Here is a 57,671-nt window from a genome sequence, read left to right as displayed (position 1 = left end):
CATTGATTTTTCTTGGATCTCAATGAACATCCCGGCAGCGATCCTCGCATCCATCCCTTCCACGGTCTGGTGCGTATGATCTGAATTCACTCCGGCATAAACAATCTTCTGCAAGTCCAAGCCGAGCAGCTTTGGAACGTGCCCTTCTATGATCAGATCTGGATAACGGGAACGGATATGGGACAAAATCTGATTAGTTTTGCAATCCGGATCGGTTATGACCTCATAGTAATTCATGATCTCGCCAAGACATTTAATGTCCTCGGTTTGCATCAATTCATCTATATCATCTATTTCGATAGAACCGCCTGTTGTTTCCATCGATGTGGCAGGAACGGAACTCGGGATGGCATAAAACATATCCGCTACGCAATCTTTACTAGCTTTGATCATTTCCTTCACACCGGAAATTCCGAAAACATTGGCCATTTCATGCGGTTCCGGCACAATCGTCGTCACGCCATTCTTGATTAACCCGTAGGAAAAAGTCGCAGGCGTCACCATCGTACTTTCAATGTGGAGATGGATATCGATCAGGCCTGGAATCATATACTTCCCCTGCCCATCGACGATTCGATCCGACTCGAAGGCATCCAATTCCCGGTCTCCGATATAATAGAACTTTCCATCCTTGATGGCAGCATTCCCTTTAATAAATCTTTTAAAATAGCTGTTAAACACGTTGATATCTCTTACAAGCATATCCATTCGCATACCTTACCCTCCTAAGCTAGTCAACAAGCACCATCTGGTTTTTCGGAATTTCAAGGATGATTTCCTGACCCGTCCGATAGGATTCCGCCATTTCCTTGTTCACGGTGAAATCCCCTATTGGAGTTTCAACGACATATTGATAGCTTCTTCCCAGATAGGTACTTACCTTAACCCGGCCAGATAAACTATTTTCCTGAACAGCTCCCGTGTTAACATTTTCCCTGATCAACAGATCGTCCGGCCTGATGGCGCCCACTTTTCCCGTTGCATTGGTCATCTGGGCATCCTTGTTCAGCACAAATGAGTATCCGGATTTGTTCAGTTCTATTTTACCGTCATGATCTGTCCGCTTATCGAACTCAATGAAGTTCTTGAAGCCGATGAAGTCTGCGACAAATCTGGTTTCGGGATATTTGTAAATGGTCGCAGGATCACTAAGCTGCTCGATGATCCCTTTATTCATGATCGCCACCTGGTCGGATATCGAAAAGCATTCTTCCTGGTCATGGGAAACATATACGGTTGTAATCCCCAGCTCTTGTTGGATACGGCGGATCTCGACCCTCATATTCACCCTTAAGTTGGCATCAAGATTACTCAATGGCTCGTCAAATAATAGGATGTCCGGTTCAATCACCAGCGCCCTGGCAATCGCAACCCGCTGCTTTTGGCCTCCGGAAAGCTCTTGGGGATATCGCTTTTCAAACCCTTTTAAATTAACGATCTCAAGCACATTCATTACTTTTTTTTCGATTTCACTTTTAGAAATCTTTCTGAGACGGAGACCGAATGCAATGTTATCGAATATCGACAAATGCGGAAATAATGCATAGTTTTGGAACACAAAGCCAAAATTCCGCTTGTTGACGGGCACTTTCGTATAGTCCTTTTCCTTGAATAAAAACTTCCCTTCGTTCGCTTGTAAAAACCCGGCAATTAACCTTAGAGTCGTCGTTTTCCCACAGCCGCTCGGGCCAAGAAGGGATACCAGTTTCCCTTTTTCAATCTCAAGATTGAAATCTTTTAATATATTCTGTTTGTTATATGCTACAGATATATCTTGTAAAGTGAATAAAGCCATCCATCATTACCTCCTTATCGTTTTGTGAAATAAGACAATCCCATGAGCCGTTCTACTATAAACATGAAGAAAGCCGTTATGAACATGAGTAATACGGAAATGGCCGAGATGGTAGGATCGAAGTAGTTCTCTACATACGTCAGCATTTGAATCGGAAACGTGCTTACTCCAGGGCCTGTCATATAAACTGAAATGTCCACATTATTGAAGGATTCCAAGAAGGCGATCATGACTGCCGCAAGAATTCCTGATTTTATATTCGGAAGGACGACTGTAAAGAATGTGCCCAGTTTACTGGCGCCGAGACTCTCCGCCGCTTCTTCAATGGAAAAGTCAAAGTTTGATAAGCTTGAAGAAATCACGCGGATGATGAACGGCAGCATGATAACAGTATGTCCCACAAACAGTGCCGCATAAATCGGAAGCTGATAAGCCCCCACAATATAACGTAAAAATGCAAAGCCGAGCACAATTCCCGGTATTAATATGGGAGAAACGAAAAATGCATTAATCACGCTTTTCCCTTTGAAATCAAACCGGCTTAATGCATAGGCAGCCGGCACTCCCAGTAACAGTGCCAGAAGATTGCCTGCCAGTGAAACAAGGATGGACGTTTTAAAAGCGACCAAAAACATTTCCACATTAAAAATATTTTCATACCATCTTAAAGAAAACTCTTCTGGCGGGAACTTCAAAATATTTCCGCCTTCGAATGACGTAACGGATATGATAAGCAAAGGCCCTAGTAAAAAAAGGAACACCAGGAGAGTAAACAGGGCCAATCCTCGATTTTTTTCCTGCATACACCTCTACCCCTTTGGATTTAATTTTTTTGCCAAACCATTCATGATCGATATGATAAGGACTGTCACCGCAATCATGATGGTAGCGACAATCGATGCCACTTGCCATTCGTTCAATGTAATCGCGTTTTGATAAAGAAATGTTGAAATGACCCGTTGTTTCCCGCCTAATAAAGCAGGCGTTGTATAGGCCGTGAAGCTCCCTACAAAAACAAGGATGCTGCCAATGACCAAACCTGGGACCGAAAGCGGGATGACCACTTTTGAGAATACGGCCAACCTTGATGCTCCAAGGCTCTCCGCCGCTTTTAATAAGTCCGTTTCGATGTTCTCCATCACACCGACCAGCGTCACGATGATCAATGGCAGGAATAAATGGACCAATCCGATGATGATGGCCGTAGGCGTGTACAAAATATCAAGCGGCTTTTCAATCAAGCCGATGCCCATGAGCAATTTATTCACCACACCATTTTTACCGATGATCACCATCCAGCTGAATGAGCGGACCACAGGGCTTGTCAATAGCGGGAAGATCGTCAGCAAAAGCATGATGGCTTTTTTTCGTTGTTTCAGTTTTGAAATATAATAAGCTGCTGGAAATCCTAATAGAATGCAAATGATTGTCGTGAACAGACTCACCCTAAGTGTCGTCAGCAGAATTTCAATAAAGTATCGATCTTGGAAAAAATCGAGATACCCCTGTATGGAAAAGCCGCCGCTTTCATTAAAAAATGTCGTGCCAATCGTCATTAGGATTGGAATGATCATGAAAATCGTTAAAAATAGAACGCCTGGAAACAGCAACAGGTATAGATAGCGTTTTTTCACCTCGGAACCCCCTGTTCGTATGATTTATGAATTGATTATGCGAATGAACAGGTCGAAAAACGCTTCGGCATCGACATCCAGACAAACATGCGCATTTGGCGGCTTCATCAGCCTATTTTGAAAGTCGCAAACCATCTGTCCGTCACAAAGCTCACTCTTTGTTTCAACATCCACATAATATTTTTCTCTTTTGACAAGATCTTCTTGCAAAGCAATGGCAACAGCCAATGGATCATGCATCGCACATGCCCATATACCGTTACGTTCAAAATACCTTTTCCGATAATCTGATGTACTTTCCCTTATATAGTCAGCAAGTTCAAGGTTTTGAATCAATTGGATATGCTCTTCACCCAATAGAACCTTTCTCGTGACATCAAGACCAACTTGCGTGATGGACGTGAATCCCGCCTGTAAAACGATTTTGGCTGCTTCAGGATCGACATACGTGTTATATTCGGAGGTTGGCGTGACATTGCCAACCCCTTGAACGACTCCGCCCATGAAAATGACTTCTTTAACGAGCTTGGTGATTTGCGGACATTTTTTCACCGCTAATGCCAAATTCGTAAGAGGTCCCGTCATGACAAGCGTCACTTCACCTGGAAAATTCAAAATGGAATTGATGATGAAATCAGAAGCAAATCCATCATCAGGCCGCTTTTTGACTGGCACATCCTTCAAGGCTCCGCCAATCCCGTCTTCGCCATGGACCCGGTGTTCAAAAAAGGGGCTTCTGATAATTGGGCTATCTGCCCCCTTTATGACTGAAATGTCCTGTTCACTCAATAAATCCAATATTTTGCATGTATTCAATGTGGCCGTATCAAGTGATACATTCCCGTTCACTGTCGTTACCGCCAATATGTCGAATTGACGGCTTTTCACGGCAAGGATGATCCCGATCGCATCATCTATTCCAGTATCCACATCAAGAATCATTTTTTTCTTCATCAAGCACACCTCGTTTCCTTCTTAGTGTGTAAGCTCACGATTCCAACGATCGATCCATTGTTTAGAGTCTTCATTTACAAACTTCATGTCCAATACATGCAGGCTGTTAATGACGTCATCGCCATAGGTTAAGCCTTTCGCTTCGGTTTCAGAGAGCTTGACTTCCGTATTGACGGGAGAATCCACTTTCGCTTTCGCTGATTTTTCCTGAACTTCCTTGCTTAAGATGTAATTCATGAATTCGCCGGCCAATTCTTTTTGATCGCTGGCTTTAACAATATTCACCGTATTCATCACTGCGTAGCCGCCTTCTTCAGGGGAAATGAACTTGGCATTGGGAACGGCTTCCTGTAAATCGCCAAAATACATTTCCATGATCGGGCCTGCAGCGATTTCCCCTTGTGAGAACATGTTGACGAACTCTGATGTTTGCCCGTATTCCTTAACCGCATTCGGCATGATTTTTTTCATTTGATTGAAGGCTTTATCTTCATTGAACTCTTCACTTCCGCTAACTTTTGAAGCGGCATCCAAAAACATCGGTCCAGTTGTTGAAGTGATGGATGGGATCGTGATCTTCCCTGCCAAATCCTTGCTCCAAAGATCTTTCCAAGATGTGATCGGTTTACTCACTTCATCGGGATTATAGGCAATGCCAAATTGTGCAATCGTATAGGCTGGTCCAAAGTCATCGCCATTAGGCGCTTTTGCTTTGTCGTATATCTTATCAATATTCGGAATTTTGCTATGGTCGACTTTCTCAAATAACCCTTCATCGATGCCCTGCTGTGCATAGTAGTCGGATAAATAGATAACATCCACATCACTATTCGCTTGACGTACTTTGTTCAATCGATCTGCATTATTTCCTGAATCAACAACAATCTTTACATTATGCTTCTTTTCAAATGGCTCATAAACTTCCGGACGGAAGAAATCATCGGCGAATCCCCAAGTGGAAACGACTAATTTGGCTGGTTTTCCCTTACCATCCTCTTTTGAAGAGCATGCAGCTAAAACTAATGTGAAAAGCGATAACATCATCAATATTTTTTTCATCATTCAAACCTCCAAAATTATATTGTTTAAAATTTCCTTTTTACTGATATAAATGTAAAAAAAGACAATCTTAAATAGAATTGAAATTCTACCCAAGATTGTCTTTTCTTTGTAAACAAAGATAAAACTTATCCTTTGGTTCTCCAGTGGCGTTCCCTCCAGATAAATCCGAAGTGAAATCCATTTATATGATTAGATGATTTTTTCCTTCAATACAATATTGGTGAATGCCAGCTGCGTCGCTGAGTCATAATCCCTCAGGACAGCTTCAATATCCCAATTCGTTTGCGTTTCCAGCTTTTGTTTCAATTTCTTTTTATAAAGCAGGGACATATGGAAGTCAACCTCCTGCTTCAGGCTGGGAACTTCCCCTTCCAAAGCTTCAGAGCGCGGGGCACGTCGATGTTTGGCCTGGAATGTAATCACATTCTGCTCAACCGTGACCTTCAGCAGCGTCGTACCAAAGCCGAACAATTCCTTCGATACCTCATTATACATATGAGAAAGCACTTTCTTCGTTTCGTTAGAGTTTATCGGTAAGATGACTATCACCTGCCAAACTATCGTTTGAAGTAATTATATATACTTTTTCTTCATTACACAAGATAATATTCGGATTTCACACAAAAAAAATGTTTTTTTTAATTAAATAGCACATTTACTCACCAATACACGAATTATAAAAATAAGCATACGGGAATTTCAATATATTACATAACTTAATATCCAATCCAGCACTTCTATTAATGAAAACTTTTTCAGAGAAATAAGCGCAAGATTGAAAACAATTGATATAACCTTGCACCGCATTGAAAACGCTATCATATGGATTTAATATAGCTAGTATAGAGCGATCAAAAATAAAGAGTATCAAAGGCTCGTTAAATGAGGGAGGAATTATTATGAAGAAAGCTTTTGAGAAAGCGCAGCAATTCGGGAAATCTTTTATGCTCCCGATTGCCGTTTTGCCAGCGGCCGGTTTATTGCTGGGTATTGGCGGCGCTCTTTCCAATCCAAATACAGTTGAAGCTTATCCATTTTTAGACTTTGCTTGGCTGCAGGCCATTTTCACGATCATGAGTTCTGCAGGAAGCATCGTATTCGGCAACTTGCCGGTCATTTTTGCCGTAGGTGTTGCAGTAGGATTGGCACGTTCGGATAAAGGGACCGCAGCGCTGGCAGCCATGATTGGCTACTTCGTCATGAACAGTTCAATAAATGCACTGCTTCAAATAAATGGGGAACTTGCCAAAGATAATTTGGCAGGTGCCGGACAGGGAATGGCGGTCGGGATCCAAACACTGGAGACCGGTGTGTTTGGCGGTATCATAGTAGGTATCGTTGCCGCACTTTTACACAATAAATATAATAAAATCCAGCTTCCGCAAGTTTTAGGGTTTTTCGGTGGTTCCCGTTTCATTCCGATCATCGTTTCCTTCGCGTCCATCTTGGTTGGAGCCGTGCTTTTTATCGTATGGCCTTATTTCCAGCTTTTCATAAACCAATTAGGTGCGCTGGTAACGAGCACAGGTACGATCGGGACTTTCTTTTACGGCTTCATATTACGGATGCTCGGGCCTTTAGGGTTGCACCATATTTTCTACCTTCCCTTCTGGCAAACAGCTTTAGGCGGAACGATGGAGATAAAAGGGCAGATTGTAAGCGGGACCCAGAATATCTTCTTTGCGCAATTGGCCGATCCGACTACCGTCAAGTACTATGAGGGTGTTTCCCGGTTCATGTCCGGACGGTTCATCACGATGATGTTTGGTTTACCCGGCGCTGCACTGGCCATTTATCACTGCGCTAAACCTAAAAATAAGAAAGTCGTGGCCGGCTTGCTTCTTTCAGCTGCCTTGACCTCTTTCTTAACAGGCATCACCGAACCGCTTGAATTCAGTTTCTTGTTTGTCGCCCCGATCCTTTATGTTATTCATGCCTTGTTTGACGGACTTGCCTTCATGATGGCAGATATATTCAATATAACGATCGGTCAAACCTTTTCTGGAGGATTTATTGATTTTACTTTATTCGGGATACTCCAGGGTATCAGTAAAACAAACTGGATTTATGTACTGCTCGTCGGCATTCCATGGTTTTTCCTATACTACTTCACTTTTAAATTCTTGATCAGGAAGAAGAATTTGAAAGTGGTCGGCCGTGAAGATGATGAACAGGCCGCCGTTGCACAAGTAACCGCGTCAGAGAGAACCCAAACCATCGTGAATGGACTAGGCGGACAGGAAAATATCGATATAGTCGACTGCTGTGCAACCCGTCTGCGCGTCACGGTAAAGGATGAATCATTGGTGAAAGAAGACGTCATTAAACAAACCGGTTCTAAAGGCGTCGTAAAAAAAGGAAATGGCATTCAAATAGTATACGGTCCCCAAGTGACGATCATCAAAAATGAAGTGGAAGAATACTTGGGTCATTAAGAACATAGATAACGATAAGGACGTGTTAAACATGCAACAGGTGCTGGATAAAATTCACAAAAGCTTAATTGTATCATGTCAAGCATTGGAGAATGAGCCACTGCACAGCTCGTTTATTATGGGGCGCATGGCCATTGCTGCCAAGGAAGGCGGTGCGAAGTGCATTCGCGCAAACTCTGTAGCTGACATAATGGAAATCAAGAAAAATGTGGACCTTCCAGTCATAGGGATCATTAAACAGGTGTATGGACAAAACGATGTCTACATCACTCCCACCATGGCCGAAATTGATGCATTGATGGAAACCAAAGCGGAAATCATTGCGACGGATGCTACATCCCGGATAAGACCGGACGGTAAAACGTTAAAGCAGTTTTATGGTGAAATAAGAGCAAAATATCCAGATGTTTTACTAATGGCCGATGTATCCACCATTGAGGAAGCCATATTCGCTGACAATTTAGGATTCGATATCGTAGCGCCCACTTTATACGGCTATACGGACGAAACGTTCGGCCAGAAAATATATCAGGATGACTATGCTGTGCTCAAAGAGATCGTAAAAGCAGTGAAAAAAGCGAAAGTGATCGCGGAAGGAAATGTCATAACACCGGAAATCGCCCGCTCTGTATTGGATATGAATGTCCATGCAGTAGTAGTGGGAGGTGCCATTACCAGACCGCAGCAAATCACTAAAAGATTCGTGGATGCCATCCAAGAATAGAACGCTGCACATAGTAATGAAAAGACCCAGACTGGAAACAGTTTGGGTCTTTTTTACGATTCATGGATCATTCGGTTATTGACGTCCCTAATGGATACATTAAACTATGAATACATATAAGAAATTTGAAATGGGTGATCAAATGGAATATCTCGCAGAAAACCTCATATATGGCATTGAGTGCAGCATGGACAAATTCACCAAAACAGAAGAAGAATTGGCCAATTACATTCTGCAGCGCCCTGAAGAAGTAAGTCAGTTAACCATTAGTCAAATAGCTAAAAAGCTTCATATTTCACCTGCAACCATTACACGTTTTTGCCAGAAATTAGCCTTTTCCGGGTTCAATGAGTTCAAGCATGAGTTAAAAAGGTTCGTGGATCTCCGCAATACACCGAAAAATATGAAGAACATCAGGCAGGTGGATTATTTCGCTAAACTGTATCAAGATCACTTAGGTATCATTGATAATACCTTTCATATAACCACATATGACGATATCCAAAAAGCTGTATCTTACCTTACACAGGCAAATAAGATTCATGTTTATGGAATAGGGAGTTCAGGTATAGCGGCCCAGGAGTTCAAGTCCAAGTTTTTCCGTATCGGCTTAACTGTTGAAGCCATTACAGATCCCCATCAGTCAATGATGGATGCAGCTTTAAGTAACGAGAATAGCGTTGTCATCGGCATTTCCATTTCCGGAACAACGAAAGAAGTGATTTCTGCAGTAAAAATTGCAAAGAAGCAAGGCTCACGCATCTTGATTTTTACTGGAGATAAGAAGTCCGAGCTCTCACAGCTTGGCGATATATCGCTATTGGTCACGAGTAAGAACAGCATGCATATGGGGCAAAACATTTCTCCATTGCTTCCGCTGCTATTACTTTTTGATTTAATATATACGGAGTTGGTCGCTAAAGATTATAAAAAAAGGATAAGCATCAGGGAAAAGACTTTAAAGGTATTGACCGAGAACGACTGACTTTTGTCCGATCCGTTAATATAAAAAACTGCATCGCCAATGCTTGTCTGTTACTAACAATTGGGATGCAGTCCACTTTATATATTCCTTTTAAACTAAATTCCTTATGACTGGCATGGAACGTTCTTGGAGCCTCTCGGAAAGAAGACTATACGCAACTACTTTATTCTTGTACTGTTTGACTACATCCACATGGTCGTTGTAAATGTACACAAATAATCGAACATCGCTTTTTCCTCTTTTAGTATCAATCATTATTGGAATCCCACTGTTCTCTGGATGTAAAAACAATTCCTCGTTCCCTGGGAATATATGATTCTTTTTCAAAAACTTAGCTTCGTTAAAATAATTTATTACTTGAACTTTGTCTTCACCTTCCAAACTATTTCCATCATAGGTTACGATTGCATTCTCGCCACTAATTTCCGAATGTATTTTAAATTTACTCAGAATCCAATTCACTGCATCAGTTGGTAGGCAGGTAACTAATAATTTAAGCAAACCTAAGATAATAGTCAAAATCAATACAGGCACTGTCATATTTCATCATCTCCGCTACGTTATAATTTAAAGCTGTTTTCGCATACTTTGTTGCTATTTACCAAGTAATGCGGTGTGGTTGATTTCCCCTTCAGATGCTCGCTTTCCGCGGGGCGGGCGGTGAGCCTCCTCGGCGTAAACGCCTGTGGGGTCTCACCTGTCCCGCCGCTCCCGCAGGAGTCTCGCACTTCCACTCCAATCAACCTTAAATAGTCTCGTTTTAAAAACAACAACCTTAACGAAAAGAGCCTAATTTCATGTTTAATTGAAAGAGGCGGTCAGGTTTTCTTTGAAGTGACCGTTCTATTCCCGTGTTTCTTGTTCACCCAGCTTGCAATGGTGATTTTTTCACGTATCAATCAGATTATTTCGTTCACATTTCCGCCACATATGTGAACAAATTCACAATTCCCTGCAAATAGAGTATGTCTTATATCACTCGTACAAAACATGAGTTTTATAAATTAAGCCTATATACATTTTGATATGCTATTATAGCAATCATTCACGTGATATCTTAGGCTAATTTTATTACGAAGTAGACGATGCCCACAGTTAATATTAGGGCAAGACCTATATAAATATAACTAAGGTTCAACAAATTCCCTCTCGTTGCCGCGGAATAATCACTATCACTCTTCCCCGCTAGCGAAAGGGTCCCAACCAAGGCAACTAAACTAATGGCTACTACTAATACTATACTTATCGTCATCATCCAATGCCTCCCCATATTATTACCCATTTCCTTGAGCCATTTCAAATTATTCCGATTCTCATCGTATATCGTAGTGAAACTACACAAAAAATCGTTCCTGATTGGCAGGTCGATCGCTCATCGTAAATATATTAGAAAACCCTACTTCTCTATAATAAAAAGAACAGCCAATTTTAGGACCATCCAATTAAGTGAAATTTCCACCATCCACTTGCTGAATTCTCGTTCATATACATAGAAAGGTGCAAAGACTATTGTTTTAGAGATGAGAATGCTTTCTAAACATGATTCTATTCAAAGACTCTAGGCAAAAGGGTTCGATCTAAAAGGTAAAACAAAGTGGATTGGAACGAAAGGCGCGAAACTCCTGCGGGAAAAGCGCGTCTTGGGGAGACCCCGCAGGCGCGAAGCGTCGAGGAGGCTCGCCGACCGCCCGCGGAAAGCGAGTGCCTGGAGCGGAAATCAACATCTAAGTTGTACAATCCATAAAAAGACTGTAGACAAAAGAAGCTCTATCTTACTGGTAAAACAAAGTGGATTGGAACGAAAGGCGCGAGACTCCTGCGGGAAAAGCGCGTCTTGGGGAGACCCCGCAGGCGCGAAGCGTCGAGGAGGCTCCCCGACCGCCCGCGGAAAGCGAGTGCCTGGAGCGGAAATCAACATCTAAGTTGTACAATCCATAAAAAGACTGTAGACAAAAGAAGCTCTATCTTACTGGTAAAACAAAGTGGATTGGAGAGGAAGGCGCGAGACTCCTGCGGGAAAAGCGCGTCTTGGGGAGACCCCGCAGGCGCGAAGCGTCGAGGAGGCTCCCGGACCGCCCGCGGAAAGCGAGTGCCTGGAACGGAAATCCACATCTAGTTGTACAATCAAAGACTGCAGACAAACTCAATGAAAGTCGAGTTTGTCTACAGTCTGAGAAGATCCTTATAAACTTTTTACAGCCTCTGCAAACCTTTTGATGCCTTCGTGAATGGAAGCCTCATTTTCCCTTGCAAAAGTAAAGCGTACATATTCCTTATTTGTACCTAATGTTGAACCAGGAACGTATATAACTCCTCTTTTGATAGATTCCTCCAGTAACTTTATTTCGTTCAAAGGCACCTTCAGCTTACACCACAAATGAATTCCACCATTTGGAGAAAAATACTCAACTTCTTTATGCAGGAATTCGTTAAGACTCGAAACTATTGCATCCCTTCTTTTTTCTAGCTGCTCTCTTAAATAAGTAATATGGGCAGGAAAATACTCTGAATCCAAAAAATCATTTGCTATCCATTGAGTGAAGGAGCCATGGCCGAAGTCAACCTGCTGCTTAGCATCGGACAGTCTCTCTATAACTGGTTTCGGTCCTATTATCCAGCCAATTCTTAAGCCAGAAGCAACAATTTTTGACAAAGAGCTTATATATAAAACATTTCCGTTGTTGTCCATCGATTTAAGAGTAGAGATTTTTTCCCCAGAAAAGGAAGTTAAACTATATGGATCGTCTTCTACAACCGGTATTCCATATTCGGATGAAATCTCTAGAATCCTTTTACGTCGGTTGATATGAAGTACAGTTCCTGTTGGGTTTTGAAAAACAGGGTTCAAAAATATCATCCTGATTCGATGTTTTTTATGTAGGGCTAGTAAATCCTCTGGGTTGATGCCATCCTTATCAACTGGTAAAAGAAAAGTTCTTAGTCCTGCGGATTGAAAAATGGGAAGGTTGTAGCCGTATGAAGGATCTTCCAATGCAACGGCATCGCCTGGCTTTAGCAGGCATTGGACAACGAGATGTATGGCTTGCTGTGCACCAGAGGTAATGAGTATGGAAGATGGATGAGTATCAATTTTTCTATACTGTTTTACATGATTAGTAATTGTGCCCCTTAAAACTGCATTGCCCTGGGGGTGATCATAACCTAAACTTCCAATAAAGGACCTATTCGAAATGATTTCACGTAAGGATTGGACCGGAAATAAGTCCTCTGAAACCTCCCCACTAGCTAAGTTTATTAGATTATTTCCTTCCGTTTCTTTACGTATTCTTTGGGTTACCGGCAAATTGGGTAAAAATGAACCAGCTTCGATATATCTATTCCAACTAGGCATACGTTTTCTGTTGATTCCCCATATATCCTTGCTGATCATCGTTCCGCTTCCTTTTTTTCGTTCAACTAACCCATTTGCTTCCAATTCATCATAAGCTGCTACAACTGTACTTCTGTTAACCCCCAGTTCATGTGCCAAGAAGCGCTCAGAAGGTAACGGCTTATCTAGTAAAAATGTTCCATCAGCAATACCACTCTCAATATAACCAGCTATTTGTTTATATAAAGGCTCCTTGGATTTTCTATCCGTTCTCCATTCCATAAGCTACATCCTTTAAATTGGTTTTGTTAAAAGCGTTCCAAATTATTGGCTTTTTTATCTACTTATTCATTCCCTTAAATGGTAAAACCTTTTATATCAGTATAATCCTCGGCCGGGATTATTGCACTCTTAGGTTGGAAGCTATACCATTTTTCAAGTTCCAGTTTTTTATTAAGGCTGTTTTCGCATACTTTGTTGCCATTTTCCAACTAATGAGATGCGGTTGATTTCCCTTCCAGATGCTCGCTTTCCGCGGGGCGGGCGGTGCTCCCGCAGGAGTCTCGCACTTCCACTCCAATCAACCTTAAATCGTTTCGTTTTAAAAACAACAATCTTAACGAAAAGTGCCTTTATTAATAATCGGATTTTCCTCATTGAATAGAAACGGCCTTCATTCTTTAAAAGGAATGAAGGCTATCGTTACATTTTTAACTGTGCAAACTTCCCTTCAGCCAGGGACGATTCCGATGATGGCCGATCGGGATTTGGATCAGGCTCGTTTTTCCTTGAGGACCATCACCGATCTTGTAAAGTTCATCACACATTTTCACATCAAAGCCGAGCAGCGGGTGCCCGTTCATTCCGAGGGCTGACGAAGCTAGCAGTAATTTCTGAACGAGCATCCCCGCCTCCATTTGCTGGATGCGGTATCCTCTATATCCAAGTTGCGTTTTGGAATGGTCCCGATCGCCAACTACATGTATGCAGATTGGCACTTGCTGAAAATTCATGATATCGAGGGACATTCCGTATTGCAATCGGACCCGCTGATCTCCCGATTGTATCTGTTGCAATGTATGTGTCGTGCTGTCGTATTGGTATGCACCATCTTGTATGTCTTCCACATTATACAAACAAGCATATAATGAAACGCGATGTTCATCGTTCACGTTTCTTCCATCCAAGTCATTTCGATAGGAGAACGAAGCGGTTGCCTCCTGCAGGAGAGAAGCCAGCTGCCATTGACTGACTTTCCCGAGTGCGAAGTCCATTTCAGGTGAAAACCGCTTCCGGCAAACTGATGCCAAGTCATAGGACAGCCGCTTCACGATAGGAAGGGCTACAAAATGTCCTTCGGATTTCGTCCCATTCCTCGGACTGATCCGCCGGAATGATTGGGTGGATTCGATCAGGGATGCTGCATTCAGTTTAGTCAGCATCGGAAATTCCCTGATTCTTTGCGACCGAACATAGTGTTCAGGCTGAATGCCCGGCAATTCCGGCAATAATTCCGTCGAAGTGACAGGTCCGTTACTATTACTTTCATCAGGACACCAAAATGCGGGGTCTGCCGATAAGGGGATCACCGCATATGTGCTCTCTTCCTCATCGGAAAGCCCGAGAAGGTGATTGATGGCCCGATCAAGGAACTGGAAGCACACCCCAGCTGCGATTCCAAATCGTTTCGCCACTTCGAGCAACTGTCCAAGAAGCACACCTGCATCCAGACCTTGCAGACGATATGAAAAGTTATTATATTTGTAGAAGTTTTTCCAAAACATCGTCGATACAAAAACCGTGCCAAAGCATGCGGACATATCAAAGTTTTCACCAAGAGCTTTTGTTATATATGAATCAAAATTCCCTTCCCGCAGCAATACCAGCCGGTGGTGTGCCGCATCATAATGGTATACACCAGCAGGTAATCCCTCCATCTTCAAATACACGTACAATTCGCTTGGATACAAAGCTCCCCCTGATGGCGGAAAACGCCGGAATGACTGCATGAGGTCCGCAGGTTCCGAGGAGATCGATACCTGACTGACTTGGGTCAGGCCATATGCATACCAGAGGAAATGACCGATTCCTTTAAGGTCCTGTTTTGAAGGCCCGCTGCAACCCTCCAGCGTCAGCGGCACCTCCAGTGATAGCGGAAAAACAGGCAAGTCACGGTAAAGCTTATACGTCAGCGGTGCATCCTCCCAATCCACTTCCCAATCCGGCGGACTTGCCTTTTCGATATCAAAATGCAAATTGTGCAAAAATGCTTCTAGACTCATCCTCCAACCTCCTAAATCACCGCTTATGGAAAAGGATGCGGATGCGGATTGAGCTGTTCGAATTCAAGCCGCCGTTCAGCATATCCAAGTTCCATCGGAACCCTCAGTATTCTCTCAAGCCCCGTTATGCGGGTAAGATGATGGCCGAATGTCATCGGCAGCATCCCCGGTATCAGCACTTTCACGCAATGTAATCCATTTCGTGCAATTTCCGGTGTCGTCTGATCCACCACAATCACCTCGAGTTGCAGTCGGCGAAACTCCTGAAGGATTTCCTGCAAGTCTTCCGTCAAGTCCGGATGGTTCACCTTTTCCCCGTATTCTTCAGCGAATGTTCGCATCGGGCGGTCATCATCCAGCAGAAACTGCAGTCGCTCTTCGGCTTGCGGTAAACCGTACAGCATGCCATGATCATCCATTTTCCGTACCAGTGAAGAATCATGCAGCATTTTCTTAACCTCATCCAGATTCTCTTCCAAATTATCGTCAAGTGTCAGCATCATGCCAGCCAACTCGAAGACCGCGCTTTTCACGGCCCGGATCGGGTCCAGATGGGCCCCTGCCGCACATATGATATTCAATCCTTTTTGTTTCCTGTTTTTAGCCAACGCCCATACGCTCGGGATACCATGTTCCATGGTCGAATTAAACAAATGGATATCATACCCTGCTGCCGCCCTCGCCCTGTCAATCATCAATTCCAGTTCTTTATCATTTGCAGAATAAGGGTCAAGACGTGTGAGCGGCAGCTGCGCATACCAGGTCAGAAGAAACGAATCACGTTCGACCACTTCCATGATGCCGTAGAAAATGGACTCCTCCAAGCTTCCCCCTAAAGCACAGCCATTGGAGGTTTCATAGACAAACCCCTGACCGCAGCCCAAGCTGTAATAGGAAAGCAATTCCGGGACCAAGATCGGCCGCTCTTGCAAAAATGAGTGGCCCCATACCCAATCTATCGAGCGGTCAGGATTAAACGGTTGAAACGGGAAATCCCTCTGTGCATAATTTTCCTTCGAGTGTACCCCTATCCTGATCGGATCGAGCGCAAAATCCTTAAGGTTGTTGTAACTGTCATGTATGACTGTCCGTTTACCGCGGGGCTCCATACCGCAATATCTTTCCAATCCCTCCAATATGGCCGTCATCTCACTGGCCGCATATGAGAGAGTACGGCCTGCCGCCCCCTCATCTCCTATGAATAAAGGCAAATTAACACTTACATCGGCAAATGGCGGCACAAGGTCAATCATTTTATTATTCAAGAAACCTGTGCGATGGTCCAAGTAATCCTTGGCCAGAACTTCATTCAGGTCTTCCATTGAACGAGTACGGTAACTGTCGGGACTGATTTTCGGACTTGGCTGTAACGTAATCCTGGCACGCTCCTTCGAGTCATCAGGTAACGTTGAGCAAACCAGACACAATGGATCTGGTAAAAATGAGTGCCACGAGCCATTCAGCGTTTTCAAGTTGATGATTGATACACGCCCTTCCGAACAGGCGCGTTCTCCTTTCATCGCCTTCCTTACCTCTGCACAAATCAAGTGGGCCATCTGTAAAAGGCCTGTGCGTGATGCAGCCGCATCACGATCCATCCCCCCATTTTCCTCCAGCTGTTTGCGGATTTCCCACATTTCTTTTCGATCACGCCCGGCCATGAGATGCCTTTGGTCCGCACATTGTGAGCAGCCAGGAACATCCGGGCGCACCAACGGACCTATCACTCCCTCTCCAAATGAAACGAACCCCCGCAGCCATGGAATGCCCGCTTGCCTTATCACCTCTTCCGCCTTTAAATGGACAGCTGGATTCCAGGCATCTTGCAACAGAAGGACAATTGCCGTCGTTTGCGGTATTCCTGCCTCGAAATCGTTTTGGCGATTCACCTGATATTGGCCGGACAGGTCTCCATGAACATGGTCGGCCAGCACTCCTTCCCCGACAACCAATACGTCAGTTTTCACCCTGATTCCTCCTCTCGCAAAAGCACCCCAAACACTCCTGCCATTTCTTCCTTCAAATAAGTTTCCAGTTCTAATTCGAAAACGAAGATTCGCTTCTTATTCTTCTTCAAGACTTGAATGGCGGATTTTAATATCTCGGAATTCCCCGTCACTCCGCACGAAGGAATCACAAGATTCAAGGGCTTTTCTTCCTTAAGAACAGGCGATGCCACTAAATCTGGAGCTGTGAGGCAAACGGTCTGGTTTTGGACTTTCATGACGGCCTTTTGCAACGCGTTCCGTAATGCGATCGTTACATTCAAACCGACAGCTCCGGACCAGCCGTCGCTCGTTCCTGCCCAAACTACCGGGAAACCGGACACTTCCTCACCCAACGCGATGATCGGTTCTCCTTGCAGACGGGTCAGCGCTTGTAGATAATACCTGCAGCGTTCATCTTCCACTTGGGCCAACTGCACCGACACGAGTTTCTCCTGGTTGAACCGCTTATTGTCAAGCTCTTTATCCAAATAGCTTTGCAGCCCACGGCATACACATTCAGCAAATGTTTCCCCTGCTCCGATACCGACGACCGACTCCTTTATATCTTCTGCCCCCTGAAGCGGTGTAAGAGTCGGAATGAGCTGGCTGAGTGTTCGGGATACATATGCTTCAACTCCTGAAAGACCGGATTCCCTTCTCGCTTCCTCATGCGTCAGATCTGAACGGATGATTTCGGGCAGCAGTTCGGCCGGACCCGACGACAGCGGATCAACAACCTGAACTCGGCATTGGGCCAACGGCAGCTGTTTTAAATCTCCCTCATCCCAACGATGAAAGATCCCGGATTCCGAGGATGTCAATCGGCTGAAATACATAAACACCTTACCCGGCTTACTCGGTTCCGATTTCTGTTCGAGCCGCTGATCAAAATCTTCAATCCATGCAGCAGCCCCCTTTCCCGTCACTCCCGGGTGGGGAATGAATGGATGCCATTTTCCCTCCATTGTATCCATATCCAACAGATAAAAATGATTGGCTTGTTCTGCTGTCGTAACGCCTGTAGCCTCTTTAAACCATTCGAATACCATTATATTGGCCAACATCGCTCCGGCTGTCGCGGAAAAGGAAGATGGTGCCTGATTCTTTTCCAGTTCAGCTTGATGTAAACGACGCCAAGCAGACTCCCAACACCCCTTGGAATCCGGATGGACAAGCGGACCAGCCATACCTACTTGATTGATGATCAATGCAGGAAACAGGATCTTTTTCCCTTGCCTGCAAACCGAATGAAGTTCTCTTAACTCCTCTATATCACCCTCTTGTGACACATATAAAATCGTGTCAAAAGGCTGCACGATTTCCTGCCATTCAATCTCTTCTCCCTTTTCAAGCACGACCTCCCCTATGGAAACCTCGTCGTCCGTCTTACGCGCATGCGCCACGATTTCATTCAATCTTTTTCTATTGGTCGGTACCGTGTCCGTAATGAAGATTTGGAATGCGGGCAATCCGGATTCCAACAGCGAGGACACCAATGAAAGGAACAATGGGCCAGAGCCTATGGCCAACGCCTTCTTCTTTCGATAAGTTTCAAAACGGTAAGCCCCGGAATCGCCGCAGCTTTCCAGGAACTCAATTTGTGAAGCATATCTTTCAAGTACTTGATTCCTCAATTGATGGGGACTGTCCTGACTTACATCCCGTACAAACCCATTGCCGTACAAAACCTCGGCAATTTCCATCACCCTGTTCCGGTATGGGCCAGGCAATCCATCCGTCAACTCGCCCAATGTATGGTTTCCGTTGAACATCGGTAATAGCTTTTCAATCCACTGGACGATCGAGCCGCCCTCCATACGGAACGAACTTATGTTATTCCTGAAATACACACCTCTATTCGGTTCCGGAAGAAAAAACGTATCTCTCTTCACCTTCAAACGCATAGAAGGGGTCAAATTCACCATTCCGCTCCTCCTAACCCGATGCATTTTAAGTACTGCTATTAGCACAGCACTTCACTTTAATCCTATGTACAACAATTTGTCCCTTATGTCTAATGCAATAAAGAAAAGTCCCTGTACATGCAGGGACTTCCTTTTAGAAAATCTGGATACTTAACCGCCGCAACGTCCGCAACGACCGCCGCAACCTCCGCAGCGTCCGCAACCTCCGCAACGGAACCCACAACCTCCGCAACCTCCGCAACGACCGAACCCACAGCCCCCAATAAAGCAACCAAGGCAACCAAAACAACCAAAACCGAAACCAATGAGTCGGGAATCGTCAGCAGAATATCCTGGCTGGAACTGGCTTTGATCCCAAGGAACTGGCTGAGTCACCTGGAAATCATCGACATACAGGTTTTGCAATTGATTTTGAAATTCATACATATTATATAACCTCCGTTTATTATTTATAAGGTAGTACTTAGAACAGGAAATCTGAACGAAATGGTCAGGGAATTGATACCACGTCAAATACTTCCTCCAACAAAATATGTCAGGGGAGTGGGTATTGCCACTGATTATAGCGCCTAATTTCAGCAAAGGCGTTTACGATGAATACCTGGACGATCACTGAAAAAAAAGAAAACCAGAAGGTTAACACCCTTCCGGTTTTCTTGTTTTCCTTATTTCAATAGGACGATCTTTTATGTATAGCCATTACTTTCGAAGTCATCTTAGTTCTGCAGCTGTTCATAACGATTCCAGTTCACCGATTTTTCCAGCACGATTGATATCAATACGCCCATTATGAGCCCATTCGTCAAAAATGGCTGTAAAAGCGTGGGAACGTTCGAAAATGCATTAGGCAGGATGTTCATCAAGCTCACGCCAATCAATACTGGTACGGCAAGCCTGAATATCGTATCTGAAGTGAAATGCTGTCCCTTGACGCTATTGAAAGCCGTACCGAACAGCTGAAGGTACGCAACGAACAATACTGCATTCCCGACTGTTATCGGCATGGTGGCCAGGAAAGCGATGAAAGGAGGAATAAGCCCAATTATGGTCAATAGCATGCCTCCAAGCAAGAAGGGCCTCCGCTCATAGATTTGAGTGCTCTGCAAAAATCCGATGGACGAAGTAAAAGGTGTATACGGAACAAGTCCAAGCAACGGAGCGAAAATGGTAAAACCGCCAGTCATGAATAAAGAATTCCGATACTGCTTGTGTTCAGCTTTATCACCGATTAATTCCGATGCGGCTTGAATGGAAGCGAATGTGTTACACAAATTCAGTAATCCTGCAAAAAAGGAAATCGCTATGATCCCGAATTCCAGATTTGGAGCACCTAATGGGAAAAGTGAAAAAGCGGCACCCGTCGATCCCATTTCTCCCCCGGCCTCCGGAAATAGCAGCTCGTAAAAAATCCATCCCACCATAATCCCGATCAATATAGAGAAATTGCCTATGGTCCTTGGTCCTTTTATCTTTAATATACTTACTAGAAGTACAATCCCCACTGATAGGAAACTGACCGGGATGTTAATTTCCCCATTCTCCGTAATCCCAAGCATCCCCTTGAAAAAGACAAAGATGAGCTGGAACGTCAGAAGGAATAAATAAACCGTCATGACCATGGGGGTGAAAATCTTCTGGACAAATGAAATCAGGTTGAAGGCAGCAATAATGAGGGTCACGACACCAGCTGCAATGAGGCCAGTAGCAATTCCCCCTCCTATCTCGGCATAACCGAGCCCTAAGGATGGTGCTGATAACCCTAGATTCAGCATCACTCCCCACAATAGACCGGAGTGACCTTCCATGAGTGGATACTTATGCCCCTTCCACCCCTGAAACACGCAAGCGATCCCGGTGAAAATGAGAGAGCTTCTCATGGTCATTTCCGTAACATCGGGAGGCAGATCAAAAGCTGCGCCAATCGATATGGGCACTACTACCGTATTTGCAAAAATAAAAAACAACCATTGAAAAGAAGAAAATAGAGTCACAGAAGAACTCCAACTTTTCATAGATTCCATCTCCTTTGAACATGATACTTTTCAAGCTCATGGTGAATTTCAATTGCCCTTCCATTGAAAAAGGCGATAAGACAGCACCATGCTAATAAACGCGGTCCCCGGACGGGGCATGAGATAATGATGACGTTACCATTAATAGTAACAAAGACTGCAGCTCCCTGCTAATTTGTTGGCTTGACTAAGGCTGCAAGGCAAATGGACAGGCATACGCGAGTCTGTTTAAAATATATTTGTGTAATAGCGACAATGGCACGGAAGGGATTCCTTAACCAATTTAGAAAAAAATCACTTCCACAGCATATAACATAAGTAAGTAAAAGTACATGGAAGCGGAAGCCGTTCCATAACCAAAACGAAAAAGGAAATCCGGAAGTATCCGGAAATCCTTTTTCGTTTACTTTTACCGTTCAATTGACTGCTTTTGTTTAGACAGTGAACCGGAAACTACGTTTCCTTTATACATGACTGCTTTACGTTCAGAACGCCTGGCAACTGTCTCTGCAGAACAGCTTGCGTCAATTAACACCAGACTTGCGGCATCTCCCGCTTTCGGCCATACCTGGTTACCCTTTTCGTCCAATGGGGTTTTTCCGCCGGTTATATACCCGAGTGTCCGGGAAAGTGAAACTTCATCGATCCATTTGAAACGTTCTGCGAGCCTTCCTGCTCTCTCCAAGATGTCACCATTCCCAAGAGGGGACCATACATCAAAGATATTATCATTTCCTACTGATACTTCAACCCCTCTTTCATGTAATAAATCAACAGGGGGCATCTGCCTGTTAATAGGGACACTGGTGACGATGGAAATCCCCGCATCCCTAAGAATGTCAGCCAAATCATAGGCTTCTTCCTTGGATACGTCCCCGATACCGAAAGCATGGCTTAATGCTACCCTGCCTTCCCAGCCAGCCTGCTTGGTCAGAGCTGCCAAGCGTTTCATGGTGAACGTGCCCAGATGGCCTGGATCATGCAAATGCAAGTCCACATCAGCGTTCGCTTCCACTGCTAAATCCATCAATTGAACCAGCGATGCTTCAATATTGTTATCGACTGTTGCTGGATCGACCGCCCCGACGATTCCTGCCCCGTTTCGCAATGCCTCCCTGACAAGTTTGACTGAACCGGACCGCAACAATCCGTGCTGCGCAAATGCGACTATTTCTGAACTGAGTCTATGAGAATAGCCAGCAAGCGCCTGCTGCACTTGCTCTAAGTTTTGCAATCCCACTTCAGGATAAATATCAACATGGGTCCGTATATGTGCAGAGCCGGAAGCTAAAAGGATTTCCAGTAAAGATTCTGCACGTTTACATGTGCTTGTTGCTATGGAAGGCAGGACCCGCTTCTCATTTTCAAAGCGTTCAATGACACTTGAAGAAGGAGTGCACGCTCTCCAAACATCCCCCATCAGTGTCTTATCAAGATGAACATGCTTTTCGATGAAGGATGGTAACGCCAGCAACCCTTTTGCATCCTCCACCGGTAAATCATCATGTATGGCTTCCCCATCTTTGACAACCTTCGCAATCCTCCCATCCTCCATCAACAGATGAAATAACCCGGTCACCGTTCCTGTAACTCTTTCATTCTCTATCTTGTAACCACATTCCAAACGAACATTCTTTAACCAATAGATTGTATTCATGATTTTCATCCCTTCTTGAAATAGACCTTCAATTCGACTTCAAGGCAGATTCGCGATCGAGTCCGCCGTAAACCAGATTTCCATTGACCATAACCGCAGCACGCTTCGATCTCCTGGCAACTGCCTCGGCAGCACAAGATGCTTCCACAAAAACCATACTAGCGTCATTTCCCACATTCGGCCATAAACGATTTCCTTCAGGGTCCAGTGTCTTGATCCCTCCCGTAATGAATTGGAGTGATTGGGACAATGCATACTCGTCCTTCCAGTTGTACCTCTCGGCCAATCGGCCTGCCTTTTCCAGCATATCCCCTGTACCAAACGGGGACCAGGAGTCATAAAAGCCATCGCATCCAAGGGCAACATGGACACCTTTTTCATGCAGTGAATCAATCGGGGGAATGACCCTGTTGATCGGAACTGTAGACATGATGGCTACCCCCAGTTTTGATAGTTCACTGGCCAGTTCATTTGATTCTTCTATTGAAACATCACCAAGTGCAAAAGCATGACTGATGGCCGCTCTGTTTTTCCACCCTGCTTCATCGATCAAAGAAGCGAGTTTCTTGATCGTATATAAACCTAGATGACCGGGATCATGTATATGAATATCAATATCAGCATCAAATTCAACGGCCAAATCGACCATTTCATATAGGGAAGCTTCTATATTATTATCCACGCCGCCAGGATCCAGGCCGCCCACCAAAGACGCCCCTTCTTTCATCGCTTGTCTCATCAACCCTTTTGAATTCGTTCTTAGCAGTCCATGCTGTGGGAAAGCCACGATCTCGTATGTCATTTTCCCTTTGAAACGATATAATGCACTTTGAATCTCTTCCAAGTTCTTCATGCCGATGTATGGATCGATGTTAACATGCGTCCTTACATGCGTCGCCCCGCCGCTTAACAATAGTTGAAGCATCCGTTCAGCCCGGAGCCGACCGGTTTCAGCCAGTTCAGCAAGCTCTTTTGCTTCTAACTTTAAGCGTTCGATTAAATTCGGAACCGGAATGCATGATTTCCATGGCAGTCCTAAATAAGTCTTGTCAAGATGATTATGCATCTCCTTGAAAGGAGGAAGTGCAAGCAGCTTTCCCGCGTCGTGAACAGGATCATCCGTTTTCAAAGGCATACTTGAAGCCAATTGCAATTCCTTTATGACCCCATTTTTTATATACATGTTGTATGCAGCTGTCTTCGTCCGGTCAATCCGTCCATTCTCAAAAACAAATCCACTATCAAGTGTAACGTTTGTAAGCCAGTATGCTTCATTCATCAAATCACTCTCTTTAATAGAAGATTAAACACCTGTCGTCTCGAAAGATGAAATAGATCCGCTAACAACCTTGCCTCTGAAGATGACAGCGGCACGCTTTGCCCTTCTAGCCACCGCTTCCGCAGAACAGCTGGCTTCAAGCAACACGATATTCGCCTCATCCCCGACATTAGGCCACGCCTTGATCCCGTCCTTGTTTAATGGGGTCTTCCCTCCTGTTATGAATTGCAGGCTTTGCGCTAAGGAACGTTCTTCAATCATGCGAAACCTCTCGGCAAGGCGACCGGCCTTTTCCAGATTGTCCCCGATGCCAAAGGGTGTCCAGTGATCAGTGAGGCTGTCATTACCCAATTCGACCTTCACCCCTTTTTCATGAAGAAGGGGGATGGGAATCGTTCTGAAGATCGGCACTGTGGATGTAATCGATATTCCTGTTTCCGAAAACCTTTCGGCTATGCCCGCTGCCTCCGGGACTGAAAGATCTGCCAAACCGCTTGCGTGGCTGACCGTGACCCTTCCTTGCCAGCCTGCGTCTTCCGTCAGTGAAGCGAGGCGCTGCATGGTGAAGAGTCCAAGGTGATCCGGATCATGTAAATGGACATCGATATCGGAATTGTGTTCGACCGCGATATCCATGATTGTTTCAAGGGATTGCTCTATGTTTTCATCAATGGTGGCGGGATCGACGCCGCCTACCAGATTCGCGCCATTCTTCATGGCCTCCCTTATCAAACCGACGGAATTACTGCGTAATAGTCCATGCTGTGGGAATGCGACGATTTCATACGTCAATTTATCCTTATATCCTTCCAGTGCCTGAATGGTGGCCTCCAAGTTTTTCAGACCTATAACGGGGTCAATGTTGCAATGTGTGCGTATATGGGTAGAGCCGAAGTCCAATAATAAATCCAGCATTTTTTCCGCTCTTACTTTAGCGGTAGGCAATAATTCCGGCAGTAAGACCTGCTCTTCTTCTATCCGGGTTTTCACGCCATTAATGGCAGGCAGGCAAGCCTTCCACGGACCGCCATAGTAGGTTTTATCAATGTGGATATGCATTTCCTTAAACGAGGGGACCATCAGGAGACCGTGAACATCATGCTGTGGGTCCTGATCCGTTATCGATTCCTTTGACAATAGAATCGAGGATATTTTTCCATTTTCAATCTTGATGTGGTAATTTCCGGTTTCAGTGCCGGTGATCGTTTCATTTTCATTATAAGTAAACCCATTTTCCAAGCGTACATTCGTCAGCCAATACGATTGAGACATTAAACTCACCCTTCCACTCCAGATTGAATATGCATCACTTTCATTATAGTTCTAAAAATCAACAAATCATTTCAGAATTTTTACTCGTTTTTATGTTATTTTTACTTATTGCGCCAAAGAAAGAGATTCACCCTAATGGATGAACCCCTTTCGTCTTATCTCCCCATCACTTGATCGTTACGTCATTTATCTCCAGATAGCCTGAAGGGCTGATTGAAAATCCTTTTACTTCTTTAGCGACTGCAGCAACATTTTCTATGACCCTTACAGGAATATACGGGGTGTCACCCATCTCGATTTCCTGTGCCTCTGCGTATAGTTCTTTGCGTTTCCCCTCTTCTTTTTCCTTCCTGGCGGCATCTATTAAACGATCAACCTTTTGATTGCTGTAAAAGAATGTATTTCCTGCCGCTCCCTGTGATTCCGTATGAAATAGGTTATATTGATTATAATCGGCATCCCCGGTCGCGTTTCTCCAACTGATGATGAACATTTCCGATTGCCCTTTATTCACTTGTTCCACGAACGAACCGTACTCCATCACCTGTACCTTCAAATTAATCCCGATACCTTTTAGTTGGGATTGCAGGACCTCGGCCAAATTAACTCTTTCTTTACTGTCCATTGTCAGGATGGTTGCATCCAAGCCGTCTGAATATCCGGCTTCGGCCATCAGTTTCTTCGCTTCCTTCAGGTTGTAATCATAGGCTTCGAGGTCTTGGTTGTAACCGAATACTTTAGATCCCATCAAGGAGTTCGCCTTCACCCCCACATTATTAAAGACGCCCTTGATGATCGAGTCCATTTCAATGGCATGGGCGATGGCCTTACGGACCCTTACATCATTGAACGGTTCTTTATTGACATTGAACCCTAAGTATTCGGTACCATATCCTTCACTGCGGTAAACATCCATTGCCGGGGAAGATTCAACCTGGTCCATGACAGCTACAGGAAGAGGCTCTGCGATTTGCGCTTCACCGGTTTCAATCATCGATATCCTCGTGGAGTCTTCAGGGACGACTTTGAAGACGACCTTGTCCACTTTTGGCTCGTCTCCCCAATAGCTCTCGTTTTTCGTCAACGTGATTTCCTGGCCTGGTGACCATGAATCAAAAACGAAAGGACCGGTTCCATTTGGTTCCTGGATGATCTTTTTGCCATACTTTTCAATTGTTTTCGGACTGATGATTCCGCCTTCGTGATTCGCCAATATGGAAAGGAGAGGGGAAAATGGTTCCTTTAAAATGAATTGCACGGTGAATTCATCAACCGGTTTCACCTCTTTTACCATTTCGAACACGACTGCCCTCGGAGATGCAACCAACGGATCTAATAGTCGATCAAACGTCTTTTTTACTGCGTCTGCATTAAATGGCGTACCATCATGAAACTTTACATCTTCCCTAAGCTTGAATTCCCAGGTCGTGTCATCAATTTGCTTCCATTTTTCTGCTAGCATTGGCTGTATCTCACTATTCTCATCCCGTTGTACAAGACCTTCATAGACTTTATGGTGAGTGACGCTAGCGGCGTTAATCGTGGACATGAACTGCTGATCCAAATTCTCAGCGTCGGATAAGCGGGCAATGACCAATGTACCCCCTTCTTTTGATGCCCGGTTCGGATCACTTGCCGTTGTGTTTACGTCATTGTTAGAAGAACAGCCCGTAATGATGATAGCCATGATCATGACTAGAAAAAGCTTACCTGTCCCACGTTTTAACCCCATGGTCTTCTGCCTCCCAATTTCATTTTTTGAATATTTATCTAATTATAGGAAATATTCTGACTATTTTTTTCGAATATCTTTACTATGTTTTTCATTTTCTTTACTTGTTATCAAGAATTGCTTCCGTCTCGCTTATCGATTCCACGACCTTGAATGATGGCTTAAACAAATCTTTCTCCGCAAGCTCCTGATAATCCCTTTCCATATATCCTCTTCTCATCTTCTTAAAATATTGTTGTCCCTTATATCTGATTTCCGTTAAATCCAGATTGGGGATCATTTGATCCTTCATGACTACTTTTCCATTTATGATCGATAATTTAACGTCCCTCCCAGACCCGCTTACGAACATGGTTCGAATGGGATCATCGATCACACCCATATGAAAACCGTCCAAGTCAATCGCGATAATATCCGCCTTGGCCCCCGCAGCGATGCGTCCTAAATCGTTCCTGCCAAGAAAAGCGGCCGCATCAAGTGTGGCTGACCGAAAGAAATCGGCATAGACAGAGCCTTCCGTATCTCCTTCCACCATCCGTGAGAGCATGCTGCCTGTCCTGACGTTCTGGAACATATCCGGAGGGAATGTGTCCGTTCCAAGGGCGATATTGATCCCAGCCCGTTTATATTTAGCGAAAGATTCCAGTGCCTCCCCATGCCTCCCGATGATCAGGGGGCAATGAATCACCGTTGTATTCGTTTCAGCAAGCAGCGCCAAGTCATCACCCTGTCCATATTTCGCTTTACTATATCCTGAAACAAAGTGGGCATGCGGGATCCCTGTTCTTGGACCGAGAAAGCCAAGGTCGTACAAATATCTGATCGGTGTAACTTGATGGGCATTCCAGATGGTGTTGAATTCAAAACTTCCTTGTGCAGCATGCAGCTTTATGGGTACGTCCAATTTTTCGCTGTAATATTTAATCTGTTTTAATTGATCTGCCGTTTGGGACTCTATACGTTCTGGGGCAAGCATCCCTCTGACCATGCCTTCATACGCTCCATCGAATTTTTCCACAAACTCGACCGCTTTCCGTAATCCCTCTTCCCCGGCTTTTTCATCCCAATGCAGTTTAATATTCCCGTCAGGCTGAACGACCCTCATTCCTGATTGGAAACTCGGGCCAAGGTAAATCCTTAACCCCAATCCAGCTGCATGTTCTGCCGCAGCTGCCAATTCATCATAGGTTTCAGCCCAGTTTTTATAAAAAACGGAAGTAATGGGCATCGCCGTCGTCACGCCATGAAGGATGAGTTGTGAATAAGCATAGAGTGATTTAAAAGCTTCTTCTTCCCCGGTCATTAATTCAGAATGTCCGCTTTTTATATGCTTCTCTGACCAGAGAAGGTTTTTCTGTCTGTCGGCATCGGCTTCAAAATGTAAGATATCATGGTCAATGTCCCCTAATGCATTTAAATCTATGAATCCGGGACTGATAATGGCGTTTCCGGCATCCATTACCTCGTCCACTTCTCCTGGATAATTTTTTCCGACATACAGAATCGTGTCTTTTTCATAAACGATTTCCGCTTTTTCCAAAATGACATGATCGCATCCATCATACCCAATTACATATCTTCCTTTAAGCTTGGTTTTCATCTTATTCCCCTTTCACCATCGCGGCAGCTTCTTCTTCTCGTTCGTCATATCGCTTTTCATCTACATATGCCCTGGCATGGCCCCAGAAATATTTCGTCGGTTGCATATACTTTTCGAGCCCCGCACGCTTTATCGTTGAAAAGGCCTCCTCATTCGCTTCATCAAGCACTGTACTTTCATGGACCGTCCGTACATTCCTCCCTTCCATGATCAATTTCCCATCCACGATGACATGCTCCACATCATTCGCCACTGCTTGAAATACAAGCCTGTGAACATGCATGAATTCAGGGGTCAGGTGAGGCTGATGCAGATTGACCGTAATGACATCCGCTTTTTTCCCGATCTCAAGGGAGCCTATTTCATCATCCCAGCCAATGCATTTCGCAGCATCTATCGTGATCATTTCCAACAGCTTGCCTGGCGGTAAATAATAGTAGTCCCTAAGTGCTGCCTGGTGAACGAACTGTGTTTTCCTCATTGCCTGAAACATATCGAAACTTGTGGAAGGGGAAGTCCCATCCGTGGAGATTGCCACAGTTGCACCCATCTCCAATAATTCAGTTATCGGGGTACGGGCATGAACCTGGCCAAATCCAGGTGATGCACTGACGTTGGTACCTGTTTCTGCCAGTATTCTTGCCTCATCGAAGGAAATGCCCCGACAGTGCTGTAAATGGACATCCGGACCCAATAGGGCATTTTCCTTATCCTGTATCGCTAAATGAATCATCCCGCCAAAGGCATCAGAGTGAATGCGTGTATTATATTTCCTGGCAATCTCCCTAATTTTCTTCGCTTGATAAAGGTCATGATCATTCAGCCCATAAAGTCTGTCAGGAGATGTGGGATTGGAGGGATCCACGGATGTCACGATGACAAATGGCGTAATGAAGGCTCTTGTGCGGTCTTCATTCGCATGGTTCAGCGCCTCGATTACAGCTTCCGCCCCCTGTAGCACCTCTTCATAGGTAACTTCCTTCACCACTCTCTTTCCGTCAATCCACCGGCTAAATGAATGGGGCCATGGAGGGTTGCAAGGCCCTGTGCATACCACTTCCCTGATCCCCACTTCGGCGTATGCTTTTGCATGATTGATGGCAAAAATCGGTTCATCGGACCGCGGCATGGATCCTAACACGCTCACCCCGGTTGTCACGCCCGCCTTTAACCTCTCAAGTGAGGATAGCTTTCCTTCGTAATACCAAAAGTCATCTGTAACAAAATGCTTGTACGCATTCGTCATGATGGGCATCCAAAAATCAATATTTTCCATTGCAATCGTTTTGAACATGGAATGTCCCCCATGCCCATGAACATCTATCAATCCCGGCAATATGCATTGATGGCTGCAATCGATGACTTTTACAGCCTCATACTGCAATGTCAGTTTTTCGCTGGAATCAACGGCTAAAATCCTTCCTTGATGTATGGCGACGGCGCCATCCGGCAGAATTCTCCTGTTTTGATCCATGGTTATCACGGTCCCATGGATTAGCAATAAATCGATCATATTTCCCCTCCTAATTGAGAAGACAGCATAACATCCTTATGCTGCCTTCCTTTTGTGATGAATGTCTACTTCACGGTTACGTCATCAAGCATTAAATAATTTGCCGGATTCAGCCAAAGCCCTTTAACCGTTTCGCCATATACGGCCAAGTGTTCATAATTACGGATCGGAACATATGGAACTTCTTCCCTTTCAATTGCTTGTGCCTTGGAATATAGTTCCTTACGTTTATCGCTATCCGATTCTTTACGTGCATCTTCAATCAATTTATCCACTTCCGGGTTGCTGTAGAATGCACTATTTCCCGCAGCACCTTGGGATTTGCTATTGAAAAGATTGAATTGATTATAATCTCCATCGCCGGTGGCATTGCCCCAGCCGCCTATCGCTACCTGGTGCTCGCCCTTGGCTGTCGCGTCAATGTAAGCCCCATACTCAAGGACTTGAATCTTGACCTTGATTCCGATTCCTTTTAACTGGGATTGAATCACCTCAGCCATATTGATCCTTTCCTTACGATCGCTCGTCGTCAGTGTAAACTCCAAACCATCCTTGACACCCGCTTCAGTCAAGAGCTTCTTCGATTCATTAATATCATAATCGTAGCCTTTTATATCCGGATCATATCCAAACACCTTTGGGCTCATTGTCGAATTTGCCCTCGTACCGATGTCGTTATAAACCCCTTTAATGATGGAATCCACCTCGATGGCATGAGCGACCGCCTTGCGGACCCGCACATCATCAAAAGGTTTTTTCTTAACATTGAAGCTTAAGTATTCAACAGCAAGTCCCTCCGTGCGATATAAATCCATCGTGCCCGAAGCTTCGATCCTATCAATCTCCGTCACTGGCACTTGATCTGTCACATGCGCTTCACCCGTTTCAATCATCGCAATCCTCGTAGCATCTTCAGGGACAACCTTGAATACCACCCCATCGATCTTAGGCTTATCCCCCCAGTAATCCTTGTTTTTCGAAAGTGTGATTTCTTCACCAGGCTTCCACGATTTAAACACGAATGGCCCTGTCCCAACGGGGTTTTGAGCCAACTTGTCACTATTTTCCTTAATCGCTTTAGGGCTGATGATGCTTCCTTCATTACTCACTAAAATCGATAACAGCGGAGCATAAGGATATTTCAGCTTGAATTGTACGGTCGTTTCGTCAACGACTTTGATTTCTTTGATCATTTCCAATTTACCAGCCTGCGGCGATGCTGTTGCTGGGTCCAGTATCCTGTCGAAATTGGTTTTCACCGCTTCTGCATTGAATGGGGCCCCATCATGGAATTTGACTCCCTCCTGCAATTTGAACTCCCACGTGACATCATCCAGCTGTTTCCACTCTTTTGCGAGCAGCGGTTTAGGATTCATATTTTTGTCAGGAACGACCAATGTTTGATAAACCTTTTCATAAATGACGTTTGCCGATGGAATGTCTGTTATGAAATGAGGGTCCAAGGTGGTCGCATCAGATAATCGCGCGACGATCAGCGTTCCTCCTTCTTTCGCTTTTTCCTCTGTTTCCTTGCTGCCGGTTTGTTCTGCTGCACACCCTGATAAAACGGATGAGATGCCTAATAAAGAGGCAAAAAGCAACCCAATCATACCTTTTCTCATTCTAGTTCCTCCCTTTTCATCCTCCCTTTGTTTCTCCAAGTGACGTTCAGCTATGGGTACATCGGGCTTATGTAAATTATAAAAAAAAATGAAATTGTATATTTTCAGAATCTTTACTCATTTTTTAATTATCTTTACTGCTTTTCCGCATCATATTTACTTCAATTCCTTTTTTGAATAAATTGAATGAAAGAAAAGGAGGAAGTCCAATGAAGCCAGAGGTCGTAATCAATCATAACGAATTGAATGTAAACGAAAGAAAATCTCCGAAACTAAGACACTGGAAAGCCTTTTATAAAAAGTTCAAACGAAATAAATTGGCGTTGGTAGGCGGGTACATCGTACTTTTTTATATTTTATTGGCTATCTTTGCACCTTTGATCTCACCGCAGGATCCGTATGAAATTGATTTGGTCAACAAACTCCAGCCTCCATCAGCCGAACATTTGATGGGTACGGATGATAAGGGAAGGGATATTTTAAGCAGATTATTATATGGGACAAGGCTTTCATTAACGGTCGGGTTTGTCTCTGTATTCTTCGGGGCGTTCATTGGGATACTTCTCGGGTTAACAGCCGGGTATTACGGAAAATGGATCGATACCGTCATCATGAGGATTGTCGATGTTCTGCTGGCTTTCCCGGGAATTTTGCTTGCTCTTGCCATCATCAGTGCCCTTGGTCCAAGTTTAATCAATGTAATGGTAGCGGTCGGCGTCTTTTCCATACCGATGTTCGCCCGGATTGTACGCGGTTCCACATTGTCAGTCAGGAAGCTGGAATATATCGATGCCATTCGTGCATTGGGAGCCACTGACATCACGATCATATGCAAGCATATTTTTCCGAATATTCTATCACCTGTCATCGTTCAAGCCACATTACGTCTGGCAACGGCCATTCTGTCGGCAGCCGGATTATCATTTCTGGGACTGGGAGCCCAGCCGCCCTCTCCAGAATGGGGAGCGATGCTGAGCAGCGGTCGGGATTATTTGTTCAGCGCCCCCCACATCGCTTTGTTTCCGGGGATAGCGATTTCAACACTGGTACTTGGTTTCAATATCTTCGGGGATGGACTTAGAGATGCCCTGGATCCAAGAATGAAAAAATAAGGAGGAGAGAAAATGTTCGTATTTATTATCCGACGGGTGCTTCAAACCATACCGGTATTACTGGGAGTAAGTCTTGTTGTGTTCCTCATCATGCAAATGGTCCCTGGAGATCCGGCAACACTGCTTGCAGGTGAAGGAGCGACTAAAGAAACGATTGAATCGCTGCGGCATGAGCTTGGCTTGGATCGTCCAATCCTCTATCAGTACGTCGACTATATCCTTCATGCGGTTCAAGGTGACTTCGGGGAATCTCTCCGCAGCAGCCGCCCTGTTTTGGACGAAATCATGGTCCGTTTGCCCATCACCCTTGAACTGGCACTTGCCAGCATTTTCATAACCGTCGTCCTTGGAATGATCGCAGGAATCATCTCGGCCACCAAGCAATACTCGGCAGCTGACATTTCCATCATGATCGTTGCTTTACTGGGAATCTCGTTACCTAGTTTTTGGCTGGGCCTCATGCTTATCTACTTCTTTTCCGTGAACCTTCATTTGTTTCCGGTTTCAGGTTGGGGAACTTTCAGCCACATGATACTCCCAGCCATAACCCTTGGGGCCGGCGGAGCGGCCATTGTCGCCAGGATGACCAGGTCGAGCATGCTTGAAGTCGTTCGCCAGGACTACATCCGGACCGCAAGAGCCAAGGGATTGAAAGAATATATCATCATTTATAAACATGGTCTGAAAAATGCGCTTATCCCCGTCATTACAGTCGTTGGCCTCCAGTTCGGCGCACTCCTTGGCGGCACAGTATTGACAGAGTCCGTTTTTGCCATCAATGGACTTGGGAGATTGATAGTCGATGCAATCAGGACGAGGGATTTGCCGATGGTCCAAGGCGGGGTCCTCATCGCTTCCGTTATCTTCGTATTCATGAATTTAGCAGTGGATGTCCTCTATCGATACTTTAACAAAAGAATAGACTTGAACTAAGGAGGTATGATGATGAAACAGGTTGATGATAAAATACTGGAGGTAAAAAATCTGCAAACCCACTTTTTCACTGACGAAGGAACGAGTAAAGCAGTCAACGGGATCAGTTTCTCCCTTAATAAAGGGGAAACGCTTGGAATCGTCGGGGAGTCGGGAAGCGGGAAAAGCATAACATCGCTATCATTATTAAGGCTCATTCCATCTCCGCCCGGCAAGATTGCCGGTGGCAGCATCCTTTTTAAAGGGGAGGATTTGCTTACGAAGTCTGAAAAACAGATGCGGTCCATACGCGGCAATGAAATTTCGATGATATTTCAGGAGCCGATGACATCATTGAATCCCGTATATCCAGCGGGCGAGCAAATTGCGGAAGCGATCCGGCTCCATCAAAAGCTGGGAAAAAAGGAAGCATGGAATAAAGCGGTCGACATGCTTCGGCTCGTCGGCATCCCCTCACCCGAAAAAAGGGCAAAACAGGAGCCGCATGAGCTAAGCGGCGGAATGAGGCAAAGGGTCATGATTGCCATGGCACTTGCCTGCCACCCTGAGGTTCTAATAGCGGATGAACCTACAACAGCACTGGATGTGACGATCCAAGCCCAAATCCTTGAACTGATCAAGACGCTGCAAAAGGATTTCGGGACGGCTGTCATTTTGATCACCCATGATTTGGGTGTCGTATACGAAACCTGTGATCGGGTTGCCGTCATGTACGCAGGAAAAATCGTCGAATACACTTTGGCCAAGGAAATATTCACAAACCCAAAACATCCATACACGATTGGCTTATTGAACTCCCTTCCGCGTCTGGACATGGACCAGGAAGAACTGGCTACAATCCCCGGGACCGTTCCAAGTCCTTACAACATGCCCAAGGGCTGCAGCTTCGCTCCCCGCTGTGCACATGCGAGGGGCATTTGTGAACAAGCCGTTCCGGATCTCCAGGCTATCGGCCCCAGCACCGAGGTCAGCTGCTGGATGTTCACCTCCCAATGGGAGAAGGAATATGACGCTCAAGAGAAGGTGGGAATGTAATGATGGGTGTACCAGCTGCAGAGAAAAAGGTTCTGCTTAAAGTGGATCAATTGAAACAATACTTTCCGATCAAGGGCGGTTTTTTCGGAAGGACCATCAATCATGTAAAAGCCGTCGATGACATTACCTTCGATATCCATCAGGGCGAAACCTTAAGCATAGTCGGCGAATCCGGCTGCGGAAAATCGACTACCGGAAGGGCCATCCTTCGATTGGATGAACCAACAAGCGGGAGCATTCACTTTCAGGATAAGGATTTACTGAGTTTAGGAAAAAAAGAAATGAGGCGTACCAGGAAAGATCTGCAAGTCATTTTTCAAGATCCATTTGCCTCCCTTAATCCGAGACAGACGATCGGCCAAATTCTCAGAGAAGCTTTGGCCATCCAAAATGTAGTACCTAAAGAAAACCGAAAGAGCCGGATTGAAGAATTATTGGGACATGTCGGGCTTAGACCGGAATCCATGGAAAGATACCCGCATGAATTCAGCGGCGGCCAGAGACAGCGGGTCGGCATTGCACGGGCTCTTGCAGTGGACCCAAAATTGATCATATGTGACGAAGCTGTATCTGCTCTGGATGTCTCCATTCAAGCACAAGTACTGAATTTATTGAAATCCTTACAGCGCCAGTTCGACCTTACCTTCCTTTTCATCTCACATGATTTAGGCGTGGTCAGGCATATCTCGGATCGGGTGATGGTCATGTATCTCGGAAAGATCGTCGAAATAGCCGATAAAAAGTCCATTTTCGAACAGCCGCAGCATCCATATACAAGGGCATTGCTATCGGCCATCCCAGTACCGAATCCTGTGCATGAAAGAGAACGGATCCTCTTGACGGGTGATGTCCCCTCGCCCATCGATCCTCCAAGCGGATGCCGCTTCCATACACGGTGCCCTTTTGTACAGGATATCTGCAAAACACAGCTGCCTGAACTAAAAAGAACGGCACAAAATCATCAAGTTGCTTGTCACATTGTGTCATAAGCTGTAGATTTCCTTAGGGGTCTTTAGTATGATACTAATAAACAGAATCATTCAAGTTATTTAAAAATATAACCAGCAGAGGTTCACCATGCTAAGTTACGAAGGATTCACATTAATTATCATGCTCTTTATTTTAGCTCCCATCATGGGGGCTATCGCTCTTTTATTTCTATTCATATTCGAGAAAAGGATCGACCTTCTTGAAAATAAAAACAAAGAGATCCGCCTGGAGCAAGCACTGCAAGAAGCACAGTATAATAAATTGAACCAGCAAATCCAGCCACACTTTTTGTTCAATACACTGAATGTCATACTGGGCTTGGCCCGCCTGAACAGGACGGCTGAATTAATACGGGCCTTAGAAGCATTTTCGCAATTCCTGAAATTCAAATATAAAGCATCAGAACCATTGATCCCCCTTTCCCAGGAAATCCAGTATACCCAGCATTATCTCGACATCCAGACCCTTCGCTTCGGTGATCGGCTCAAGATTGACATGGAGTGCCCAGAACCATTAGCAATCGCACTGGTCCCACCCTTCATCCTCCAGACATTGGTGGAGAATTCGTTTAAACACGGTTTGGAAAAAAAAGTGGGGGAAGCCCTGCTGCATATCCGGTTCCATCTGGATTCGCAGATGGTATATCTGGAAGTGGCGGATAATGGATTAATGGGAAATGAATCTTCCGTTACGAACGAAGGCGGCCATGGCCTGGATAATATCCAAAAACGTCTATATTTGTATTTTAATGACCGTGCACAATTGAATATCGCTTCTAATGAATCGGGAACTAAAGTAGAGGTATCATGGCCACTTGTTTTTGAAAAGAAATTGGAGGAGGCGGAGCCGGAATGAATGTATTATTAGTTGATGACGAACCATTGGTCCTTGAACAAATGGAATATATGATTCAGTCCATATACCCTTTTTGGACGTTTCACAAAGCTGCTGATGCCTGTCAGGCACTGACCCTCAACCAAAATCATAAAATCAACCTCGCTTTCCTGGATATTAATCTACCGGGGCGATCGGGTCTTGAATTTGGTGAAGACCTAAGGGCCCTTAACAAAGAAGTCGAAATCATAATGGTGACCGCGCATCAAAGTTTCGATTATGCCCAGCAATCCATCAGGATAGGCGTGGTTGATTATTTAACGAAACCCGTCATAGAAAGTGATTTGCATAAAGTCCTGGCCAAGTATGACAAAAGGGAATCTTCTCAAAACTATTCAACCCTTATTCACCATTCACTTTCATTCATTCACGAAAATTATGCCGAAAAACTTTCCCTTTCGGACATCGCTCGTGAAGTGCATACCAATCCGACTTATTTAAGCAGGAAATTCCATGAAGAAGTCGGCACTTCCTTTTCGGAATATTTAATGCACTATAGAATAAAGGCCGCTAAAAGGGCCTTAACCAATAACACCAGCTGGAGCATATCAGACGTCGCTGAAAACTCAGGTTTCAATAGCCAGCATTATTTCAGCACTTTATTCCGGAAGATAGAGGGAATCACGCCCAAGGAGTTCCGCGAGAAAGGAAAATGAACATTGCGATCACGTACATTTCAAGAATACGTACAAGGCCCCATCCAAATCGGGATGGGTTTAGGGATCATCTCCCTCCTGGCACGCTGGGTGACAGGAACCACGATTCTATCCTCCCCCGAATCGATGGTGAAGTATGGAGTCTTCGGAGGGATTGGATACGCACTGATGGGAGCGATCGCCCTGTCCATGTTCAGCTTCATCGGGAAGAGGGTTCGGCAGGATTTCCCCGTGGGGCTGACCATCGGGGACTATTTAAAAGCCCGGCTTCACCCCCTCGGATATTGGATATTGATCGTAATTCTGGTCATAACCAGTTTACACATCTTATTCATTCAAGGAATGGCCGCGTCCACCCTATGTCAGTTTCTTTTCGACACCCCCCTCTATGTCGGACTGTTCTTTTTTTTCGGTTTTTGTGTCCTTTATGCTGGATTCGGCGGGTTAAAGCTCATTCATGGATTCGCCGCTTTTCAAGTCATCTTCATGTTTGCCGCGGTAATCTTGATTCCTTTATACTTTTTCGTCAAGGAAGGGATTCAGCCTGTTTATGATGGGATTCGTTTATACCATCCATACATGCTCGTAATCAATAAGTATGATCTATGGAGTTTTCTTTTTGCAGGACTTCTTGTCGGGTTCGGCCAGTTTTTCTTTGACCTGACATCATGGCAGCGATTATTCATGATGGAAATGAAAAAGGTTCCCTTAACATTCTCTTTATCCGGCCTTATCTGGATCATATTCCCTCTCTCCTTTTCATCCCTGTTCATCATGGTCATCTTTACGGGCGGCTTCACTGATATACACTCGATCCTGGATGGATTGGCAAACAAAATAACGACACCATTCTTTTTCATCCTTTTTGTGCTCTGCGCTTTCAGTGCAATCGCCTCAACATTCGGTGCCTGCCTGCATTCATTGGTAAGCCTGATCGTAGCCAATATTCTTGAACCATTAAAAACAATAAAAAGCGACCAGCAAAAAATTAGGATGGCCTGCCTGCTTTCAATCTGTATTGGAGGATTAGTTTTCGTTGCTACACTCTTCTATTCCCCAAACCTATTAGAGCTCTTATTTTATTCAGGCAATATATATTCGGCATTGCTGGCCCCAATCCTGGTCATCGTATTCAGCAAAGGGAAAGTCGCTGATTACATACCGATAAGTGCGGTCCTGGCCATTTTGGCTTCATACATCATCCAGCCTTATGTAAGTGAATTCCAAAGCATATGGTTCAGCGGATTGGCTTCATTGACGATCCTGGTGATTTGTAAGATCCTTACCCTCATCAAGAACAAATGGAGGTTCGTGAAAACAAAACCATAAATACTGTAAACCCCATTCATCATGATGTTCCATACATGAATGGGGTTCTTCTTTTTATCTCGTAATAACTTAGCTTGCCACCTTTCTGAAATACCGATAAACCTTTTCTAGCTTTTGAGTCTGTTTCCCCTTTGGGCTTTCCATATTGCCGAATTCGAAAAACTTCACTTTTTTGATTCCGACAAAATTGAATAACGCTCTTTTCATCAAGATTTTATGCGCATCATTCAACCAGAGAAGCGGATACTTTGCCGGTCCCTTCATCGTGGACACACATACGACCGACTTTCCCTTTAGAAGACCCTCCGGGAACAATCCCTTTTTATCCCTGTAGGCAAAATTCGCAGAAAACAATTGATCAATGTACCCCATCAGCATTGCCGGAGGCCTCCCCCACCAAATTGGATAGACAAAGACAATCTTGTCGGCCCAGGTAATTTGATTTCTATATTTTTCAAGCTGAGGATCACGATGCATATCACGCCTTCGTTTATGCTCATTGAACTCCAAGAGCGGATTAAAGCCTTCTTCATATAAATCCAATACCTGCAGCCCCTTTATATTCGGGTTCTCCTTACTTCCTTTGATGACTTTTTCTAAAAAAGCATGGCTTAAGCTTTTTTGATTTGGGTATGTGTAGATGACCAGCACGTTCATGACGTCCCCCCATTACTTATCATTTGATAACAATAATATAACAGTGTCTTTTTTGTTGTCAAATGATAATTGTATTTTGATAACACTTTTGATATCTTCACAAGAGAGGTGAAAGTTATGGACAAAAAAGCTCTTTTTGAAAAAATGGTCACATTTACAACTTCCGTGCATCAAGTGACACACGAATTGACCCAAAACGCCAAATCCGATTCCATCACGCCGGTACAATATAAAATTCTTGAATATATAACAGTCAGTCAGCCAGTCACACCAAGCGAAATCAGTGACTGCCAGCATATCTCCATGCCTAACACGAGCCGTGAACTGAAAAAATTAAGTGAAAAGAATTTAATCGAAAAAATAAGTGATTCGGAAGATAGACGGAAACAATACATCCGCCTCTCCAAAGAGGGGGAAATGATGATGAACGAGGCTTTTGCAATCGCGGAATCCCGTTTCCAAAGCCGGCTGCAACATGCAACAAAGGAAGATTTAGCGGATATTGACCGTGCCCTGGATATTCTTCAAACAAAACTTTTTACTAAATAAACAAAAATGGCTCCCGGGATGAAGTTGACAAAGAATCAACTTCAATCCCGGGAGCTCCTTCATAGTCTCCATGCATATTTTTTCATCAGGTACCGCAAAAGGTCCGGTATGGTTTTGTTGACTCAGGCAGTGCGGCGTATTCAGCTTGTTCCTCGCAATGTGCATAAGGATTTGCAAGAACAGCCAAAAGCCGTTCCATCACGCTGTAGTCCCCTTGTTCCACTGCCGCTTCCAACGCCTCTTCCACCCGGTGATTCCGCGGGATCACTGCAGGATTGCTGTTCTGCATCAACTGATTCGAAGCTTCTTTCGATTCCTTCTGCCTGCCCAGTCTCGCCTGCCAGAGCTCTTGCCACTGAGCGAATTCCGGTGCCCCGAAAAGGACCGTATCCTCCACTTTATCAAAGGTCAAAGCACGGAACGTATTGGTATAGTCGGCACCATGCTTCTTCATCATACTGAGGATGCCATTAATAAGAGCTTCATCCTGAGTCTCTTCGTTGAATATTCCCAACTTCGCCCTCATTCCCGCTATCCAATTAGCGTGATACAGATCATTAAAAACAGAAATCTTATCTTGGGCCAGTGTAACGGCCTGATCTTGGTCATCATGCAACAGCGGCAATAGGGACTCAGCGAATCGCGCAAGATTCCAACCCCCAATAACCGGCTGGTTGCCATAGGCATAGCGGCCTTGTCTATCAATTGAACTGAATACCGTTGCAGGGTCATAGGCATCCATGAAGGCGCAAGGGCCATAATCGATGGTTTCCCCGCTGATCGTCATGTTGTCGGTGTTCATCACCCCATGAATGAAGCCAACCAGCTGCCATTGGGCGATGAGCTCAGCCTGACGCTTGACCACTTCCTGCAGCAGCGAGAGATAACGGCTTTCATCGGCTTCGATGTCTGGAAAATGACGCTTAATGGCATAGTCGGCAAGTGTCCGGAGTTCCTCGAGCGTGCCCCATTTTGCAGCGAATTGAAAGGTTCCAACACGAAGATGACTCGAGGCCACACGGGTCATGATGGCACCAGGCAGCCCGGTTTCACGGATTACCGTTTCACCTGTCGTCACAACTGCCAGACTTCTGGTGGTAGGAATGCCAAGCCCATGCATCGCCTCGCTGATGATGTATTCGCGGAGCATCGGTCCAAGTGCAGCCCGGCCATCTCCCCCGCGGGAGTATGGCGTTCTTCCTGGACCCTTCAGCTGGATATCGACCCTCTCTCCTTCTGGCAACACCTGCTCGCCAAGCAATATCGCCCGGCCGTCCCCCAACATGTTAAAATGACCGAATTGATGCCCGGCATATGCTTGTGCAAGAGGCGAAGCACCTTCAGGAACCTCGTTTCCGGCAAACACCGCCACGCCATCTTCGCCTTGTAGCTTTTGAACGTCCAAACCAAGAGAATCCGCCAAAGGTTCATTCAGAATGACCAACTCCGGTGAACGTACAGGAGTCGGGTTCGTGCTCGTGAAAAACTTTTCCGGAAGACGCGCATAGCTATTGTCTAAATTCCATCCTGTTTCATTAGTCATGGTTTCTCCTTTTCTTATTTTGACTTTTGTATAAAGGTTCGTTCTCTCAAGATTCAGTTAAAACACGGTATAAAACTCGGTTGCAGTCCATTTTTTAATGTCTACTTCTAACAATTTATTATACCGTTTCTGCCTAAAAATGGCTCTCTTAAAGTTATGTTAAATCCGTGACACCCCGGGATTTTATAAAACGATTGGTAAAATGCCACCCTCATCGGTTCCTTAGACCTCGTCCCCTTCAAACATTTAACGAAATGAAGATTATTTCTTTACCTCTAGGTTTAATCTCAACGAAAAATGAAAAAACCTTTCGTTTCATAATTGGCAACTAAGCTATGAAGTGTAGATCTGAAATAAAGTCACGAAGTTTTCAAAAAAGTTACGGCATTTCCCCCTTTTGGATGTTTATCTAAAGGGGGTTTTAGGATTAAAAGAAGGAAATCTATGTATATTTAGTGATGTAAGTTTATGCTTTTTATGTAATAATTATTTTGTGTAATGTAAAGTTACAATTCATACATAGTGAAGGTGGGGATCATAATGGCAACGGGAACGCATGCTGTAGTAGTTCCAGTAGATGTACAAGCAGTTTGGGATTATGTCAGTGATCTCGAAAAATGGGCAACGGCAGTACCAGCCTATAAAGAACATGAAATCATAAATGACAAGCAATCTATTTGGACATTTGAAGGTAGTGTGAAAGGTATTAAAAAAACAATACAAGCGCAGGTAGATATTACCGAATGGAATGAACCTTCAAATATTAAGTTTGAACTGAAAGGTTTATCAGATAATTTTACAGGAAGCGGTCACTTTACTGCAGAAGATGTTAATGGTAAAACACTAATGACTTGTACGGTGGAAGTCCATGCAGGCGGATTATCTGGTGCGGTGTTAACACCAATTATTAAATGGGCTGTTCCAAAAGTAGCATCTCGTTTAACAGAATCCATCGCACGTAAAATTGCAGTATTCTCATAGTTTTTATTTTGGAGATGCCTTCTCTGAAGTATAGAGGGCAACATTCTGAAGTGACCAATGTAATGCTATGGAGTTCTGCTAGAAATTTTATAATTACCGGAAGGGGGCTGTCCAAAAAAGGATGGCCTCTTTTTTTCAATATTCCAGAGTCGGGCGCCTTAATGGCTAAGAATCACAAAAATCGTCAAACTTTTTTATGAAAATCTCATACGTATCTAATAAGAGTAACTCCCATCCCGAACCATGATTTTAAAGAAGACTTGATTACCCTTCATTTTTTTTTACTTTTTTATATAGTTACAATTTCATCATCAAACCACATATAGGGATATAATCATTTTGTATCAAAAAAAGCCTGCCATCGATTCGGCAGGCTTTTTTATATCATCTATGATTTTCTCAAACAGGTGAACAGAAACTTGCTAATCGTGTGGAGGATTCATGTTTTCTGAATGCCCCCCACCTTTTTCTGTCCGCTTCGTCTCCTATATCCCTCTTCCAATCCAATATATGCTTAATTCAGTAAAGTCAGGCTAATAAAGGCAATGCCAAATATACAGTACAGAATGAGGGTAAAGGGCTGGGGAAAAATAATATATACTATCATACTAATGATCATCAACAGGATGCTGAAGGCATTTATCCTATCTCTCCACATACTCACCTTTGGTCAACTCCTTTTCCACAAGCGTAAGGTACATTTCCATCGCAAACTTCTTCCGATGCTGCCTGGCCGGCTTTGAGGAAGAACTTCTCCCACAGTCAAAGCGAGCATCAGCAAAAATAGAGTTTCTTCTTCATCCTTCATTCCACTTTGTTATAATGGCTTTGTGCCTAATTTGCATTTTTTCATTTTTCGTTAGTAAGTAAGCGACTGATAATTTATAATTATAAAATTGAATCCGCTAAACAGCCATGTAGCCAAAATGATAAATCTATAAAAATAATTTAAATATTCAGACTTTTTAAGGGGTATGAAGTGAATGATCTATAAAACTTTCAAGGTTGTATTAAGAGCCTTGCACAAAGGCCAAACAGAGGAATTCGCTTATGTTTTTGAAGGGAAAAGCTTGCTGATCGGCCGTGCAAGCCAGCACTCCAAAGCTGATTTCAGGCTTTACAATGACTTCGTTTCCAGGGAACATTGCCGGATTTATATGGAGGAGGGACAGCTCTTCATTGAGGATTTGGCAAGCAAACACGGTACCTCGGTGAACCAGATGCCGCTCGTACCGGGCAATCCCTGTCGTATTGAACCGGGGGATTCGATTACTTTGATCAATGGACTGATTGAATTCATGATTTCCATCGACAACGATTTAACAAGGGATTTCACTCCAGTGAACCCCGAGTTCCAGCAAACCGTCACTATCAATGAGCACCTTCAGACCGTGATCATCAATGAAGAAGCACCCATTAAAATGCCGACAAAGGAATTCAATTGCTTTAAGCTACTTTATGAAAATTTGGACAACCTAATTTCAAAGGAAGAGATTGTCCAGCAAGTATGGCCAGAGAGAGTCGGTGATCCCGAGCAAATTGTGACGGCAGAAGAAATCGCTTCACTTCTGTACCGGGTGCGGAAACGGATAAATGGGCACTTCGCAATAAAAGCCGTCATTCAAAAAGGATATTATATGGAATCCATCCATTCATTCAATCTATCGGACTTATAATGACAATCATTCGAAGACATGAAAAAAAGCATTGCTGATAACAATGCTTTTTTTCATGTTTTTATTTCTTCGGTAAGTCCAGATTCGTGAATTGATCGACTGGAACGATGTCTTCTTCCATATCCATCACCTTCAGCACAACCCGGTCCCCTACATTCGTCAACACAACATCGGATAGCTCATTGACTCCAGGGTCCACCGAGAATCTCTTGGCATTGCCTTCAACAATTAAATAGAATACGTATCCATTTGAAAGATTGGCATCGTTGATCCTTGTAACTTTCCCCTTTATTTCTTTCATCTCAAATCCTTTTTGAGGCGTCACACCGCTGACTTTCCCTAAAGAGGCAATCAGTTTTTTATAATTGCGGAAAGCTTCGTCTTTCGTTTTACCAAAGACCACTTGGGGATTATCGCTATTGGCGTACACAATCGCCACACCTTGGAACTTGCTGCCCTTTGTAACCGGAATCACATAAGTGGGAGCACCGTAAATCGTATAGAAAATTCCATTAGTGGCTTTCCACCCTGGATATTTAGACAAAAACTCACTCGCATTTGCGTTGGATTTTGCCTCCTTACCAGTCAGAACGGACGTGACGCCTTTATAGTACGTCATTTCACCGGTTTTGGCATTGAAAACACCATAACCTACAAGGGTTTTGGAGTTGCCTTTTGATTTAGCCCTGGTGAAGTCCACTACATAAATCAATTCGCCTTTTTCGTTAAACGTAACCTGCATATTATCCTCATTAGGAATCAGGACATCTTTCTTCGGTCCAATCAAGGACTGGTTCTTCCACCCGTGAATATATTTTCCCCAGTAGGTCCAATATTCGAGGGCTGTTTCCAATGTGTATGTCCGATCTACCCATTTAGGTTCTTTTCCTTTAGGATAGTATTTCGTGTCCCCCGTTTCCGGATTCACCAATACCACCCCGTCCACTACGGGACCGCTGCGGTATTTCAAATAATGTCCGACTGAAACTACGAAGAAAGGCTTTCCATCTTCGTTCGGTTCCAAATATGAATCATGGATGATTTTATTCGGATAGGCCTTGCGAATCGTTCTTTCCAAATCATGATCGAGGTACTGTGAGGGAGCATACAGCATCTTCCCTTTGACAGTACTTGCCCCTTTATCCGTCGATACGGCGGAAATCAGATTATAACCTGGTGTGTATTCCGCTTTCCCTGCTTTCAAAAACCCATCCATTTCAATGGGCGATGTATAAGCCAATTCACCATTGATATTGGTTAGACGGTATTCGCCTTCAGTGAAATATGATGCATTTTCTATTTTATTAATCGCTGCATCGCCTTTTGCGTCAGCCATTTTCACTGTAACAAGCGGCATGGTTTTTATATCTTGAACTTCTTCCAGCTCTTTTTTCTTATCGACTTTCGCCAATCCATGCAGATCAGCAGCAAAAGTGATGGGGTAAAACAGCATGATGACCCATGCAGCTATCAAAACGACACCTAGCAAACTGTTGAAGTGTACGTTCCAAGGTATTTTTGGTTGCTTTGCTGCTTCATTTCCCCTCCGATTCCGTCGGGTGCTTGAAGATTCACTGGCACTGTACACATAAATTCTTGAATCGATGATGAGAATGAGCCCAAGTATAATGGCAAAACTCGAAAAGAATGCAGCGGCAGTGAGATCCAGCAACATGATATCGATAACGAAAAAAAGTATGGCAGCAGAAACTAAAAGTCTCAACACCTGTTCAATGAAAAAAGGTATCTCCTTTTTGGCGATTGCGTTTGTCCATCTCTGCGGAATCAAGGAAAGCCCCAATATGGCAATTGGCACTTTCAATAAAATTCCTTTCAAGATGAAAACGAGTAGTGAAATTATCATGGTTTTAAAAATCTCCCCTTGTCATGTACGTTTCCATTTACCAATTTTATCACTTTTGTACAACTATTTTACTATTTTTTTAATATATCGAAATAACGTAAAAAAAACTACCAATATTATTTGCTCCAACGATGCTACTTTTATCGATTTAATGTTTATATAGACTCTAGAATAGGATCGATGCCAAAGGGGGCGAAGCCTTATGATTTATGAAGAAACTTACCAATACCTATTAAGGAATGTATCTTCCACTGAATTCGATACGTGTTTGTACGCCTTGCTCCACAGTGATTGGGACGGGGTCATCCAGAGCCCGTTTCATATGATGGCCCGAGGAGTCGGAACGACAGAAAAATACTTAAGGCAGATCATCAATAAATTCACCGCACCACAAGGTTCACTAAAAAAAGTGTTTGTGCCTGTTCATCAAGGTGAAGATATTTTATATAAGTTTAACCTTGGTCCTGCAAGTAATCTTGGCTATAACAGGAAGACGGACCGTTATTGCAAGAAATACCGTTTCTTTTATTGCGATGCTTTCAAAACCTTAACGATTCATGGAAAACGGCTGCTGCTGATGGGCGCTTTCCGAATGTCCGTTTTGAAGTCTGAAGAAGTTCTATTCGAATATAATGAAATCGTTCCTGATTCCAATTCGCCATTCACAAGGAAGCGCTTGTTGGATGCAGTCGATGCCATCCATGACGCTTTAGGCCATGTAGTGACGATTTCTTTTGCAAGCAGGGCTTTTTCAAAGAAAGAAGTTCTGGTATTCACCTTTACCGAAGGCGTGTTGGAGCAGTATAAGGAAAATAGGGCGGAAAGGACATGGTTGCGGAGAACGATTTTTGACTCTGGCTACCTTGGGCATATCAATGATTCTGTGTGCAGGGAATTGGAACGGGTAGGCAAATATATTTTCCGTTCATTTCTGCAGGAAACGACAAACATCACCAATGATATCCAAAAGGAACTGCAGAAGTTAGCCCGTTTCGTCTATTCTCATTCTCTTAAGAAATTTGGCCAGGCGATTCCTGCCAATGGGCAGTTACTTCTTGCCCCAAAACAAGCCTCTGCTTATTTAAGCAAGATCATGTACAATGAAACATTGGAACAGATGGTCAAGTATGCCCACCAGGCAGAATCCATCAAAAGCCTGCTTGAACGCGATCATTTTCATAGAAACATCTCCGAGAAAGCTCTCTGCCGGGAAGTGAATGATTTGGAAATGGCTGAACATATCAAACCCATTCTCCAAAAGTACCAACAAGCAGACTTCATCTGCCATGTGCTGAACGACTGGTGCGAAACATGGCTCATTTCCCGTGTAAAGACAGTGACAGAAGAATTCCGGGCAGAAGGAAAAAGGAAAAGTACCGATGCTGATAAGCAGGTCGCGGCCGAATATATGACGCGCATTAGAAACGATACATATGACCAGTTGGACAGGCTGTTGACCGTGCTTCTTAAGTTCGGCAATCATGCAGTGGCCCCGGCTGTCCGGAACTTCCCTCTCACTAAGAAAAAGGAAACCCTCCAATCCTATTTTGCGATCCAAAAGGAGCGTCTCGGCGTTCTTCCCTTTTCCTCTTAAAAAACCACCCGGTTTAAGCCTTTTAATAGGTCATTTGTTTTCCAAGAGAACGGATCCGTTCTCTTTTTTTGCTTGTAACGAAGGCCGACTGTGAATTGCAGAATGACGATTGGGTTTGGTGATTGGCACATTGTGGATTTCTCCCCTGAACTCGTGTATTGCCTATGGACCTTGTGGATAAGGGAACTTGGGCAGCAGTTTTTTTTGAAGGCAGGCCATGACCCCTGCATGGGCAAGGGCATTTATCCGGAGTTATTCTAAGGGTCTAAGAATGGGTCTATATAAAGGAACTGAAAAAGGTTTTGAACATCAGTATGAATAAGGTGTTGAATCTAGGCAGGCTGCTATACGGGTAAAAGAAATGGGCCCCATTTAGAATGGAAAGCCCTTATGACTTGTTATGGCATTAATAATATTTTCCCCGAACTTTTCCGGCTTTCAAGAAGTCTATGTGCATCCGCCCCATTTTCCAAAGAGAAAAGAGTCGGTTCCTTGATGAGGATTTCCCCGGACTGAATCCATTGGAACAGCTCTGCTGTTCTTCTTGTCCGTTCTTCATGGGTAGTCAGGACGTTCCAAAGGTCTCCGCCTATTAATGCTTTCGATGTATCCATTAACATTCTTGGATCGACTTTCTCTGGATCACCGCCTGCCATTCCAAAAAATACAACCGTTCCTCCAGTCTTGGCCGCCTCGAAACTATCCATCAAGGTTTGGCCCACTGATTCATAAACGACATCAACGCCTTCCCCCCCTGTTACAGCCTTGATGGAATCCACCCAGTCCGAACCGTAAAGGAAAACATGAGCCGCCCCTGTTTGTTTGGCAACCGCCGCTTTATCATTTGTTGAAGTCAAGCCGATGACCTGACCGCCCTTCATCTTGATCATCTGTGTCAGTAATTGACCGACTCCACCAGCAGCGGCATGGACCAGAATGGTTTCACCTGCTTTAACTTGATGACTGTCATGGGTTAAATATTGGGCAGTCAATCCTTGAAGTAAAACGGATGCGGCCGTTTCAAAGGAAATGTCCTCAGGCAGAGGTAACAGTTTATCAGCTGGAACTGAAACCAGCTCCGCATTGGCATGGGGAACATCAGCGAACCCGACACGATCACCGGCTTTCACATGATGGACTTCTTCCCCGACATATTTGATGACCCCTGCCCCCTCATACCCTAGAATGAATGGGGGATCACCCACCAAATGATAATTCCCTTTCCTTCTATATACATCGGCAAAATTCAATCCGATTGCTTTCATTCGTACGATCACGGCTGATCTTGAATGTTCTGGTTCTGCAATTTCCCTTACAGACAGAACTTCGGGCCCGCCGAAATCATCAAAGACAAGTGCTTTCATCATCCTGACTCCCTTCAATACTTCTTCATTCTTTAAGATATAGGATAGATCCTTTGGTGGCAAGAAACACAAATAACCGCTCTCCCTTAAAGGCAAGAGCGGTCACTAAGTTTACTCAATCTGTATTGGAACCAGGGCCGTTCTTTCGTTTATTCGCAGAATACTCTTTTCCATGTGCTTCATGTTCTGCAATGATGTCCGCTTTCGGAATATGGTTATTTTTTTTCGGTGAACCAGTACGGTTACGATGTTTTTTTCCCATGATCTATCTCCCCTTCATTCAAAGCTATTTATGTTGAACTAATGTTAGCTTGTCCGATTACCACTGAAAATACCGGCAAAATAGACGCTTCATAATAAAGGAAAAACCATCGCGGGAGACGAATAGATGTAAAACGGATAGATGAGGAGGGATAAACATGTTTCCTGAATTGAACACGGAAAGGTTACGCTTTCGGGAAATTCGTGAAAGTGATGCGGAAGCGGTTTTCCAATGCTTATCAAAAGATGAAGTCACCCGCTTTTATGGCCAGGATTCATTGGAAAATGTCGAACAGGCGAAGGATATCATTGCGTCTTTTGCAAAAAACTATCTTGAAAAAAGAGCCATCCGATGGGGAATTGAAAGAAAGGACACACAGGAATTGATTGGTACCATCGGTTTTCATGCTTATAGTCCCAAATACAGACGGGCGGAAATCGGTTATGAAATCCATCCAGCACATTGGCGGAAAGGATTTGCGTCAGAAGCTCTTAAAGAAATTATCGCTTACGGTTTCAACGACCTTGATTTAACCCGCATCGGCGCGGTCGTTTTCCTGGAAAACCAGCCATCAAGTGAGCTCTTGCTTAAGCTGGGCTTCATCCAGGAAGGAATATTAAGGAGTTATATTTACCAAAACGGTATCCCTCATGATACATATGTGTATTCCTTGCTGAAGTGAAGAAATTTGTGGCACCCCTGCCGAATGACTGGTTAGCCAAGACCCTCTAGATGCTTGCTTTGATGAGGGCTTGGCAGCCAGTCGGCGTAAAGGGGCGGCTTTCTGGAACCAAGATTCAGTTCTGTTCGGTGCATCCTTTCCCCATTCCATTTACTCATATGAATAAGATAAAGCCGTAAATAAACTTCCTTTATATTCCAAACTACCTACAAAAGAAAGTCACCAAAACACATGGCGACTCCCACTTCACGATTTTAGGTGACTTCAAGATAGTCCTTCAAGGCCTGCTGCAGCGTCCCCTTTGTTTCAGCTCTATTCTCGATTTGGACCCCTGAACGGATCATTTTCGTTACCACTTCTGGGCGTAATCCGGTCACTACAGCTTTACACCCCATCATTGCCGTTCCATCGAGGATTTTCAATAAATCATTAATGATTTCAACTTCCATTTCAATGATACCGGATAAATCCAAGATCAAGGTCTGTATCCGCCGTTCACCTATCTCCTGCAATACTTTTTCCTCGATTATCTGTATACGTGTATTATCGATTGTCCCAATTAACGGAAGGACGCAGGTAGTGGAAGTGACTGGAATGATCGGGACGGATAGATTTTCCACCAAGTTTTGCTGAGCAAGAATCAATTTGTCTTTGTAATCGGAGTAGCTGACGAAAAAGGATTTAAGAAATACATCAACCTTTTCATTCACTTTTTTCTCTAATTCAAAAAAGGTTTTGGATTCACTGAAGACTACTTTTGCACTTTCGTATTTATAAAGAAATGTCCAAAGCGTTCTGCGGATGGCCTGAATCCATTCCAGCTTGAACGAAAGCGTCAAAGAGTGGGTTGCCCACGTAACTCCCTCTTGTTCGGCAAATGCAATCATATCCGTTTCATTCTGTTCCACTATATAACGGATGAGCTTATGGGCATTATTCAAAAGGTCGACATTTCCAATCAGCAGAATTTCTTCAATTTTATCCCTGACATTGACAGCTTCTGATAAAAGATATTCTTCAAATTCACTTTTATTCTGCAAAAGGAATTCCATTATCTTTTCTTCCTCATAAACAAAACTCACTCTTCCCCACTCCCTTTTTGAACTCCAACTGTGATTTTTGTTACTATTTACTTTCTAGATGGGTGGAGTTTTTTCCTGCTAATTGCTCCTATATTAAAAAACATCTCCGGAAAAAATATTTTTCGATGCGGAAGAAAATATTAAATGGGTGGACGACTTCCCATATTTAATGGCTTCATCGACGAAGTCTTCCAGCGTTTCCATCGAAAATGTACTTATTTTAATCAAATAACTGTATTGACCGGCTAACCGGTGGCATTCCAGCACTTCCGGATGGTTCAAGCTAAATTGATAAAAGTCTTTGCATCTATCCGTTTCGAATAATATGAATGCCGTTATGCGCCTATCAAGTTTTTCAAGTGATATTTCCGTTTTATATCCTTTTATCACTCCGCTTTCCTCTAATTTATTCACCCGTTCCTTCGTTGCTGGAGCCGTTAAAGAAACTTCATGTGCCAGTTCCTTCATGGACATGCGCCCATTATTCTCCAGCAAGGAAAGTATCTTTTTATCCGTTCGATCCAATTCAATCACACCCACTTTTTATTGTTAATAGAATTTACCTAAATACATTATAAAATAAATAGAAATGAAATGATTACATAATTTATCGTATGTATTAGGGAATTCGCTTTTTATATAATAAACACAAATATAAATAAGGGGGATTCACGATGAAAAAAGTATTGATGCTGTTATCCAATGGATTCGAAGCGGTAGAAGCAAGTGTGTTTACAGATGTATTGGGCTGGAATAAATTAGAGGGTGATGGTACGACTGACCTGGTTACGGTGGGACTTCATGAACAATTGAAATGCACATGGAATTTCATCGTGCAGCCCGAATTGACCCTCGATCAAGTGAACCTTGATGACTACGATGCTTTGGCCATTCCAGGAGGATTTGAAGAAGCCGGTTTCTATGAGGATGCCTATGATCAAAGGTTTCTTGATGTGATCAAGCATTTTCATGATAAGAACAAAATCATAGCAACCATTTGTGTAGGTTCTCTCCCACTAGGAAAAAGCGGGATATTGAATGGAAGAAAAGCCACTACATACAACCATCCAACCAGTATGAGACAAGGGCAGCTAAAAGATTTTGGGGCGATTGTCGTTAATGAACCGATTGTCGTCACGGATAATATCATTACATCCTACAATCCTTCCACTGCATTCGATGTTGCCTTTACGCTCTTGGAAATGCTCACTTCCAAAGATAATTGTAAACATGTGAAGGAATTGATGGGCTTCCATTAAGGTTGTCTTCCGCTTCAGGCGCTCGGCGGAAAGGGAGCGGATACCCGAAATCAACTGAAACTTTTTTCAAAGAGAAAAACTGCAGGCAAACTCGTTTTTGAGCTCATCTACAATCAAGGGTCCCGAATGAATTCGGAACCCTTTTTCACGTTACTTCCAATAAGCCAATGAACGGGTTTTCATGGATTCACGGAACTGTTTTGTTGATTCTGGCAGGACTTTATTCGTTGCATAATCGATGATGACACCATACTGGCGAATGACATCCAGACTATCCAGCTCGCCATTGGCGAATTTATCTTCGACTTTTTGTACGTTTTCCTCAAGCCATTGTTTACGGTTGTTCCTGATAAACGACCTAGCTTGTTCCGTTGCTTCAACATCTATTTCGAATAAATCGAGGTCTTTATCGATTTCCTTGATCACGACTCCATAGTCTTTTTTGGCTCGCTCAATTGAAACATATTCATCGATCACATCTTCCAAGACATCTTCGGGATTTCTTTCAAGCGGATCTCCCAGTCCCCCGCCCCCAGCGGATGGGCGTACAAAGGAATCTCCTTGCTGCACCTTCACATTTGAAAAAATCGCACCTAAATAGCGTTCGTCCTCTTTGCCCGGATTCAGCCATGCTCCATGCGGGGAAGAAGGAAGCCCTCCAAAGATCCCCCATGTTATTGAACGGGAACGGTCACAGCAATAGGACATGACGGTGTTTTTGACATTCGTGAGTGTACCGCCCTTTTCTACACCGCACCCGCCGCGGTATTTCCCCGGCCCGGCAGAGTCGGTGATGATTTCATGCTTCATCGTCACGACGGGTGACAATCTTTCTTGCCCTTCGCAAGGCTGTACACTGAGGCCCAAACCGAATGTCGGCGAAGTGGCATTCACACCGTCCCGGTCATAGCGTCCTCCATGACCGCCGGCCATCCAGTCATACCACATGAAGTATTTATCTTGCTCTTGGCGTTGATCCCAACCGCCGATAAGTAAATACTCCAGGTTAAATGAGCATGCAATCGCTCTTTCCGGCATGATATTGGACCAGAGTTCGAAGCACGCACTCATGATTTTTTCATAGGCCCCTGAACAAAAACCGGTTACGGCAATCGGTGCCGGGGCATTGACGACGGAGTTTTCCGGAAGTTCAATCTTCACCACTCTGTAAAAGCCGGAGTTCAGAGGGATTTCAGGAAAAAATGTCTTGGTTCCCGAGTAAGCTGCTGATAAAGATGCCCCGAAACCGGCATTCAAAAAGCAGCCGATATAAGAATGTGAACCAGAAAGATCATAATGGATCTCGTCATCCGTGATGGTCATCTTAACCCTGATCGGAATCAGGCCGTCTCCGGCTTCCGGGTCCATATCAATATAATCAACAGTCTCCCAGGTTCCATTCGGTAAAGCCGCAACCTTGGCCCTTGCCAAGCGCTCCACATAATTCTGCACTTCCGCAAAGGCAGACAAAGTCGTATCGATTCCATACTTCTCGATGATGGCAAACAACTGGCGCTCGCCTACCTTGGCCGCTTCCACTTGAGCACGAAGATCGCCGACACGTTCCTCAGGGACGCGCATGTTCGAAACGAGCACATTGACCACATCTTTTAAAAATATTCCTTTACTATATATCCTTAGCGGCGGAATCCTCACTCCCTCGCCGAAATGTTCCTTGGCATTGATATCGAAGGAGCCAGGTGTCGAGCCGCCCATGTCGGCCCAGTGGCCATTCGTCTGCATGAACGCAATCAGCTTGTCCTCATGAAAGACTGGCAAGAGAACCCGTGTATCATTGAAATGAGTACCGCCCCGATACGGGTCATTGACCAAGAATACGTCCCCGGGATGGATATCCCCCCCGAAGTCCTCGAGCACCGCTTTTGCCGTTAGATGCAGTGTTCCTACGTGGACCGATATATCCTGCGTCCCTTGCATGACTGTATTTCCTTCTGCATCACAAAGCGCACAACTGAAATCCCGATTATAAATGACGAAGGAATAGCATGTCCGAAGGATTTGTTCAGCCATCTGATCTACAAGGTTAACGAAGCCATTTTTAATCACTTCAAATGTCACCGGATCTAAACCTGTTCCAACGCCAGATTGGTCAATTAACTGTTTATTCGACAATGAAATCCACCTCTTTTTATTTATTTTGGGAAAGAATCAAGTTTCTGTATTTATCAACTTTTGCCGTGAAATTTGGCGGAATGACAGTCGTTGTATCAAGCTGATCCACTATGGCAGGCCCCGGGATTTCAGAAAAGGCCGGAATGAGTTCCCGGTTATACACGTTCGTATTCACATACCCTTCCTCTTCGAAATAGACATCACGCGTTTCCTTCAAGGCATCAGCAAGTGTGCCCCCTGGTTCATAAGTCGGGAATTCAGGTTTTGGCACAGTTCCGATAGCCGTAACGAGAAGCCCGTAGATTTCCACGGTCTGTTCTTTATCGGAAAAAGAAAATTCCCGTTCATGCTCTTGATGGAAACGGTCAAGGGTCTCTTCCAATGAAGAAATCGGGCAATCGACTTCTATCGCCAATGAACGCCACTGTCCCATATACCTCATGTCAATATAGCGCACCAATGTGGAAGCTTCCTTAGCGACCCCTTCTTCTTGCAATAACTCCGCGGCCTCTTTTTCCATTCCGATGAATTCCCTCTCTAAATCCATTAACGATACATCCCTGACATTCTTGACATAGGTTTTGGATATATCATGACGAACATCGACCAACAGGCATCCCATTGCAGCGGCAACACCCGGATGCGGCGGGATGATGACAGTCGGGATTTCCATTTCCTTGGCGAGGTACGCTCCATGCAAGGGTCCAGCGCCTCCGAAAGCCACAAGTGCAAAGTCGCGGGGATCGTATCCCCTCCTGACTGAAATCAGCCTTAGCGCATCACACATATTGGCATTGGCCACCCGTGTGATGGCATTCGCCGCTTCTTCAATCGTATAATCGAATTTCTTGGCGATCTTATCCACGACTTCAATCGCTTTTTGTTTATCAAGTTCCATTTGCCCATCCAATAGTTTTGTGCCAAGTCGTCCCAATACAATATTGGCATCGGAATTGGTCGGTTCCACGCCACCCCTGCTATAGCAAGCAGGTCCAGGTACCGCGCCTGCACTTTGAGGGCCATTGCGTAAAGAACCGCCTTCATCCACCCAAGCCAAGCTTCCTCCTCCTGCTCCTATCGTCAAGATTTCGATACTTGGGAAACCGATCGGATATCCATACTCGATATACCAATCTTTAGTAATCCGCAAATCACCTTCATGCATCAGGGAAATATCGGTGCTCGTTCCTCCCATATCCAGCCCAATGGCATTATTGAACCCGCAAAGCTGGGCGATATGTTTACTGGCAATCGCACCTGCAGCGATTCCGGAACTTGCGAGCCTTGCCGCATAACGGGGTACGGTTTGGGATGTCATTACCCCTCCGCCGGAGTGAAGCACTAATATATCATCTTCATACCCCCGTTTATTCATTTCACCTTCAAGGGTTTTAATATAGTTGCTGACAGTCGGTCCTAAAACCGCATTGACGATCGTCGTACTCATGCGCTCATGCTCAAAAATCTCAGGAAGGACTTCACTTGAAATGCATATATAGACGTCCGGGAGTTCCTCCTGGATGATTCGTTTCACTTTCGCCTCATTGCTTCCATTTACATACGAGTTCATGAAGCAAACCGCAATGGATTCGGTACCGCGTCTTTTTAATTTCCTTGCCAGTGCCCGTACTTCCTCTTCATTGATATCCGTCAAGACATTCCCTGCAAAATCAATGCGCTCTTCCACTTCAAAACGGTCTCTTCTTTGTATATACGGTTTGGCTACATCATCATATGTATCCCATAACTCAAGCTTGGTTCCTCGGCGGATTTCCGATACATCCCGAAAACCAGCGGATGTGATCAATGCTGTCTTTGGCAATTTCCTTTCAATCAAGGCATTGGTGCCCACTGTTGTACCATGGGAAAACACTTTAATATTTTCACAATCTATTTCCGCCTTTGCAATTCCATCCAAAATGCCGATTTCTGGATTCTGAGGAGTCGACGACGTTTTCGTGATGGAAATTTCCTTCGTGCTTTCATCAAAAACGAACACATCCGTAAATGTTCCTCCTACATCAATTGCGAGCCTAGTTTGCTTCGTACCTATCATTTCATTCCCACCCCTGCTACAAGATTTTAAAAAAATTCATACCTTTTGACATTGCTTCGTACCCATTCACCACTTAATGGAACTGTGTGAATGAGTGTCAGCCGCTGGATTTTCTTAGCCGAAAAAAGGAACATGATGAAATAAAAAAAACCAGTCATATCAATAAGAAATCATTGATATAACTGGTTTTTGATCTAGGTTTAGCTTCGCTGGGCGGCGAAGTCTATTAGATTCGACAGTTATTTATAGAATTCATCTTTAAATCACCAAGTCCATTTAAGGCGATGGCAGAGTAGTATTTGCTATATAAACTACCTTTTCACTATGGCTATATACTTTATCTTACGTCAATCCACCATAAAGTCAAGGTTATTTTTTAGAATACTCAAACAACTTACAAGGCTAAGAAGTTTACAAATAAGTGAAATAAAGGAACCATAACTGTTCCCCTATGCTTACGCAACATGATTATTTATCAGGTGCTTCCGATGTGCCTTCCTCACTGTTTTTAGGTAAACTTCAGAAATTCCATTCATGCCTTCCGATAGTTGTGCTTTAGTATATTCCATACTGCCAACCAGTTTATGAAGCTTCTTATCATCATTCACTTCTGTAAGTTTAGATTCTGAATCCGTCACATTATTTCACCTCCATCATTTAGGATGGCAAATCAAGATGGAAATATGTATGACAGGCGATAATGATAGACACTCTCGAAGTTCATTTTAGGTAAAGAATGGAATATTCCAGCAGAATCTGTACTTAAATAAGCGAGAAAAGTTTATTTTATGAATCTTTTTTTAAAAATCAGCTGTTTTCATGGAACTAAAGGGATATACTATAGTTTAGCTTTTATTACATTTTTGTTAGTATTTTTTCTTGCCGCACATTGTGTAATATTTTACAAGTTTTTCTATTTACATCAACAAAATGCTTATTGCAAAGGAGAATTGGATATGTCAGAAACGATTACCCAATCACAAACTGAACAACTTAATGCCAGCCAAAAACAATTAGATGTACTGGACCAATTATTAAACCCTGAGGTTCAGGAATCATTGAACACTTTAGTTGAGCAGTTACCAAAACTAACTGAGTTAGTGAATATTTTAACAAAGTCTTATGATTTCGCTCAATCGGTTGCGACTGATGATGTTTTGAAAAACGATACGGTCAGCGCCATTTCGGAGATCGCGACACCTGTAGTCGATTCAGTGA

At 44.1% G+C, this 57,671-nt stretch carries 49 protein-coding genes and 1 pseudogene (1 of these 50 running past the window's edge); 17 read left to right on the top strand and 33 right to left on the bottom strand.

Features of this window, described 5'->3' with window-relative positions; all coding sequences use genetic code 11:
• The 7 genes from N0M92_RS17160 to N0M92_RS17130 form a co-directional block, all read right to left on the bottom strand.
• A protein-coding gene (locus N0M92_RS17160) for an adenine deaminase (RefSeq protein ID WP_260286948.1) crosses the window boundary here: on the bottom strand, positions 1-714 show its start. 1,005 nt of this gene lie to the left of the window's left edge; only the first 714 of its 1,719 coding nucleotides appear in the window; the start codon lies at positions 712-714; the stop codon falls past the left edge of the window.
• 16 nt (positions 715-730) lie between these two features.
• The gene (locus N0M92_RS17155; protein ID WP_260286947.1) at positions 731-1,795 is read right to left on the bottom strand and encodes an ABC transporter ATP-binding protein; all 1,065 of its coding nucleotides are present in this window, start codon (positions 1,793-1,795) and stop codon (positions 731-733) included.
• Positions 1,796-1,809: 14 nt separating this feature from the next.
• Complete coding sequence (locus N0M92_RS17150; protein WP_192206492.1) at positions 1,810-2,598, bottom strand: ABC transporter permease; 789 nt, start codon at positions 2,596-2,598, stop codon at positions 1,810-1,812.
• A 6-nt stretch (positions 2,599-2,604) separates the two neighbouring features.
• The gene (locus tag N0M92_RS17145) at positions 2,605-3,429 is read right to left on the bottom strand and encodes an ABC transporter permease (protein WP_260286946.1); all 825 of its coding nucleotides are present in this window, start codon (positions 3,427-3,429) and stop codon (positions 2,605-2,607) included.
• A 24-nt stretch (positions 3,430-3,453) separates the two neighbouring features.
• Positions 3,454-4,383: a nucleoside hydrolase gene (locus N0M92_RS17140; protein WP_260286945.1), complete on the bottom strand. Its 930-nt coding sequence runs from the start codon at positions 4,381-4,383 to the stop codon at positions 3,454-3,456.
• A 21-nt stretch (positions 4,384-4,404) separates the two neighbouring features.
• Positions 4,405-5,442, bottom strand: coding sequence for an ABC transporter substrate-binding protein (locus tag N0M92_RS17135; protein ID WP_260286944.1), 1,038 nt, complete (start codon positions 5,440-5,442; stop codon positions 4,405-4,407).
• Between the two features lie 192 nt (positions 5,443-5,634).
• Positions 5,635-5,940 (bottom strand): DUF2294 domain-containing protein, encoded by a 306-nt coding sequence (locus N0M92_RS17130; protein WP_081113038.1) that lies wholly within the window; start codon positions 5,938-5,940, stop codon positions 5,635-5,637.
• A gap of 404 nt (positions 5,941-6,344) precedes the next feature.
• Between N0M92_RS17130 and N0M92_RS17125 the strand changes: the two genes are divergently transcribed.
• The 3 genes from N0M92_RS17125 (at position 6,345) to N0M92_RS17115 (ending at position 9,589) form a co-directional block, all read left to right on the top strand.
• Positions 6,345-7,880, top strand: a complete 1,536-nt coding sequence (locus N0M92_RS17125) for a maltose/glucose-specific PTS transporter subunit IIC (protein ID WP_260286943.1) — start codon at positions 6,345-6,347, stop codon at positions 7,878-7,880.
• 31 nt (positions 7,881-7,911) lie between these two features.
• Positions 7,912-8,604 (top strand): N-acetylmannosamine-6-phosphate 2-epimerase, encoded by a 693-nt coding sequence (locus N0M92_RS17120; RefSeq protein ID WP_260286942.1) that lies wholly within the window; start codon positions 7,912-7,914, stop codon positions 8,602-8,604.
• 106 nt (positions 8,605-8,710) lie between these two features.
• Positions 8,711-9,589, top strand: a complete 879-nt coding sequence (locus N0M92_RS17115; protein WP_260286941.1) for a MurR/RpiR family transcriptional regulator — start codon at positions 8,711-8,713, stop codon at positions 9,587-9,589.
• Between the two features lie 90 nt (positions 9,590-9,679).
• On the opposite strand, the gene N0M92_RS17110 is transcribed toward N0M92_RS17115, so the two are convergent.
• From N0M92_RS17110 to N0M92_RS17040, 15 genes are all read right to left on the bottom strand, one after another.
• Positions 9,680-10,129: a YfmQ family protein gene (locus N0M92_RS17110; protein ID WP_260286940.1), complete on the bottom strand. Its 450-nt coding sequence runs from the start codon at positions 10,127-10,129 to the stop codon at positions 9,680-9,682.
• 517 nt (positions 10,130-10,646) lie between these two features.
• On the bottom strand, positions 10,647-10,844 hold the full coding sequence (locus N0M92_RS17105; protein ID WP_260286939.1) for a M48 family metalloprotease: 198 nt from the start codon (positions 10,842-10,844) through the stop codon (positions 10,647-10,649).
• Between the two features lie 927 nt (positions 10,845-11,771).
• The gene (pdxR, locus tag N0M92_RS17100; RefSeq protein ID WP_260286938.1) at positions 11,772-13,202 is read right to left on the bottom strand and encodes a MocR-like pyridoxine biosynthesis transcription factor PdxR; all 1,431 of its coding nucleotides are present in this window, start codon (positions 13,200-13,202) and stop codon (positions 11,772-11,774) included.
• Between the two features lie 428 nt (positions 13,203-13,630).
• Positions 13,631-15,202 (bottom strand): SagB family peptide dehydrogenase, encoded by a 1,572-nt coding sequence (locus N0M92_RS17095; protein ID WP_260286937.1) that lies wholly within the window; start codon positions 15,200-15,202, stop codon positions 13,631-13,633.
• A gap of 23 nt (positions 15,203-15,225) precedes the next feature.
• Positions 15,226-17,169, bottom strand: a complete 1,944-nt coding sequence (locus tag N0M92_RS17090) for a TOMM precursor leader peptide-binding protein (RefSeq protein WP_260286936.1) — start codon at positions 17,167-17,169, stop codon at positions 15,226-15,228.
• Positions 17,166-19,115, bottom strand: a complete 1,950-nt coding sequence (locus tag N0M92_RS17085; RefSeq protein ID WP_260286935.1) for a putative thiazole-containing bacteriocin maturation protein — start codon at positions 19,113-19,115, stop codon at positions 17,166-17,168. Before N0M92_RS17085 ends, N0M92_RS17090 begins: the two co-directional genes overlap by 4 nt.
• A gap of 150 nt (positions 19,116-19,265) precedes the next feature.
• Positions 19,266-19,541, bottom strand: a complete 276-nt coding sequence (locus N0M92_RS17080) for a heterocycloanthracin/sonorensin family bacteriocin (protein ID WP_125160522.1) — start codon at positions 19,539-19,541, stop codon at positions 19,266-19,268.
• Positions 19,542-19,831: 290 nt separating this feature from the next.
• Positions 19,832-21,127: a uracil/xanthine transporter gene (locus N0M92_RS17075; RefSeq protein ID WP_260286934.1), complete on the bottom strand. Its 1,296-nt coding sequence runs from the start codon at positions 21,125-21,127 to the stop codon at positions 19,832-19,834.
• 409 nt (positions 21,128-21,536) lie between these two features.
• On the bottom strand, positions 21,537-22,784 hold the full coding sequence (locus N0M92_RS17070) for an amidohydrolase (RefSeq protein ID WP_260286933.1): 1,248 nt from the start codon (positions 22,782-22,784) through the stop codon (positions 21,537-21,539).
• Between the two features lie 28 nt (positions 22,785-22,812).
• Positions 22,813-24,063: an amidohydrolase family protein gene (locus N0M92_RS17065; protein WP_260286932.1), complete on the bottom strand. Its 1,251-nt coding sequence runs from the start codon at positions 24,061-24,063 to the stop codon at positions 22,813-22,815.
• 24 nt (positions 24,064-24,087) lie between these two features.
• Positions 24,088-25,335: an amidohydrolase family protein gene (locus N0M92_RS17060; protein ID WP_260287017.1), complete on the bottom strand. Its 1,248-nt coding sequence runs from the start codon at positions 25,333-25,335 to the stop codon at positions 24,088-24,090.
• Positions 25,336-25,501: 166 nt separating this feature from the next.
• Positions 25,502-27,067, bottom strand: coding sequence for a glutathione ABC transporter substrate-binding protein (locus N0M92_RS17055; protein WP_260286931.1), 1,566 nt, complete (start codon positions 27,065-27,067; stop codon positions 25,502-25,504).
• A gap of 100 nt (positions 27,068-27,167) precedes the next feature.
• Positions 27,168-28,667, bottom strand: a complete 1,500-nt coding sequence (locus N0M92_RS17050; protein ID WP_260286930.1) for a chlorohydrolase family protein — start codon at positions 28,665-28,667, stop codon at positions 27,168-27,170.
• A gap of 1 nt (position 28,668) precedes the next feature.
• Positions 28,669-30,180 (bottom strand): amidohydrolase family protein, encoded by a 1,512-nt coding sequence (locus tag N0M92_RS17045; RefSeq protein ID WP_260286928.1) that lies wholly within the window; start codon positions 30,178-30,180, stop codon positions 28,669-28,671.
• Positions 30,181-30,245: 65 nt separating this feature from the next.
• Positions 30,246-31,802, bottom strand: a complete 1,557-nt coding sequence (locus N0M92_RS17040) for a glutathione ABC transporter substrate-binding protein (protein WP_260286927.1) — start codon at positions 31,800-31,802, stop codon at positions 30,246-30,248.
• A gap of 209 nt (positions 31,803-32,011) precedes the next feature.
• Here N0M92_RS17040 and nikC point away from each other — a divergent pair, with 209 nt between their 5' ends.
• From nikC to N0M92_RS17005, 7 genes are all read left to right on the top strand, one after another.
• A complete protein-coding gene (nikC, locus tag N0M92_RS17035) occupies positions 32,012-32,914 on the top strand; it encodes a nickel transporter permease (RefSeq protein WP_192206511.1) in 903 nt (300 codons plus the stop codon).
• A 12-nt stretch (positions 32,915-32,926) separates the two neighbouring features.
• The gene (gene nikB / locus N0M92_RS17030) at positions 32,927-33,847 is read left to right on the top strand and encodes a nickel ABC transporter permease (protein WP_192206512.1); all 921 of its coding nucleotides are present in this window, start codon (positions 32,927-32,929) and stop codon (positions 33,845-33,847) included.
• A 12-nt stretch (positions 33,848-33,859) separates the two neighbouring features.
• Positions 33,860-34,882: an ABC transporter ATP-binding protein gene (locus N0M92_RS17025; protein WP_397443873.1), complete on the top strand. Its 1,023-nt coding sequence runs from the start codon at positions 33,860-33,862 to the stop codon at positions 34,880-34,882.
• Positions 34,882-35,871 carry an ABC transporter ATP-binding protein gene (locus N0M92_RS17020; RefSeq protein ID WP_311202571.1) on the top strand — a complete coding sequence of 330 codons (990 nt, stop codon included), beginning with the start codon at positions 34,882-34,884 and terminating at the stop codon, positions 35,869-35,871. Before N0M92_RS17025 ends, N0M92_RS17020 begins: the two co-directional genes overlap by 1 nt.
• An 88-nt stretch (positions 35,872-35,959) precedes the next feature.
• Positions 35,960-36,727 carry a sensor histidine kinase gene (locus N0M92_RS17015; RefSeq protein WP_260286925.1) on the top strand — a complete coding sequence of 256 codons (768 nt, stop codon included), beginning with the start codon at positions 35,960-35,962 and terminating at the stop codon, positions 36,725-36,727.
• Positions 36,724-37,422, top strand: coding sequence for a response regulator transcription factor (locus tag N0M92_RS17010; protein WP_260286924.1), 699 nt, complete (start codon positions 36,724-36,726; stop codon positions 37,420-37,422). The genes N0M92_RS17015 and N0M92_RS17010 overlap by 4 nt, the downstream gene beginning before the upstream one ends.
• 3 nt (positions 37,423-37,425) lie before the next feature.
• A complete protein-coding gene (locus N0M92_RS17005) occupies positions 37,426-38,751 on the top strand; it encodes an SLC5/6 family protein (RefSeq protein WP_260286923.1) in 1,326 nt (441 codons plus the stop codon).
• Positions 38,752-38,820: 69 nt separating this feature from the next.
• Here N0M92_RS17005 and N0M92_RS17000 read toward each other — a convergent pair whose 3' ends face one another.
• Entirely contained in the window at positions 38,821-39,408 is a 588-nt protein-coding gene (locus N0M92_RS17000) for an NAD(P)H-dependent oxidoreductase (protein WP_260286922.1), read from the bottom strand.
• Positions 39,409-39,525: 117 nt separating this feature from the next.
• On the opposite strand from N0M92_RS17000, the gene N0M92_RS16995 reads away from it, so the two are divergent.
• Positions 39,526-39,957 carry a MarR family winged helix-turn-helix transcriptional regulator gene (locus N0M92_RS16995; protein ID WP_260286921.1) on the top strand — a complete coding sequence of 144 codons (432 nt, stop codon included), beginning with the start codon at positions 39,526-39,528 and terminating at the stop codon, positions 39,955-39,957.
• Between the two features lie 85 nt (positions 39,958-40,042).
• Here the strand turns inward: N0M92_RS16995 and N0M92_RS16990 are convergent, their stop codons facing one another.
• Positions 40,043-41,500, bottom strand: a complete 1,458-nt coding sequence (locus N0M92_RS16990; RefSeq protein WP_260286920.1) for a protein adenylyltransferase SelO — start codon at positions 41,498-41,500, stop codon at positions 40,043-40,045.
• A 540-nt stretch (positions 41,501-42,040) separates the two neighbouring features.
• Here N0M92_RS16990 and N0M92_RS16985 point away from each other — a divergent pair.
• Positions 42,041-42,481, top strand: coding sequence for a CoxG family protein (locus N0M92_RS16985; RefSeq protein WP_260286919.1), 441 nt, complete (start codon positions 42,041-42,043; stop codon positions 42,479-42,481).
• A 983-nt stretch (positions 42,482-43,464) separates the two neighbouring features.
• Positions 43,465-44,157, top strand: coding sequence for an FHA domain-containing protein (locus tag N0M92_RS16980; RefSeq protein WP_260286917.1), 693 nt, complete (start codon positions 43,465-43,467; stop codon positions 44,155-44,157).
• 61 nt (positions 44,158-44,218) lie between these two features.
• Here the strand turns inward: N0M92_RS16980 and N0M92_RS16975 are convergent, their stop codons facing one another.
• Positions 44,219-46,021, bottom strand: a complete 1,803-nt coding sequence (locus N0M92_RS16975; protein ID WP_260286916.1) for a hypothetical protein — start codon at positions 46,019-46,021, stop codon at positions 44,219-44,221.
• A gap of 202 nt (positions 46,022-46,223) precedes the next feature.
• Here N0M92_RS16975 and N0M92_RS16970 point away from each other — a divergent pair, with 202 nt between their 5' ends.
• Positions 46,224-47,615: a hypothetical protein gene (locus N0M92_RS16970; RefSeq protein ID WP_260286915.1), complete on the top strand. Its 1,392-nt coding sequence runs from the start codon at positions 46,224-46,226 to the stop codon at positions 47,613-47,615.
• Here N0M92_RS16970 and N0M92_RS16965 read toward each other — a convergent pair.
• The 3 genes from N0M92_RS16965 to N0M92_RS16955 all read right to left on the bottom strand — a co-directional run bounded on the left by N0M92_RS16965 (position 47,612) and on the right by N0M92_RS16955 (position 49,241).
• Positions 47,612-47,746 (bottom strand): hypothetical protein, encoded by a 135-nt coding sequence (locus N0M92_RS16965; protein ID WP_260286914.1) that lies wholly within the window; start codon positions 47,744-47,746, stop codon positions 47,612-47,614. The two genes, N0M92_RS16970 and N0M92_RS16965, sit on opposite strands and share 4 nt — an antisense overlap.
• A 267-nt stretch (positions 47,747-48,013) precedes the next feature.
• On the bottom strand, positions 48,014-48,979 hold the full coding sequence (locus N0M92_RS16960; protein WP_260287015.1) for a quinone oxidoreductase family protein: 966 nt from the start codon (positions 48,977-48,979) through the stop codon (positions 48,014-48,016).
• Between the two features lie 115 nt (positions 48,980-49,094).
• The gene (locus N0M92_RS16955; protein WP_141994063.1) at positions 49,095-49,241 is read right to left on the bottom strand and encodes a hypothetical protein; all 147 of its coding nucleotides are present in this window, start codon (positions 49,239-49,241) and stop codon (positions 49,095-49,097) included.
• Positions 49,242-49,398: 157 nt separating this feature from the next.
• Here N0M92_RS16955 and N0M92_RS16950 point away from each other — a divergent pair, with 157 nt between their 5' ends.
• On the top strand, positions 49,399-49,923 hold the full coding sequence (locus N0M92_RS16950; RefSeq protein ID WP_260286913.1) for a GNAT family N-acetyltransferase: 525 nt from the start codon (positions 49,399-49,401) through the stop codon (positions 49,921-49,923).
• A 254-nt stretch (positions 49,924-50,177) separates the two neighbouring features.
• On the opposite strand, the gene N0M92_RS16945 is transcribed toward N0M92_RS16950, so the two are convergent.
• Entirely contained in the window at positions 50,178-51,005 is an 828-nt protein-coding gene (locus N0M92_RS16945) for an STAS domain-containing protein (protein ID WP_260286912.1), read from the bottom strand.
• A 93-nt stretch (positions 51,006-51,098) separates the two neighbouring features.
• Positions 51,099-51,530: an Lrp/AsnC family transcriptional regulator gene (locus N0M92_RS16940; RefSeq protein ID WP_260286911.1), complete on the bottom strand. Its 432-nt coding sequence runs from the start codon at positions 51,528-51,530 to the stop codon at positions 51,099-51,101.
• Positions 51,531-51,679: 149 nt separating this feature from the next.
• On the opposite strand from N0M92_RS16940, the gene N0M92_RS16935 reads away from it, so the two are divergent.
• Positions 51,680-52,264: a DJ-1/PfpI family protein gene (locus N0M92_RS16935; RefSeq protein ID WP_260286910.1), complete on the top strand. Its 585-nt coding sequence runs from the start codon at positions 51,680-51,682 to the stop codon at positions 52,262-52,264.
• A gap of 150 nt (positions 52,265-52,414) precedes the next feature.
• Here the strand turns inward: N0M92_RS16935 and N0M92_RS16930 are convergent, their stop codons facing one another.
• The 3 genes from N0M92_RS16930 to N0M92_RS16920 form a co-directional block, all read right to left on the bottom strand.
• Positions 52,415-54,397, bottom strand: coding sequence for a hydantoinase B/oxoprolinase family protein (locus N0M92_RS16930; protein WP_260286908.1), 1,983 nt, complete (start codon positions 54,395-54,397; stop codon positions 52,415-52,417).
• Positions 54,398-54,413: 16 nt separating this feature from the next.
• The gene (locus N0M92_RS16925; RefSeq protein ID WP_260286907.1) at positions 54,414-56,453 is read right to left on the bottom strand and encodes a hydantoinase/oxoprolinase family protein; all 2,040 of its coding nucleotides are present in this window, start codon (positions 56,451-56,453) and stop codon (positions 54,414-54,416) included.
• Between the two features lie 455 nt (positions 56,454-56,908).
• A complete protein-coding gene (locus N0M92_RS16920) occupies positions 56,909-57,091 on the bottom strand; it encodes a hypothetical protein (protein WP_260286906.1) in 183 nt (60 codons plus the stop codon).
• A gap of 318 nt (positions 57,092-57,409) precedes the next feature.
• Here N0M92_RS16920 and N0M92_RS16915 point away from each other — a divergent pair.
• Positions 57,410-57,671: pseudogene (locus N0M92_RS16915) on the top strand (DUF1641 domain-containing protein); the annotation flags it as partial.

The organism is Peribacillus aracenensis, assembly GCF_025175645.1.
Taxonomy (GTDB): Bacteria; Bacillota; Bacilli; order Bacillales; family DSM-1321; genus Peribacillus; species Peribacillus aracenensis.
Note: the sequence above shows the minus strand (reverse complement) of the source record. Positions and strands in the feature narration are given on the sequence as shown.

What these genes read in the sequence shown, in the direction of transcription:
- N0M92_RS17155 (WP_260286947.1), bottom strand. Translation starts at nt 1,795, where the DNA reads ATGGCTTTATTCACTTTACAAGATATATCTGTAGCATATAACAAACAG.
- N0M92_RS17150 (WP_192206492.1), bottom strand. Translation starts at nt 2,598, where the DNA reads ATGCAGGAAAAAAATCGAGGATTGGCCCTGTTTACTCTCCTGGTGTTC.
- N0M92_RS17140 (WP_260286945.1), bottom strand. Translation starts at nt 4,383, where the DNA reads ATGAAGAAAAAAATGATTCTTGATGTGGATACTGGAATAGATGATGCG.
- N0M92_RS17135 (WP_260286944.1), bottom strand. Translation starts at nt 5,442, where the DNA reads ATGAAAAAAATATTGATGATGTTATCGCTTTTCACATTAGTTTTAGCT.
- N0M92_RS17130 (WP_081113038.1), bottom strand. Translation starts at nt 5,940, where the DNA reads ATGTATAATGAGGTATCGAAGGAATTGTTCGGCTTTGGTACGACGCTG.
- N0M92_RS17125 (WP_260286943.1), top strand. Translation starts at nt 6,345, where the DNA reads ATGAAGAAAGCTTTTGAGAAAGCGCAGCAATTCGGGAAATCTTTTATG.
- N0M92_RS17120 (WP_260286942.1), top strand. Translation starts at nt 7,912, where the DNA reads ATGCAACAGGTGCTGGATAAAATTCACAAAAGCTTAATTGTATCATGT.
- N0M92_RS17115 (WP_260286941.1), top strand. Translation starts at nt 8,711, where the DNA reads ATGAATACATATAAGAAATTTGAAATGGGTGATCAAATGGAATATCTC.
- N0M92_RS17110 (WP_260286940.1), bottom strand. Translation starts at nt 10,129, where the DNA reads ATGACAGTGCCTGTATTGATTTTGACTATTATCTTAGGTTTGCTTAAA.
- N0M92_RS17105 (WP_260286939.1), bottom strand. Translation starts at nt 10,844, where the DNA reads ATGATGACGATAAGTATAGTATTAGTAGTAGCCATTAGTTTAGTTGCC.
- pdxR (WP_260286938.1), bottom strand. Translation starts at nt 13,202, where the DNA reads ATGGAATGGAGAACGGATAGAAAATCCAAGGAGCCTTTATATAAACAA.
- N0M92_RS17095 (WP_260286937.1), bottom strand. Translation starts at nt 15,202, where the DNA reads ATGAGTCTAGAAGCATTTTTGCACAATTTGCATTTTGATATCGAAAAG.
- N0M92_RS17085 (WP_260286935.1), bottom strand. Translation starts at nt 19,115, where the DNA reads ATGGTGAATTTGACCCCTTCTATGCGTTTGAAGGTGAAGAGAGATACG.
- N0M92_RS17080 (WP_125160522.1), bottom strand. Translation starts at nt 19,541, where the DNA reads ATGTATGAATTTCAAAATCAATTGCAAAACCTGTATGTCGATGATTTC.
- N0M92_RS17075 (WP_260286934.1), bottom strand. Translation starts at nt 21,127, where the DNA reads ATGAAAAGTTGGAGTTCTTCTGTGACTCTATTTTCTTCTTTTCAATGG.
- N0M92_RS17070 (WP_260286933.1), bottom strand. Translation starts at nt 22,784, where the DNA reads ATGAATACAATCTATTGGTTAAAGAATGTTCGTTTGGAATGTGGTTAC.
- N0M92_RS17065 (WP_260286932.1), bottom strand. Translation starts at nt 24,063, where the DNA reads ATGAATGAAGCATACTGGCTTACAAACGTTACACTTGATAGTGGATTT.
- N0M92_RS17060 (WP_260287017.1), bottom strand. Translation starts at nt 25,335, where the DNA reads ATGTCTCAATCGTATTGGCTGACGAATGTACGCTTGGAAAATGGGTTT.
- N0M92_RS17055 (WP_260286931.1), bottom strand. Translation starts at nt 27,067, where the DNA reads ATGGGGTTAAAACGTGGGACAGGTAAGCTTTTTCTAGTCATGATCATG.
- N0M92_RS17050 (WP_260286930.1), bottom strand. Translation starts at nt 28,667, where the DNA reads ATGAAAACCAAGCTTAAAGGAAGATATGTAATTGGGTATGATGGATGC.
- N0M92_RS17045 (WP_260286928.1), bottom strand. Translation starts at nt 30,180, where the DNA reads ATGATCGATTTATTGCTAATCCATGGGACCGTGATAACCATGGATCAA.
- N0M92_RS17040 (WP_260286927.1), bottom strand. Translation starts at nt 31,802, where the DNA reads ATGAGAAAAGGTATGATTGGGTTGCTTTTTGCCTCTTTATTAGGCATC.
- nikC (WP_192206511.1), top strand. Translation starts at nt 32,012, where the DNA reads ATGAAGCCAGAGGTCGTAATCAATCATAACGAATTGAATGTAAACGAA.
- nikB (WP_192206512.1), top strand. Translation starts at nt 32,927, where the DNA reads ATGTTCGTATTTATTATCCGACGGGTGCTTCAAACCATACCGGTATTA.
- N0M92_RS17025 (WP_397443873.1), top strand. Translation starts at nt 33,860, where the DNA reads ATGAAACAGGTTGATGATAAAATACTGGAGGTAAAAAATCTGCAAACC.
- N0M92_RS17020 (WP_311202571.1), top strand. Translation starts at nt 34,882, where the DNA reads ATGATGGGTGTACCAGCTGCAGAGAAAAAGGTTCTGCTTAAAGTGGAT.
- N0M92_RS17015 (WP_260286925.1), top strand. Translation starts at nt 35,960, where the DNA reads ATGCTAAGTTACGAAGGATTCACATTAATTATCATGCTCTTTATTTTA.
- N0M92_RS17010 (WP_260286924.1), top strand. Translation starts at nt 36,724, where the DNA reads ATGAATGTATTATTAGTTGATGACGAACCATTGGTCCTTGAACAAATG.
- N0M92_RS17000 (WP_260286922.1), bottom strand. Translation starts at nt 39,408, where the DNA reads ATGAACGTGCTGGTCATCTACACATACCCAAATCAAAAAAGCTTAAGC.
- N0M92_RS16995 (WP_260286921.1), top strand. Translation starts at nt 39,526, where the DNA reads ATGGACAAAAAAGCTCTTTTTGAAAAAATGGTCACATTTACAACTTCC.
- N0M92_RS16990 (WP_260286920.1), bottom strand. Translation starts at nt 41,500, where the DNA reads ATGACTAATGAAACAGGATGGAATTTAGACAATAGCTATGCGCGTCTT.
- N0M92_RS16985 (WP_260286919.1), top strand. Translation starts at nt 42,041, where the DNA reads ATGGCAACGGGAACGCATGCTGTAGTAGTTCCAGTAGATGTACAAGCA.
- N0M92_RS16980 (WP_260286917.1), top strand. Translation starts at nt 43,465, where the DNA reads ATGATCTATAAAACTTTCAAGGTTGTATTAAGAGCCTTGCACAAAGGC.
- N0M92_RS16975 (WP_260286916.1), bottom strand. Translation starts at nt 46,021, where the DNA reads ATGATAATTTCACTACTCGTTTTCATCTTGAAAGGAATTTTATTGAAA.
- N0M92_RS16970 (WP_260286915.1), top strand. Translation starts at nt 46,224, where the DNA reads ATGATTTATGAAGAAACTTACCAATACCTATTAAGGAATGTATCTTCC.
- N0M92_RS16965 (WP_260286914.1), bottom strand. Translation starts at nt 47,746, where the DNA reads ATGTGCCAATCACCAAACCCAATCGTCATTCTGCAATTCACAGTCGGC.
- N0M92_RS16960 (WP_260287015.1), bottom strand. Translation starts at nt 48,979, where the DNA reads ATGAAAGCACTTGTCTTTGATGATTTCGGCGGGCCCGAAGTTCTGTCT.
- N0M92_RS16955 (WP_141994063.1), bottom strand. Translation starts at nt 49,241, where the DNA reads ATGGGAAAAAAACATCGTAACCGTACTGGTTCACCGAAAAAAAATAAC.
- N0M92_RS16950 (WP_260286913.1), top strand. Translation starts at nt 49,399, where the DNA reads ATGTTTCCTGAATTGAACACGGAAAGGTTACGCTTTCGGGAAATTCGT.
- N0M92_RS16935 (WP_260286910.1), top strand. Translation starts at nt 51,680, where the DNA reads ATGAAAAAAGTATTGATGCTGTTATCCAATGGATTCGAAGCGGTAGAA.
- N0M92_RS16925 (WP_260286907.1), bottom strand. Translation starts at nt 56,453, where the DNA reads ATGATAGGTACGAAGCAAACTAGGCTCGCAATTGATGTAGGAGGAACA.